This is a genomic window from Marinilactibacillus sp. GCM10026970, from assembly GCF_042660675.1.
In the GTDB taxonomy this organism is placed as follows: Bacteria; Bacillota; Bacilli; order Lactobacillales; family Carnobacteriaceae_A; genus Marinilactibacillus.
Map to the genome: position 1 here is coordinate 57,672 of NZ_JBHSUL010000017.1, position 50,090 is coordinate 107,761.

The window sequence follows — 50,090 nt, forward strand, 5'->3', positions numbered from 1 at the left end:
AGATCTGCCCACGTTGCTGAAAAAGAAACAGGCGCCAATGCTTTAGGAGCACTTTCAAATATCGTGAACCAGATTGCTCAGATCCAACAGTATCAATTGTCTGGTTTGAATCAAAATGTCATCCATATCGGAAAAATGGATGCTGGAGAAGCTATCAATACCGTGGCTAGTAACGGCTACCTTGAAGGGACGATCCGTACGTATAGTCCGGAAGACCTTGAAGTTATCAAAAGTCAATTGAATGCAATTGTTGAAAGCAATGACCAAATCTTTGGCACCACCTCCACTTTATCTATTGCGGAAGGCTATCCTCCTGTAATCAATCCATCTTCTCTTTTAGACTTAGTTGAAAAAAGTGCAGCTTCAGCAGGATTAGCTTTATCACTGAAGGCCAAACCCTATTTATTTGGAGAAGATTTTTCATTTTACTCTACAGTCACACAAACAAATTTTGCCTTTTTAGGGATTAAAAATACAGCCAAAGGTTATACTAGCGGGCTGCATACTTCGACTTTTAATTTTGATGAATCAGTCCTCGTTTATGGGGTTCAGTACTTTCAGGAAATATTAAATCATTTAGGAGAATAACTATGTCAGCGACATTAACGTTCAATCAACAGAGGTTGTTCAAGCAAGCGCGTTCTCTACAAGAGAAACAAAATCTGATCGTAGTTGTAAAGAATAACGCCTATAATTTTGGTATGGAACGCGCTTATAAAGTTTTCTACAAAGCCGGAATCAGAAGTTACGCTACAACTAATCTAGAAGAAGCCGTTTGGCTGAGAAAACAAGATGACCAAATCACCGTTTTACTGCTAGACCCTTCAACTGAATTTGATGTATTGCGCGAACACGATATTAGTCTGACCTTACCGAATGTAGCCTTTTATCATCAGTATAAAGAACACTTAGAAGGTATTAAAATTCACTTGGTATTTAAAAACCTTCTGAACCGATTTGGATTTGATACCGCTGAAGAAATGAAAGCAATCTTTGATGATCAGTTTTTAACGATTACAGGTATTTGGACTCATTTTGCCTTTGCGGATGAACTATCTGACGAACGCTACGAGATTGAAAAAGAAAACTGGTCCAATGTTTTAACGGTCTTAGAACCTTACTTGGATACTTTGACCTTTATTCACGCTCAAAATAGTGCTTCTTATTTGAGAGAGGGTCTTTTTGATCAGCATACACATATTAGAGCTGGCGCTATCGCTTATGGCGCACGCCCCTATTATGATTTACCAGAATCGTTGGCTTCACAAACTATTGAAGTAAGTGCTTCAGTTAAAGAGGTTGTTTTTGTTCCCAAAGGGCAGTCAGCCGGTTATTCAGCGGCTTTTGTTGCTGAAGAAGATACGCTACTAGCTATTTGTGATATTGGATACGGTAACGGTATTTTAAGAACGCGCTCAAAACATGAAGTAATAATCAACCATAAGTCTTTTCCAATAGCCGTTTTAATGATGAGCCATTTGATGGTCAAGGTGGATGCTTCCGTTACAATCGGAAATCGGGTTTATTTATATAACGATGCACTGAAATTAGATGACTTCGCACATAAAGGGGTCGGCGCTTTTTCAGAACAGATGGCTACCTTAAATCATCAAACTTTTAAGATAAACGATATTCCACTCTCAGAATGACAAAGCATTCAAAAGTATTACATTGATTATATTTCACAATCTAAATGGTTTGTGAGGAAAAGAGTATCTAGACAGATTTTATTGATATAAAATCACAAACTTTTTATTAAGGGTATTCTTCAGTTACTTTTTAAGAACAGTCAAAAACCCCAACATTGTGCCTAACCACATCGTTGGGGTTTTTCTATATCCTTTATTTATTGAAATTTAGCGGTTAACTGAGGGACAACTTGTTTTTTACGTGAAACAACGCCTTCTAAGAATAATACATTGTCATTAACTGTTGTCGCTAACGCTTCAGTAACTTCTTGCTCATATGGGCCATAAAGAATTGCGGTCGAATCATTTTCAAGCACATTTGTGATCAGTAATAAGAATACATCATAGTTTTCTGCTTCACTTTGTTTTTTCATTGCTTCAAGTAACGCGTCTTTTCTATCAATGATTTCTTGAACATCTACCACATTTACTTGACCGATTCTGACATTTTTGTCTCCCATCGGGAATGTCTTGGCATCTGCATCTAGTAGTTCCTGTTCAGATTTATCGCTTGTTTTTGTACCGGCTTTTAATAACTCTACGCCATAAATTTCAAGATCCACATCTGCAATGACCGCTAATTCTTTTGCAGCCGTAACATCTTCTTCTGTACAGGTAGGTGATTTAAGCAATAAAGTATCCGAAATGATTGCTGAAAGCATAAGACCCGCAATCTCTTTTGGAATTTCAACATTTTTTTCATTGAACATCTTGAAGATGATTGTATTTGTACACCCCACTGGCTCTGCACGGTAATAAAGAGGGTTCGCTGTTTGGAAGTTAGCGATTCTATGATGATCTACCACAGATAACACTTCAACTTGATCAATATCATCCGCGCTTTGTTGCGCTTCATTATGATCTACTAACATAACTTGTTTCACTTCGTTTGAAACGGTCGTTACCACTTTTGGATGATCAACATTGAAATAATCTAGCGCATAAGACGTTTCGTCCGTAATAGTACCCAGCGCTACAGGTTTAGTATCCAAACCAAGCTGGTTTTGCAAGTAACTGAAGCTGATCGCAGATGTTACAGCGTCTGTATCAGGACTTTTATGTCCAAAAACAAAAATTTCACTCATTTAAAAATCTCCTTTTAAATCATTTATACTTTAAGAATATAGGATTTTTAGTCAAAATTCAATCTTGAAACGTAAAAGAGCAGAACCATTCGAAACATCCTAAGTCATTTAAGAGGATTGTTCGATCCGTTCTACTCTAAAGTAGTTCATTACTTATACTTATGTGTCTGCAATATCCGATTCGCATTGGCGACTCTTTCGGCTGTCGGTGGATCAATATTTTCCAGTTTATAAGGAATACCCAACTCCTTATACTTGTAAACACCAAGTCTGTGATAAGGAAGCACTTCTACCTTTTCTACACTTTCAAGTTTTTCAATAAAAAGATTTAATTGCTCTAAATGCTCATCGTAATCAGAACGTTCTGGAACCAGTACATGTCTGAGCCACATAGGAATGCCTCGTGTGGATAAATACTGGGCCATATTTAAAATACTTTCATTGGAGTGCATCGTATACTTTTTATGAATATCATTATTAATATGCTTTACATCCATCAAGACAAGATCTGTATAGACCATTAATTCTTCGAATCGGCTAAAAAACGGTTCGTCATAAGTGAATGGTTGACCACACGTGTCGAGTGAAACGTGAACGCCTTCTGCTTTAGCTAATTTAAAAAACTCAATTAAAAAATCAATATGCAAAAGTGGTTCCCCACCACTTACTGTGATGCCACCTTCTTCTCCCCAGTATTCTCTATAATCTAAAGCCTTTACCATCATTTCTTCTGCTGTATAAGGTGTACCGCCACCCATATTCCAAGTATCCGGATTATGACAGAACTCACAGCGCATCCGACATCCTTGCATAAAAATAATGAAACGAATACCTGGACCGTCAACGGATCCAAAACTTTCTGTTGAGTGTACGTATCCTACTGCTGATTCTGTCATCATCATTCCTCCATTTACTCTGAATGTCCTTACATCGTTTCGTGGAATGTTCTACTTAAAACATCCAACTGCTGCTCTCTTGTCAATTTCACGAAATTCACTGCATAACCTGAAACTCTTATTGTCAGTTGCGGGTATTCTTCTGGATGCTCCATAGCGTCTTCTAACGTTTTGCGATTTAAAGCATTCACGTTCAAATGGTGTCCGCCTTTTTTAACATACCCATCTAGCATCATAGCCAAATTTTTGCGTTGAGTATCTTCTTCTTTTCCAAGAGCTTTTGGAACGATTGAAAAGGTATTAGAAATTCCATCAAGTGATTCTGAATAAGGAAGTTTAGCCACTGAATTCAAACTCGCTAATGCTCCATTTGAATCTCTACCGTGCAATGGATTAGCGCCTGGAGCAAAAGGAACGCCTTCTCGTCTACCATCCGGTGTGTTACCAGTCTTTTTACCGTATACAACGTTTGAAGTAATCGTCAATATAGAGGTTGTATGTTTGGCATCCCGATAAGTTGGATGCTTTTTGACTTTACTCATAAAGGTTTTCAAAAGATTTATAGCGATTTGATCAACTAGATCGTCATTATTTCCGTATTTTGGATAATCTCCTTCAATTTCATAATCCGTAACTAAACCCTGTTCATCTCTAATCGTTTTAACCTTGGCGTATTTAATGGCAGAAAGAGAGTCTACTGCAACAGAAAAACCAGCGATACCTGTCGCCATTGTTCTTGCTACATCTGTATCATGTAAGGCCATTTCAATCCGCTCGTAGCTGTATTTATCATGCATATAATGGATGATGTTCAACGTATTGATATACATCCCAGCCAACCATTCAAGCATCTCATCATATTTTTCAAGAACGATATCATAGTCCAGTACCTCACTCGTAATCGGCTGATACTTAGGCCCTACTTGAGTCTTTGTTTTTTCGTCCACGCCACCATTAATGGCATAAAGTAATGCTTTAGCGAGGTTCGCTCTAGCTCCAAAGAACTGCATTTGTTTTCCAATTGGCATTGCAGAGACACAGCAGGCAATACCATAATCATCTCCCCACTCTTGGCGCATAATATCATCATTTTCATACTGTACCGCACTACTTTCGATCGAAACTTTTGCACAATATTCTTTGAAAGCATTTGGTAGTCTCGTTGACCATAAGACGGTTAAATTTGGTTCTGGAGCTGGTCCTAAGTTTGTTAAAGTATGCAAGAAGCGGTAGCTGTTTTTGGTGACCATATGGCGACCATCTATTCCTACTCCTCCAATAGACTCGGTTACCCAAGTAGGATCTCCTGAAAATAGTTCGTTGTACTCTGGTGTTCGAGAAAATTTCACTAATCTCAGTTTCATAACAAAGTGATCTACTAGTTCTTGAACTTCTTTTTCGGTCATTAAACCAGCTTTCAAGTCTCTTTCAATATAAATATCCAAGAAAGTTGACGTTCTCCCTAATGACATGGCAGCACCGTTTTGTTCTTTGATTGCTGCTAAATAGCCTAAGTATAGCCATTGGAAAGCTTCTTTTGTGTTTCGAGCAGGTATGGATAAATCAAATCCATAAATATTTCCAAGTTCTTTTAACTCTACTAAGGCTCTAATCTGGTCACTGAGCTCTTCTCGCTGACGAATGACTTTTTCGCTCATCATACCGTTTCCACAATTTAATCGATCATTTTCTTTTTGTCTGATCAAAAAGTCGACGCCATATAAAGCGACACGTCTATAATCTCCAATAATACGTCCTCGACCATATGCATCTGGCAATCCCGTAATGACACCCGTTCTTCTGGCATTCTTAATTTCAGGAGTATAGGCATCAAATACACCTTGATTATGTGTTTTTGTCCAGTTTCTAAAGACATGTGACAGCATTGGATCCACTTCGAATCCATAAGATTCCGCTGCCTGTTCCATCATTCGGATGCCACCAAACGGTTGTAAAGATCGTTTAAAAGGTTTTTCTGTTTGAAATCCAACGATTTGTTCTTTTTCTTTTGCTAAATACCCTGGACCGTGAGAGGTAATGGTTGATACGACCTCAGTGTCCATATCTAACATGCCACCAGCTTCTAGTTCTTGTTTATTTAAATCCATTACTTGAGCCCATAACGCTTTTGTATCTTCAGTAGCGTCTTCTAGAAATGAGTCATCTCCGTCGTAAGGAAGATAGTTCATTTGAATGAACGCTCTAACATCAACAGCTTCTTTCCAACTATTTCCTTTAAAGCCCTTCCAAAATTGATCAAATCCTTTTGATTCTACTTCCTGTTTTTCCATTATATTGACTCCTTTATATTCTATTTTTTCAAGCTCAATATATCACAATTAAATCTTTCTAACAAGTGAATAATTGAACTATTTTTTTATTTTTTCAAATAGGAAATCGAACCAATTCTTTTATTGTGTTTTTATTCACAAAATAGACACAATTTAGTTGACCATTACTGTTATTGATATGCTATAGTCAGTTTGTAAACAAGCTGTACTTTACTAGATCCTGTAAACTTAATTACGTAGAGGAAAGTAAAGCGTTTTTTTTAACGGTTATTGCTCACAATTTCACATAAAATATGGAGGTTTTAATTATGGTTCAATTAGTTTCCGTCAAACAAACAGAAATGCCCACACCTACTGTCGAAAGTACGATTGATGTGTTGGTGGACAATGCTCAACAAGCACTCGTATCTCTATCTCAGCTCGATCAAGAACAGATCAACGAAATTGTTAAACAAATGGCCCTAGCAGGTTTAAACAATCATATGTCTTTGGCTAAAATGGCGATTGAAGAAACTCAACGTGGTGTCTATGAAGATAAGATCATCAAAAATTTATTTGCAACAGAATATGTTTATCATAGCATTAAAAATGATCGGACAATTGGTATTATTGAAGAAAATAAACATGAAGGTACGGTTTCTATTGCAGAACCAATTGGCGTAATTGCAGGAGTAACACCGGTTACCAACCCGACTTCTACTACAATGTTTAAATCACTCATCTCAATCAAAACAGGAAACCCGATTATTTTTGCTTTCCACCCTTCTGCACAACGTTCCAGTGTGGCTGCAGCTAAAACCGTTTATGAAGCTGCCGTAAAAGCTGGTGCTCCTGAGCATTGTATACAATGGGTCAACACACCTTCTGTGGAAGCAACACAGACATTAATGAAACATAATGGCGTCGCAACGATTCTAGCTACAGGTGGTCCTGAAATGGTCAAATCAGCTTACAGTTCAGGAAAACCAGCCTTAGGAGTTGGCGCTGGAAACGTTCCTTGTTATATTGAAAAAACTGCTAATATCAAAAGGTCCGTTAATGATTTGATTCTCTCAAAAACTTTTGATAACGGTATGATTTGTGCTTCAGAACAAGCGGTTATCATCGATAAAGAAATTTATACGGAAGTTAAAACGTTAATGACTGAAAACAATTGCTACTTCTTATCCAATGAAGAAAGACAAACAATTGAAACCTTTATGGTTACAGAAGACGGTGGCTTAAATGCCGTTGTGGTTGGAAGATCTGCTTATGACATAGCTAAACTAGCGGGCGTTTTTGTTCCAGAAGATACGAAAATACTGATTGCCGAACTACAAGGTGTGGGCAAAAAGTATCCATTATCTAGAGAAAAACTTAGTCCTGTTCTTGCAGCATATAAAGTGAATAGTACAGAAGAAGGACTTAAAAAAGCTGAAGAAATGCTGGCATATGGTGGTTTGGGACACTCAGCTGTTCTTCACTCTCTGGATGAAACAGTGATTGAACAGTTTGAAAGAAGAATGAAAGCTGGCCGTCTGATTGTTAATGCTCCTTCTTCTCAAGGGGCGATTGGAGACATCTATAACGCTTACCTTCCCTCACTCACACTGGGTTGTGGTTCTTATGGTGGGAACTCTGTTTCTACAAACGTGGGGATAATGCATTTGATCAATATCAAAAAACGTGCGAATCGAAACAATAATATGCAGTGGTTCAAATTACCACCTAAAATTTACTTTGAAAAAAATTCTGTCCAGTATTTGTCTAAAATGCCAGAGATCAAAAGAGCTTTTATTGTAACAGACCCAATGATGGTTGAACTAGGCTACGTAGATAAAGTTCTTTACAATTTAAGAAAACGTCCTGACTATGTTCACTGCGAAGTGTTTTCTGATGTCGAACCAGATCCATCTAAAGAAACGGTTCTTCGTGGTGCAGAAGCTATGCGCGCATTCCAACCGGATGTCGTCATTGCATTAGGTGGAGGATCACCTATGGACGCTGCTAAAGGCATGTGGCTTTTTTACGAACACCCAGACACTGACTTCAACGGCTTGAAACAAAAATTCCTGGATATTAGGAAACGTGTCTATAAATATCCAAAACTGGGTGGAAAAGCAAAATTTGTTGCGATTCCAACAACTTCTGGTACAGGATCTGAGGTCACTTCTTTCGCAGTCATTACGGACAATGAAAACAATATCAAGTATCCGCTAGCAGATTACGAGCTAACCCCTGATGTGGCAATCATTGACTCACAATTTGTTATGAGTGTTCCAAAAGTCGTAACTGCAGATACTGGAATGGATGTCTTAACGCACGCGATAGAAGCATATGTATCGAATATGGCAAATGATTATACTGATGGGCTTGCAATTAAAGCGATACAACTTGTCTTCGAGTATCTTCCAAGAGCTTACCGTGATGGCAGCGATGAACGAGCTAGGGAAAAAATGCATAACGCTTCTACAATAGCCGGTATGGCTTTTGCTAACGCCTTTTTAGGTATCAATCATAGCTTGGCGCATAAACTAGGTGCACAGTTCCATATTGCACATGGTAGAGCGAATGCTATTCTAATGCCACATGTTATCCGTTATAATGCCAAAAAACCAACAAAGTTTGTTTCATTTCCTAAATATGAACATTTTATTGCTGATAAACGGTATGCAGAAATTGCCAAAGCACTCGGCTTACCCGCTTCTACAACTGAAGAAGGTGTCAATAGTTTAGTCACAGCTATTTATGATTTAGCAAAACAGATGAATATTCCAATGAGTATTAAAGAGAATGGCGTTGAGAAAAAAGCATTTGATCAACTAGTCGATCAGCTAGCAGAACGTGCTTTTGAAGATCAATGTACAACAGCGAACCCGAAACTACCTCTTGTAAAAGAGTTGGCTGAAGTATATAAACAAGCTTATAACGGCAAATAATACGACAAATTAAAAGACGTGCTTATGATTTTTCAATAAGCACGTCTTTTTTAATTGATCATTAAGCTTTCTTTTCTGCTTCATCCGAAGAGGTATCTACCTCAACGATATGATTGAGTTTAAAATCTATCGGAACGCCATCAGAGGTTTCATCTAATAAGAATGAACCATTGTTGTAACGATCGCTCACTTTGTAAGCTTTGGGTGTTAGCTCAAAGGTATTTTGTTTATCTGTAATGATTGTATAAGATTCATTGTTATCGTGAACATCTATCATCAAAGTAACTCGGTGCGGATTTTTCTTCAACTCTTTCAGCACATGCAACCCACGCTTAGCTCTTGAAATTGAATCAAATTCCAGTAAGTTCATTTTCTTGACTGCCCCACGCTGGGTAACCAGTAGTACATTAGATTGTTTTTGGTCACGCTTGAATACAGTACCTGAAACAATGTAATCATCTTCTTTAAGGTCCATTGATTTAACACCGACTGCATTTGCTCCAACAACAGAAACTTCATCTAGACCATACTTCAGCCCAAAGCCAAGATTCGTGACTAGGAAAACGTCTCTTGTATCTTGATCATCGATGTAATAAACCGCCGCTAATCGATCTGTTTCTGATTTCAACTTGATTCCATTTGCTGATCTCGTACGGTACGTTCTTTTCGCTTCATACTCGTTCGCAGTCGTTTGCTTGATATAACCTTCTCGGGTGATGAGAACAAATTTGTGCGCTTCATTAAACTCGCTCATATGGTAAACTGCTAGAACTTTCTCGTCTTGGCTCAATGTAATGGATTGGGAAATATGGTGACCTAAATCTTTCCATCTAACATCCGGAAGTTCATGAACGGGTCGGTTGATGACATTTCCTTTTGTTGTGAATATCAGAATTTGCTGTAGTGTCGTTAATTTTTCAGCGAAGACCGGATAGTCACCTTCTCTCAATCCAATCTCTGAAGGTTCTGAAGCACCATATGATCTTAGACTGGTTCGTTTCAAATATCCTTCTTTAGTTACGGAAACAATCACATCTTCTTCAGCAATTAGAACTTCCGTATCCACATTCAGCTCTTCAATTTTCTCTTCAATAGAAGTCAGACGATCCGAACGATACGTTTTCTGCGTTTCTTTTAATTCTTTTTTCATCACAGTATTTAACTTGGCTTCACTATCAAGAATTTCTCTATACTGCTTGATGCGCTTCTGTAACTCTGCTTCTTCTTTTTGAAGTTGTGTAATATCTGTATTTGTCAGACGATATAACTGCAAGCTCACAATCGCTTCGGCCTGAGCTTCAGTGAATTCAAATTTCTTAATCAGATTGTTTTTTGCATCTGATTTGTTTTGACTGTTTCTGATTTCTCTAATGACGTCATCAAGAATGGAAATAGCTTTAATCAATCCAGCAACGATATGTTCTCTTTTTTGATCTTTACGAAGTAAAAACTGCGTACGTTTCAAAATGACATCGCGCTTATGATCCAAGTAAGCACTCAGGATTTGTTTTAACCCTACTTGTTGAGGTCTTCTTTCATCAATGGCAACCATATTTAAGTTGTAAGAAATTTGAAGATCTGTATTTTTAAATAGGTACGTCAAGATACCTTCTGCATTTGTTTCTTTTTTTAATTCAATAACGATTCTTAAACCGTTACGATCTGACTCATCTCGTACCTCTGCAATCCCTTCGATTTTACGATTGATTCGAATTTCATCCATTTTACGAACCATATTCGCTTTGTTTACTTCGTAAGGAATCTCATTGATCACGATTTGTTGTTTTCCACCGCGAACGGTTTCAATCTCCGTTTTGGATCTAACCACGATTTTGCCTTTACCCGTTTCATATGCTGCTGTCAGGCCAGCAACACCTTGTATGATCCCACCTGTTGGAAAATCAGGACCTTTAATGTATTGCATCAAATCTTGTGTTGATGCTTTAGGTTTACCAATTAAGTGGATGGCTGCATCAATGACTTCCCCTACATTATGCGGAGGAATATCGGTTGCATAACCTGCTGAGATTCCTGTAGCACCATTCACAAGGAGGTTGGGATATTTAGCAGGTAATACAGTCGGTTCGTGTGTTGTATCATCAAAGTTCAGTACGAATTCCACTGTTTCTTTGTCTATATCAGCCAGCAACTCATCCGCAATTTTAGAGAGTCGTGCTTCCGTGTAACGCATAGCTGCTGGTGGATCACCATCCATACTACCGTTATTTCCATGCATTTCTATTAAAGGCTCACGCATTTTCCAGTACTGACTTAGTCTTACCATTGCATCATAAACACTACTGTCTCCGTGAGGGTGATAATTACCAATAACATTCCCGACAGTCTTAGCTGATTTTCTAAAGCCTTTATCTTGAGTATTCCCTTCCGAGAACATCGCGTAAAGAATCCTACGCTGAACGGGCTTTAGTCCATCTCTAATATCTGGGAGTGCACGCTCTTGGATGATATATTTACTATAACGCCCGAAACGGTCGCCCATAACATCTTCTAATGTCAATTCTTGAATTTCTACTCTTTCTTCTGACATTCAGTTCTTCAAACCTTTCTAGCTGTTAAGAGTTCAGTTCATTCTCTTCCAGTATGTTAGTCGATTCCAGAATACTTCCATCTTCTTCCAAAGAAAATTCCACATTCTCTTCAATCCATTTTCTTCTTGGATCTACTTTGTTACCCATCAAGACGGATACGCGACGTTCTGCTTGTGCAAGGTCATCAAGGGTCACTCGAATCAGCGTTCTAGTATCCGGATCCATAGTGGTCTCCCAAAGCTGATCAGCGTTCATCTCACCTAAACCTTTATATCTTTGGATAATATAATTTTTGCCATAATTTTTCAATATAACAGAAAGTTCTTCATCCGTCCAAGCGTAATCTGTTTTCTCATTTTTTCCTTTACCTTGAGACACTTTATATAAAGGGGGTAAGGCCAAGTAAATCTTACCTTGCTCAATCAATGGTTTCATATAACGATAAAAGAAAGTCAAAAGCAAGACTTGGATATGCGCGCCATCCGTATCCGCATCGGTCATAATGATAATCTTATCGTAGTTACAGTCTTTGATATCAAATTCTGGTCCTACGCCTGCTCCGATTGTATAAATCATTGTACTAATTTCTTCATTTTTCAAAATATCTTGCATATTCGCTTTTTCAGTGTTGATAACCTTACCTCTAAGGGGTAAAATCGCCTGGAATTTACGGTCTCTTCCTTGCTTAGCTGAACCACCTGCGGAATCACCCTCTACAAGATACAGTTCATTCTTTTTAGCATTTCGTCCTTGTGCCGGTGTTAACTTACCAGAAAGCAAAGTCTCTCGTTTCTTTTTCTTACCGTTTCTAGACTCTTCTTTGGCTTTTCTAGCAGCTTCACGCGCTTCACGAGCCTTGATGGCTTTTCTGACAATCTGCTGACTCATTTCGCCATTTTCTGAAAGATAGAAATTTAATTGCTCAGAAACGACTGTATCACAAGCAGCTCTCGCTTCTGTTGTTCCTAATTTACTCTTGGTTTGACCTTCAAACTGTAAGATGTTTTCTGGAATTCGAACAGAAATAATGATTGCAATTCCTTCTCTTACATCTGTCCCTTCGAGATTTTTCTCTTTTTCTTTCAAAAGACCTGTTCGACGAGCATATTCGTTGAAAGTCTTTGTAATTGCCGCTTTCGTTCCGATTTCATGCGTTCCACCATCTCTAGTTCGAACATTGTTAACAAAACTTAAGACACTTTCTGAGTATCCGTCATTATATTGGAAGGCACATTCAACTTCAATCTGGTTATTTTCGCCTTCGAAATAAGCAATCGGAGTTAATGTATCTTTTTCTTCATTGATATAATGAACAAATTCTTTGATACCTTCTTCATAATGGAAAGTATCTTCGTGACCATCTCTTTCATCTGTTAAAGTGATTTTTAGCCCTTTTAAAAGAAAAGCAGATTCTCTTAAACGCTCTGATAACAGACTGTAAGAGTAATCAACAGTCGAAAAGATCGCTGTATCTGGTTTGAAATGGATTGTCGTACCATTTTTTCTTTTAGCAACTTTCTCTTGTTTTAGTTTTCCAACAGGTCTTCCGCCCTTTTCAAATTTTTGAGTATACAATGTTCCTTCACGAACGACTTCTACAATCAGCCATTCTGAAAGTGCGTTAACAACAGAAGCACCAACACCATGCAAGCCTCCTGAGGTTTTGTAGCCACCTTCTTGACCGAATTTACCGCCTGCGTGTAGCACGGTAAAGATCACTTGAATCGTTGGTATTCCGGAAGCGTGCATACCAACAGGCATCCCTCTACCGTCGTCTGAGACAGAGATACTGCCGTCTTTGTTGATTTTAACGGATATTTCCGTTCCGAATCCAGCCAGTACCTCATCAACAGAGTTGTCTACAATCTCATAGACAAGATGATGTAACCCTCTTGAATCCGTTGACCCGATATACATACCAGGTCTTTTTCTAACTGCATCTAATCCTTCTAATACTTGGATCGATGCATCATCATATTGTGGTTTTTTAGCCAATTCTAGCCACTCCTTATATTTCTATTCTTCAAATATATTTGAAGAAGCTACTGATCTAGTTTCAAGAAAATAGGAAAATTTCCCATCCTGTTTCAAGCAAGCATATTTATCTTACCATAAAGTCAGCATTTTTGTGAAGAACATATGTGCCGAATAAATCCTTTTTAACTTTAAAAGTGGAGCTTTCTTTCAACTCAGTTTCTAACTTTATATTTTTTTGAGCCAATAATCAATATGCAGATTACGATAAATTTCTTTTTCCTTTATTCTGATACGTGGTATGATAGTTAAAGATATAAATTGGTAAGTTAAGGAGTGAAGACCTTGATAGAAACACTTATGTTTCTCTTGGCATATTTACTAGGATCAATTCCTTCTGGAGTATGGATTGGTAAACTTTTTTTTAAAACAGATATTCGTAAGCATGGAAGCGGAAATACAGGAACTACGAACACATATAGAGTTCTTGGAAAAACCGCCGGTACAATCGTTTTAGTAATGGACATTCTAAAAGGAACTATTGCGGCTCTATTGCCACTATGGCTAGGGAGTAATGTTCACCCTATGGTTGTTGGTCTGTTTGCTATAATTGGGCATGTATTTCCAATCTTTGCTAAATTCAAAGGTGGCAAGGCAGTTGCAACGAGTGCAGGTATTGCACTAGGTGCGCAACCGATTTTCCTCCTTTGCATAGCCGCTATTTGGGGGTCAACTCTCTATGTTTCGAGCATGGTCAGTCTTGCGAGCATCATTGCTGTAATTATTGCCGCAATCGCTTCTCTTTTTCTGGGAGATGCGTTATTCGCTGTGATTGCTTGGATCGCTATGATCATTGTCATCGTTCGACATAGTTCTAATATTGTCCGCATAAAAAATGGTACAGAAAGTAAAGTGCCTTTTGGTCTTAAAAAGAACAAATCATGATAATGATTACTCAAATAGAAAAGAAGCCTTTCCTTATTTTGGAAAAGGCTTCTTTTCTTTAGTTTGAGGGATCTTGATCTGAAAACAAGGTCTTTGAGAAGATAGGATTAAGAACTTTGATATAGGTCCCTTTCATCCCCATAGAGCGCTGTTCTATGACGGAAGCAGATACTAGCTTACGTAGAGCATTAACGACGATAGAACGCGTTACACCGATTTTATCAGCGATTTCTGAGGTTGTCAGGATGGTTTCTTGATTATCTGTGTCGATTTGAGAAAAAACACCTTTAAGTGCTTTGACTTCAGTGACCGATAGAGTGGAGATAGCCAACCTTGCTCCAGAAAGCTGTTTTTCTATTTCTACTTCATTCTTTCCATATTCCAAAGCAATTTCCAAACCAATCATTGAAGCTGCATGTTCAACAAACAATGCATCTACATCGTCAATCTCATCTTGAACCCTACCTACTAGCAAGGTTCCTAGACGATCATCCGATAATATAATTGGAATAACACTCGTCATTGCTTCTGGATAATTGGCTCTTTTTTCAACAGGAAAAATCGTCAAATTATCATCGATTTTCACATTCAACGTGGTTTCCGTAACATTTGATAATCTTTGAATATAATTATAAGGAAACATCTTATTTTCAATCAAGTTTCTAACTCTTTGCGTATTCACACGATGTCTTTCATGATACCCCAGTAAATGACCTTCCGCGTTAACGATATAAATATTTGCATCCAGTATTTTACCCAGGGCGAATGAGATGCTTTTCAATGGAAAGTCTATTTCATTTGAATTATTAGAAAGAATATACTTTGCCCATTCTTTAACATTAGCCTGTTTATTTAATTCTTTTACTTTCTGTAAAAAGGCTTCATTACTCATTTATTCTGATTTCCTTTCAGCAATAGCATCATTCTGGTCTATCATAAAATGTAGCGACTTAAATCTTTATCCTCAACGATATGGCCAATCTTATCATCCACATATTTTTGAGTAATTTTCACTTCGCCCATTTGCATATCAGGAGCTTCAAACAACAATTCTTCTAATAGTCTCTCAAGAATGGTGTGCAATCTTCTAGCTCCAATATTATCCGTTGATTCATTCACTTCATAAGCAATTTCAGCGATTCTTTCGATTGACTCCATCGTAAAGATTACATTAATGTTTTCGGTATCTAATAAAGCCTGGTATTGCTTGATTAAGGCATTATGCGGCTCTGTAAGAATCTTAACGAAATCGTCTTTTGTAAGATCATTTAATTCAACACGAATCGGGAAGCGTCCTTGCAATTCGGGTATAAGATCACTTGGTTTGGAAACGTGGAAAGCGCCTGAGCCAATAAATAGGATATGATCCGTATTAACCGTACCAAATTTTGTTTTCACGCTGGAACCTTCAACAATCGGTAAAATATCTCTTTGGACACCTTCTCTTGAAACTTGTCCACTATTATTTTGACCTTTTGAAGTAATTTTATCGATTTCATCTATAAAGACGATTCCTGCATTTTCCGTTAAGTGAACAGCTTCTGCGTGGATGTCTTCTTGGTTAATCAGCTTGTCAGCTTCTTCTTCAGTAAAAATTTCTACAGCTTCTTTTACGGTTACACTTCTTTTAACTTTTTTGGTTGGTTTTAATTGACCTAATGTATCCGAAAGGTCAATCCCCATTTGTTCAAGAGGGGCACTCATAGGATTAGATGTAGGTTTCTTTTCATCAACTTTGATTTCTACTTCTCTACTATCTAATAGACCTTTTTTGATTTGTCTGGTCAGTTCATCTCGTTTAGTCGAAATTTCAGCTGTTACAGTCTCTGTTTCTTCTGTTTGATCAGCATAAAGCTGGCTTGGATCTACGCCCATGCTTTGAAACATACCTGCCAAAGGATTAGGATCTTGTTTTTTCTTTTCCTGTTTGATTCCTGGTACAAGTGCCTTGGCTACACGGTCAATGGCTTTATTTTCCGCTTTCCCGCGAACATTTCTTCGTTGCTCTTCACGAACAAGTTGTACGGCTGCTTCTGTAAGATCTCTGACCATAGATTCTACATCACGACCAATATACCCAACCTCTGTGAATTTAGTAGCTTCTACTTTGATAAAAGGTGCATTAACAATATCTGCAAGGCGACGGGCAATTTCAGTTTTACCAATACCCGTTGCCCCGATCATCAAAATATTTTTAGGTGTGATCTCTTTTTGCATATCGTCATCCAATTTCAATCTACGACAACGATTACGCAAAGCAACAGCAACAGCTTTTTTAGCTTCTTTTTGTCCAACGATATATTTATCCAGTTTTTCTACAATTTCTCTAGGTTTCAAATCCGTTTTAGAATTCATTAGGGTCTCCTCACAATTTCTCTGAAATAATATTATGGTTTGTAAAGACACAGATATCTGCCGCAACATTCAAACTATTTTCAGCGATTTCCTTAGCCGATAGCTGTCCTCCGTATTGTTTCAAGGCTCTTGCTGCAGACAATGCAAAGTTCCCCCCTGAGCCTATTCCAAGGATACCATCATCTGGTTGGATTACTTCTCCGTTACCAGAAATCAGCAGCATTTCGTCTTTATTCATAACAATCAATAACGCTTCAAGATTTTTCATCATTTTATCTGTACGCCATTCTTGTGCAAGCTCCACTGCAGCGCGCATTAAATGTCCGTTATATTGATTCAAATAGCCTTCGAATTTTTCTTCGAGTGTAAATGCATCAGCTACACTACCAGCAAACCCAACAAGAACTTCTCCGTTATAGATTTTACGAACCTTACGCGCAGTTCCTTTCATAACGACTTGTTCGCCCATTGTGACCTGTCCGTCTCCAGCCATAGCGGATTCTCCGTTGTGCTGTATTGCTAATATCGTTGTTGCATGAAATTCAACCATGATTTTCCTCCATTATAACTTAGAATCATTTTGTTTAAGCTCTAGGATGGTACTTCCGATAGTCCGACTGCAGATGTTCTTTTGTAACATGTGCATAAATTTGAGTAGATGATAAACTTTTATGGCCAAGTAACTCTTGTACGGTCCTCATATCTGCACCATTATCCAAGAGATGAGTGGCAAAAGTGTGTCTCAACATGTGTGGTGAAATATTAGAAGTCAACGTACTCTTTTTAAGAATCTGATTCAGAGTGTACTGTACACCTGCTTGAGTAATCTGATCGCCATGATGATTGATAAACAAGTAGTCATGATCTTTAGCATACTTTGCCATGATGACGTTTCGGGTCACTTCGATGTATTCCTGAAGAGCAATGGACGCGTAATGGCCAAAAGGTACATATCGTTCTTTATTCCCTTTCCCTTTAACTAGCATAACACCCATATCAAAATCCACATCTTCCATTTTCAACCCAGTACACTCGCTAACACGAATACCCGTACCATACAAAACTTCTAGTATCGCAATATTTCGGTAATCCAGAGGTTTCGTTCCTATCGCTGCTTCAAATAACTTTTCCATCTCTTGACTATAGAAAAAGGTGGGTAATCTTAACCCTCTTTTTTTCATATTCAAATAAGAAAAGGGATTATCCGAAGCTAGCTCATTGTTAAGCAAAAATTGATAGAACGCTCTTAAGCTAGATATTTTCCTAGAAATGGATGTTCTGGAATATTCGCGATCATTCAAGTAGCCAAGATATACTCTAGCATCTGGTAATGTAACTGCCAGTAGATCACCATTCCCGCTCTCTTTCAAAAAAGTAGAAAAGGCTTCTATATCTTCGAGATAGGCTTTTTTTGTCAGATCTGAATAGTGACGCTCATGAATCAGATAGTTCATAAACAAAGTAACTAAATTTCGTTCCACTGGACTTACCTCCTACATTCTTCCTCATATAGTTTAACACATTTCTATAAATTTTCGTATAAGAAGAACGGACGCAAAAAGACGCTGAAGGTAGAAAATAAGTCGTGTGCTGAGCCAGCGAATGACTTATTTGTCTACGATCAAAACGTCTAAAATTATTTTTGAATGTCTTCTGCGTATTCACAGTTAGAACATTTAACTTGGCTTTGTTTTTTAGTGACTTTTTCTACTAAGAAATGATCACATTTCGGACAGCTTCTGCCTACCGGTTTATCCCAAGAAGTGAATTCACAGTCTGGATAGCGGTCACAGCCGTAGAAAATTCTGTTTTTCTTAGATTTTCTTTCCACGACTTCCCCTTTTTTACAAAGTGGACAAGTGATTTCAAGTTTCTTGACTATGGGTTTGGTATTACGACAGTCAGGGAAGTTGGAACAAGCATAAAATTTACCGTAGCGTCCAATTTTGATAACCATTGGATGACCACATTTTTCACAGTCAAAGCCAGCTGGTTCATCTTCAATTTCGACTTCTTCGATTTCTTTTTCCGCTTTTTCTACTTCTTCTTTGAATGGTGTATAGAACTGATCAATGATCTCTACCCAATCAATCTTGCCTTCTTCAACGGAATCAAGATCTTGTTCCATTTTAGCCGTGAAGTTTACATTCACGATATTCGGGAAAAACTCTTTGATCATTTCATTCACGATTCCACCTAGTTCAGTGGGTTCAAATCGCTTATTTTTTAGCGCTACATAATATCTGCGCTGAATGGTTTCAAGTGTCGGTGCATAAGTGGACGGACGTCCTACACCATTTTCTTCCAGTGTTTTAATCAATGTTGCTTCACTAAATCTTGCTGGTGGTTGCGTAAAGTGTTGTTCTGGCTCAATTGTATCTAGAGATACTTCATCATTTTCTTCCATTTCTGGTAAAATATTGTCTTTTTCTCTGGAAGAATCTTTATATACAATCTGGTATCCATCAAACTTGATTTTTGATCCGTTCGCTCTGAACATCACACCATTTTGTTCCAAATCAACTCTCATTGTGTCATAAATAGCTGGTTTCATAAGACTTGCAACGTATCTTGACCAAATCAAATTATACAACTTGTACTGATCATTGCTAAGATATTGTTTGATGTCTTGTGGTCGTCTCATTGCACTAGTCGCTCTGATGGCCTCATGTGCATCCTGAGCGCCTTCTTTGTTTTTAACAGCTCGAGCCTTCACTGCTGCATACTCTTCGCCGTAGTCATCGTGAATCAGCTGTGTCGCTTCTGCTTTTGCTGTATCAGATAGACGAGTCGAGTCTGTACGCATATAGGTGATCAAACCAACAGAGCCACCTTTACCTAATGAAATCCCTTCATAGAGCTGTTGTGCAACCATCATCGTTTTACGCGTTCTAAAATTCAGTTTTCCTGCTGCTTCTTGCTGTAGACTACTCGTCGTAAAAGGATTTTGAGGATTTCTTTTACGTTCCTTCTTAGTTACTTTCTTAACGGTCCAAGGTTCCTCTTTGTTAATGCGCTCAAGTACAGTCTGGGTTTCTGATTGATCAGCTAATGCTTTTTTCTTTCCATCTACACCATAAAAGCTTGCTTTAAATTTCTTACGGGACTTGATGAAGTTTCCATCTATTGTCCAATATTCTTCTGGTTTGAATTGCTTGATTTCATCTTCTCGATCACAAATAATCTTAAGTGCTACCGATTGAACACGCCCTGCACTCAATCCACGTTTCACTTTCTTCCATAGAAGAGGACTGATTTGGTACCCTACAATACGATCAAGAACACGTCTAGCTTGCTGGGAATCGATTAGATTTTCGTCTAGATCTCTCGGATTCTTAAGCGCATTTTTGACAGCATCTTTGGTAATTTCATTGAAAACGACTCGATTTTTCTCGTCGTCTCGCAAATCTAATAAATAACTCAAATGCCAGGCAATGGCTTCTCCTTCGCGATCCGGATCGGCTGCGAGAAAAACTTTTTCAGCTTTTTTTGCATATTTTTTTAGATCTTTAATGACCGGGCCTTTGCCTCGTATCGTAATATAGTCCGGTTCATAGTTGTTTTCAAAATCTACACCCATTCTACTTTTAGGCAAATCTCTGATATGGCCTAAACTCGCTACTACTTTATAATTTCTACCAAGATATTTTTCAATTGTCTTTGCTTTAGCTGGTGACTCCACAATGACCAAATATTTATAAGCCAAATGAACGGCCCCTTTCGTTAGCTCTGATTTGTAAGATTTAAACTAGATAATTCACTTAAGAATGGCATGATTTAACCGTTGATATCCGTTAATATTTTGCCTCTAATGCCATATTCTTTTCGTTATGAAAGAATCGTTACTCATCATATGCTATACGAATAGGGTTTGTCAACTTGCAAGATCAAAAAAAGTTAAAGGATTTATCTATCCTTCATGAAAAATAGCCTTTTAAAAGTTCAAATCTTCTATTATATCATTAGCTGATGTTATCAATTTTGCACCTATTTTGATTAGTTCATTTGTACCAGCAGAACGTTCTTCAAAAATCGATCCGGGGACAGCGTAAACGTCTCGATTTTGCTCCAATGCCTGATAAGCAGTAATCAGACTCCCGCTTCTTTTTTTGGCTTCAATGACGACAACCCCCGAACTTATCCCTGAAATAATTCTATTTCTCAGTGGGAAATGATGTTTGAGTGGCCTAGTTCCTAGAGGAAACTCTGACAAAATCAATTGTTCTTTTTCAATCTTTCTCTGCAATCGTTGATTTTCTCTTGGGTAATATCGATCTAACCCCGTCCCAATAACCGCAATTGTTTGGCCACTAGCACGTATACTTGCTTCATGTGCTTTGGTATCGATTCCTCTAGCCAATCCACTTGAAATTGTAATCCCTTGTTTAACTAATTCTGGTACAAGTGTGTCTACACTTTTTTGACCATATACCGTACATTCTCTTGCACCAACAATTCCTACAATATTAGAAGATAACCAATCATAGCTTCCTTTATAAAACAAAACCAGTGGTGGCAAGAAAATTTCTCTTAACATAAATGGATAAGAAGGATCATCAATTGACACGTATGATACATCATAACTACTGAGATATTGAAGTTGTTTATGAACATCAAACTTGGATTTGAATTCAAAAAAAGAAGCCTTCTTTTTTTCAGAAAGCTTCTCGTATTGCCTGAACGTATCTTGAAAAATCGGGTCTTCTGAATAGAGCTCATTTAAAAAACACCATTTTTCTTTAATCGTCCACTTTGTGTAGTGAGCTAATATAAAACAAGTTTCTGAAAGACTTAGATAATCATTCAAGTAGATATACACTCCTTATATAATAGTAGAAACTTACTCAGAAGCTTCTTACTTATATATACTGACTGATAAATTTTAACTTAACGAAACTCCTGTCTTTCTCTAACTGGTGCAAAAGATAATCGGTGAATAGGTGTGATTCCTAGTGAGTCCAATCCTTCTAGATGCTGCTTTGTACCGTAACCAGCATTTTTATCAAATCCGTATCCGGGATATTGCTCATGATAAGCTTCCATCATTTTATCTCTAGTCACTTTTGCCAAAATACTGGCAGCTGCAATCGAAACACTACGCGCATCTCCTTTGATCAGACTTTCTTGAGCTATAGGGATATTCAATTTCATTGCATCAATTAACAAGTAATCAGGTTCAATGGATAAATTAACTACAGCCATCTCCATTGCACGTTTACTTGCTTGATAAATATTCATTTCATCGATTCCTTTAGCATCTATTTGGCCCACGCTATAAGCGATTGCTTTTTCTTTTATTTCAGTAAAAAGTCTTTCTCTAGTAGATAAGGAAAGTTGCTTTGAATCATTCAGTCCGATAATTGGTTTATCTGGGTCTAGAATAACAGCAGCGGCTACAACAGGACCTGCAAGAGGTCCTCTTCCGACTTCGTCAATTCCAGCGATAAAAGAAGCTCCTTGATTTCTAGCCGCTTCTTCAAATTCAGACATTATTTGATAGTCATTTAAAAGCTTTTGCTGGCTTTCCTGATCTTTTTTCCATTTTGTAATAGCATTCTGAACACCTTTACGGTCATCTTTTAAAAGTTCACGGAAAAGAGGATCGTCTTGATCAGTGATTAATGCAAGCTGTTGTTTAACTTCCTTAATTGTCTGCTTCTTCATTTTCATCACTTTCCGTAAATATGTCATCAGGTGTTTCAAGCGTAATTCTACCTAATTTCCCATCTCTTAATTCATATATCAATGCTTGTGCTGTTCGTTCATAGTCTTCTTTGAAGCCTCTTATTCGTGTAATTTCCATTAATAATTCCGGCAATTCCATTTCTTTTTCAAGTTCTTGTTCAAATTTATAACGCGATGATAGAGCTCCTGGGTAATGTTGAACCAAGTAATCCATTCCAAAAAGTGCAATATCGTCAAGGTTCAGTAAGGCATCTTTAATTGCCCCTGTTAAAGCCAATCGTTTGCCAACTTCTTGATCTTCGAATTTAGGCCATAAAATACCTGGAGTATCCAATAATTCAAGCTCTTTACCGTACTTAATCCATTGCTGTGACTTTGTTACTCCTGGTCTGTTACCTGTCTGAGCAATATTTTTACGAGCGAAACGGTTAATCAAAGTGGATTTACCAACATTAGGAATACCAACACATACGGCTCTAATTGCACGTGGTTTTAATCCTTTTTTCTCTCTTTTTTCAAAAAACGACGTCAGAGCTACTTTAGCCAGTTTGATGACTTCTTTCATTCCCTGACCTTCTTTTGCATTGATGGAAATGGCATAAATGCCTTGAGACTCGTAAAATTTGATCCACTCATTCACTTTTCTCATATCAGCTAAATCGCTTTTCATCAATATGGTGATTCTCGGTTTATCTCCAATCATATCTACTAAATCAGGATTTCGACTTGAATAAGGGATTCGAGCATCAACCAGTTCAAATACCACATCTACTAACTTGAGTTTTTCAAGAAATTGTCTTTTAGCTTTGGCCATATGGCCGGGGTACCATTGTATTGTCATTATTTTTCTCCTAACACGTTGTCTATTATCAGTGTATCATGAAATTGCTTATTTCATGAAAAAAAGTTGGTACAGAAGGTCTCCCTTCTTTTACCAACTAGCTTTTTTCTTTAATCGTTTTTATCAATACGGCCAAAATGTTTGAAAGGTAGCAGTCTATGGCTTGTTATACCGGTAACCGAGTCTTCTGGCACAAAACCAAAATATCGACTATCTCTAGAATTTCCACGGTTATCACCCATAACGAAAAATTCATTCTCAGGTACCTTCTGAACACCCTCAAGAGATTCAAGCGAGAACTCATTGATGGTTCCTCCAATAACAGGAGCAGTCAGTTCCTCTAATCCTTCAAGATAAGGTTCTTCAACTTCTTTATTATTCACATAAAGCGTATCATTGCTATATCTTATTTCATCTCCAGGCACACCAATGACTCTTTTAATATATTGTTTTTCAGGTTCGTCTGGTGCTGGAAATACGATAATATCAAAGGGTTTAACTTCCCCAATCTTGCTGAGTAAAAGTTTATCTCCATCTTCAAGCGTCGGCGCCATCGATTCGCCTTCCACGCTAACAAAGGTATAGACATACGTTTGAAAGAGTAGTATCACACCGGTTATAACAGCAATGTACATTAACGTGCTGATGACTTCTTGAAAAAAAGTGCGTTTTTTCTCGGGTTTTTTAGCTTTTTTATCATGCTTACTTTTTCTTGGTTCGTAATTGGTTTCTTCATACTGTTGATCACTCATTAATCAACCTTCTCTCTAACATAATGATATAGGGGTTTTTTCATTTCAAAATTGATTCAATGCCATCCTATTCTTTCGAAGGGATAATAGAGCAGAACAACTTTACCTATAACTGATTCACTGGATATACTACCATAAAAACGACTATCATAACTATAACGACGATTGTCTCCCATTAAAAAATACTCGCCTTCAGGGACTCTCTGATCACTTGTTTGAATACTATCAAAATTTGAAGTCCAAAGTCCGGGCTCTTCGTTGATTTCATCACGGTCAAAGAAAGGTTCTGCTACTACTTGATTGTTCACGTACAATTGATCTTGTTCATAACGTATAGACTCTCCAGGTAGTCCTATAACCCTTTTAACAACCGTTTTATTCATCGGATCTGTAAAAACGACAATATCGAATCGTTCTATTGAAGATACGGTTGACATCACTACTTTATCATTTGAAACAAATGTTGGGTACATGGATATTCCAGTAACATCTGTGGGTATTAAAATATAGAGTCTTAAAAAGGCACCGACTAAAACGAGGCCAAACAAGACTTTCGCGATACGCTTTCGTCTTTTTTTTTTAAGACTTTCTTGCATATGCATCCTCTTTCTGAATAAAGTAATTGAAATGATTGACTAACTTATTATAGCTCATATTTTCCAATTTTATCAAGCCATTTTTAATTGTACAGTCATCAGTTGATTGTAACCCTCGTCTAATTCAGACAAAAAGCGATTTATAAAATCATAAATCGCTTCGAGTCTTTATTCTTCACTTAAGATTTTTACTGCTTCTTCATATTGTGTGTCATTTGATTCGATCAAGGCTCTCAAAGCTTCAACGAGTTTTGTAGCCGTAGATCCTGTAACGACACCATCAACCTCTAATTCATTATCTTCTTGGAAGCTTCTAACAGCGGATTGCGTTTCTTCTGTAAACGTGTCACCAGAGCCTCCCACTGGATACTCAAGTGCTTCAAGAACAGCATTCAAGTTGGCAACTTCTTCAGAACTATCCTCGATTTGATAAGTTTCTTGATTATTCACAATGAGTAAGTTTTGATAGTCAGGCATTGCGACTTCAATGTCAGGAGCAATCCCTTTTTCATGAATCCACTCGCCATTAGCCGTCAGCCATTTACCTGTCGTATATTTCACTTCGCCTTCACCATCAACAATCGGTGCAACATTTTGTATTGTCCCTTTACCAAAAGTAGTTTGTCCAATCAATTGAATGCCTGCAGATTCACTAAGCGCACCAGCTATAATTTCAGACGCACTTGCGCTCCCTTCGTTAATAAGCAGTACCGCCTCGCCTTCAAACTTGTACTCTCCAAGGTTTTCAGAATCTGCAAAGTAGACAAACGGCTCTTCGCCTCTACCTTGAGACTGCATCAACGGCTTGCCGTCTTCAACAAAGATATTGGAAATTTGTAAAGCACTATCTAGTAGGCCACCTGGATTACTGCGAACGTCAAATACGTACTTCTCGGCACCTTGATCTTTAAGCGTTTCAATAGCATGAATAAGCTCTTCATAAGTTGGTCGATTAAAATTCGTAATACGAATATGACCGATTGAAGGAATATTGCTGTCCATCTCATAAACGACCGATTCTACAGGAATTGCATCTCTAGTCAAGGTTACGGTAAACTCTTCACCGCTACGTTGAAGTAAAAGGGTCACTTCAGAGTCTTTAGGTCCTCTAATCAACGCTACTGCATCTGATAAGGATAGTTCTGCTACTGATTCACCGTCTATCTCTACGATCATATCATTGGCTTGCAGTCCTGCTGCTTCTGCTGGTGAGCCAGCTATTGGAGAAACGATTCGAACAAATTCTCCTTCTTTCATAACTTCTGCGCCAATTCCTTCAAATTCACCATCAGTACTTTCTTGTAGAGAAGTTGATTCACTGACATCTAGGTATTCCGTATAAGGATCCCCGATTGAACCAGCCATGCCTTCAAGTGCACCTTCAATCAGTACTTGAGAATCAATTTCCTCGAAGTAATTTTCCATCAGCACTGAATAGAGTTCTTCAACTTGTATCAATTCATCTGATAATTGGTTTTGCGTTTCTGGTTGTGTACTCATCGTGCTTTCTGTCTGCTCATCTGATCCTCTAACGGCCAGACTAGTTCCTGCAATACCTAAGACCAATACTACAACTAACGAAAGGATATAAATCGTTAAACTGACTTTTTTAGGTTGTTTATTTCCTGGATCTTGTTCCATGAACTTCCTCTTTTCTCAACTAATCCCTTACTAGGTTAAGCTTCGTTGGCTTTTAGAGCCGTTTCTAGTGCAATAACCATCATGTCATCAAACGTTCTTTCTCTTTCTTCTGAAGTCGTCTCTTCACCAGTAATTAAATGGTCACTGATCGTTAAAAGAGCCAGTGCTTTTTTGTTGTATTTTGCAGCTAATAGATAAAGACCAGCCGCTTCCATTTCAACAGCAAGTACGCCATAATCTGCTAGTTTCATTTTATCGAGTTCTTGATTATAGAAACGGTCTGCACTCAAGACATTTCCAACTTTGATTTTCATTCCTTTTGCAGTTCCGATGTCATAGGCATCTTTCAACAAACCAAAATCTGCTATTGGAGCAAAGTCCACTTGGTTTTCAAAGGTGTTTCGAACAGCACTTGAATCAGTAGTAGCCGCTTGCGCCAATACCACATCTCTAATTTCTACTTCTTTTTTCATTCCGCCAGCTGAACCTACACGCATCAATGTCTGAACGCCATACTCTTGAATCAATTCTTCTACATAGATCATGATTGAAGGAATACCCATACCAGTACCTTGCACGGAAATTTTCTGTCCTTTATACGTTCCTGTATATCCAAAAGCATTTCTAACCGTATTGTATTGAACAACATCTTCTAGAAAAGTTTCTGCGATATACTTTGCTCTTAAAGGATCCCCTGGTAATAAAACCGTTTCTGCGATATCGCCTTGTTTAGCTTCAATATGTGTACTCATCGTTGCATCTCCCTAATCGTTTAATAGTCGAACCTAATTTGAATTTTTATCAATGTAACGTCCCCAAGCTTCATCAAAAACATCCATACTCGGCAGATAATGTCCATTTAGTTCCAGATAAGCGCTGATTTCATCATAGTCTTCCGATTGCTTTGGAAAGCTACCGTCATTTTCTGCATGATTAGCAAAAAGCGTTACAGCATCTTTCTTTTTAGGATCTCTTTCAGTCATAAGATAATGATAAAACGGTCGAATCATTACTTTGCTCCTTTTGAGTTTGCTGCTTCCCATTCAGCCCGCTCAGCTTTTTCTTGCTTGTACAAACGCGGATTCTTTTTGTAAAACTCTTGATGTTCTTCTTCAGCTTCATAAAAAACACCAGCTTCTTCTATTGTAGTAACAATAGGATCCTGATACTTTCCGCTTTCTTCTAGCTTTTCTTTTGAAGTCTCTGCAATTTCTTTTTGAGTGTCTGAATAGTAATAAATGACTGGTCTATAACTGTCTCCGCGATCCATAAATTGTCCCATTGCGTCAGTTGGATCCGTCTGATCCCAGTATAAAGATACAAGTGACTCATAAGTAACTTTATCAGGATCAAATTCAATTAATACAGCTTCCGTGTGCCCAGTTGTTTGACTTTTCACTTGTTCATAAGTTGGATTTTCAACGTGTCCTCCTGTATAACCTGACAACACAGATACAATACCATCTTGTTCTTCAAATGGTTCTACCATACACCAGAAGCATCCACCTGCAAATAATGCTTTTTCCATCTATCTCAACACCTCTTTTTAATTTTTTCAGTACGATAACTCATCTGAGCTAGTTTATCATCTTATTGCCTCAACTGGCAAATGGATATTCAACCGGATATCATCCTCTTCCAAATTGATTCGGTCAGCAGAGAAACGCGTTCCATTTTCTAACTCAAATTCATTGAGATTAACAATGATGAACTGATTTTCACTGTCGATTACAATCCATTCTGGAAAATCTACCTGTCTTGCTAATTGGGACATAGCGAAGCTGATCGGCAAGTTAAGTGAACCAATATTGATTGAATCCCCTCTTAACTGTAAATTGCCGTTCTCTAAAACATACGGTGTCATATATAAAGAGAATTGTATTGGAAATCCGAAAACCTCGATTTCTCCATTTAACTCAGCGGACTCTTCTAAAGAGAAACTGAAGCCCGCATATTGATCGTCCAGTTCTTTTTCAAGGTACTCATTCGTCAGCCTTGTTACATCAGCCTTCGTTGTACTGATTTCAAAAATCAAATCATCTTCGTTTGTCACAAGTGGTGCTGTATTTTCTTCGCCTACACTCACTGGTTGTAATTGAACAGCTAACCATATAGCAGCACCTATAATTAAACCAATTAAAATCAGAAAGGCCCATTTCCAGACATTGACTGTTTTCTTATTACTTGAATTATCTGACCGTTGTTCCACTATATCGATCTTCCTTTCTTTATCTATCCATACTGAGCAAGGAGTCAGCATTTTCAAGTTCTTTTTCAATTGCTTCTCTTAAGGCTGAAGCCATAACCTTGTATCCACTATCGTTCGGATGAAATAGGTCGTCTTCGAACAAGTATGGATGGTTGTTATCTTGAATGTCTTCTAAAGAATCATCACTATTTGATTCCACTTCTGTTTCGGTAGGCGCATCATTTGGGTTAAATAATGAATCAATTTCTACATATGTTACGTTAGCAGTATTCTCGGCAATCTCGACCGTTCTCTCATTCCATAAATCAAAAACAGCCTGCAATCCTTCAAATTCCGCAAAGTAGTAATGATAAGGATTGTATAGCCCATATATATAAATTGAAGCATCACCATTATATTGATTCAATAGAGAAAAAATACTATTTAGGTTTTCTTCATACTCTTGTATGGTGGTTTCAAAATCTTCAACAGATCCATTTAACCCCACTTGTCTGAAGTTCCTGATTAAATCGTTACCACCAACCGTTATAGCAATAATGTTAGCTTCTTTTAAATCTGCCTGTGCCTCTTCGTTTTCTTCCAGTAAAGTCATTAATTGACTAGAAGTATCTCCTGCGTGACCATAATTTGCTGTTCGAACGTTTTTGACGTTGGGATGTGTTCTTAACATATCTGCAACTAACGGAACGTAGCCACCTCTTTGTGTACTGTCGCCGACACCTTCTGTTAAAGAATCGCCTATAGCAACTAAGTCCAAGGAGACTCTACTCTGTTGCTGCGCTATTTCCTCATTATCAGAACTAGATGAATTGGATTTTGGAACAAGAAAGTCCAAAATCACATAACTTAAAAGTGCAAACAAAACGATACTAATTAAGCTTATTCCTACTTTTTTTAATGTTCTCATAAAAATCCTTTCTAGATTAAGAAATCTCCTACTTTGAGTAATTGAACTAGATAAAAAAAATCTAAATGTCGCTTTCAGTAAGATGAATATGCTATACTGAATTTGTCAAAATGATTGGTTACTATTTGAAAGTACTCAAAAAGTAGTATACCAAATTATCGTATTGACGTACAGAAGCGAAGGTTGTAGAGGAGGTATATTATGCCAGAAAAAACATCAGAAGTAGCTTTTTCTAGAGGCTACTTAATTTGGAATGAGGTACTTAATGCAATTACCCACGGTTTAGGTGTAATATTGAGTATAACCGGGTTGACTTTTCTAGTCAGAAAAGGACTGGAAATGGGCGGTGTAGTTGAAGTTACTTCTTACATTGTTTACGGAACAACACTCATTTTGTTGTACTTGTGTTCAACGTTATACCACAGTTTAACGTTCACGAAAGCTAAACAGTTCTTCCGTGTACTAGATCACTGTAGTATTTTTCTTTTGATAGCAGGTACGTACACTCCATATACACTCATTACAATTTCAGGACGTTTAGGTATTCTGTTAACTGTAATGATCTGGTCTATCGCCTTATTGGGCGTAATTTATAAAACCGTATGGTTCAAAAAATTCCAAGGACTTTCTGTATGGTTGTACATCATTATGGGATGGATTTCCTTATTCTTCTTGAATTATCTATATCAGGGACTTGGGACAACCGGTTTCATCTGGTTAGTAGCGGGAGGATTGTCTTTTACTATAGGCGCGATATTTTATCGAATGAAGTACGTTAAATTCATGCACGTAGTATGGCACTTATTTGTATTAGCAGGTACAGTCTGTATGTTCTTCTCAATTTATCTATACACTTAAAAAGTTTCAGATAAAAATTAAAGACTGACGATTAAAACAATGATGTTTTAATCGTCAGTCTTTTTATTTACGTTAGAATGATTCAGCTTGTTTACGTTCGAAAATCTGGAAAGTATGTGCATGAATATTTTTTTCATCTACACGGCCTTCTATTGTTTCAACTAGATCGAACAAATTATAATCTATTGAAGGCATATAAACATCCCCATCGAACGTTTCATGAATCAAAGTACGGTACAGTTTATCTACATCATCTACAAACAGATTAAAAATATCTGCTCCACCTATAATGTGAAGTGGCTTATCCATCGTTTTAGCCAGCTCAAGTACTTCATCTTTAGTATTAAGAATAATGATATCCTTTTTTTCGAATTCAGCATTTCGAGTTAACACGACATTAATCCGATTCTTTAAAGGTGGGTTCGGAATAGATTCCAAAGTTTTACGACCCATCAAGACGTTTCCTGTTAAAGTAACTTCTTTGAAAAATTTCATATCGTTAGGAAGAGACCATGGAAGTCCACCTTCTTTACCAATAACACCATTTTCATCTTCCGCCCAAACAAACGTTAACATTAAAGCATTCTCCTTATTAGTTGCCTATAACAACATTATTAATTGCTGCAGGCAACTATCTGTTATTCAACTGATTTCGCTAAGAAAACTAATCTCTCAATCTCATTGAATCCAACTTTTTTATAAAAGTACTCTGCATCAATTCCTCGATCTGTGAGGAGTGCAACCTCTTCAATATTTTCTTCCTTCAACAGGTTCATCAAGACTGTCATCAACATTTTACCTATGCCTTTTCCTTGCTTTTCTAGTCCTATAAACATCTCTTGAATAAAGAATTCTTTACCGCTATACCATTGTTTCGTGTTTCCAAGAAGTGCCCCTTGACAGGTTTCGTTTTGAAAGTAACCTACTCCTTTAAATCCAGGAGTATTGAAAATATCCTGTACATAATTAGTAGCTTGTTCAAGTGACCAGTCATCGTTCCATGGAGCTTTGTTGAATACATCCATAAAAAGTAAAGCACATTGAGTTAGATCTTTTTCAGTTAATACTCTATATTCCATTTTCCCACCTCTATTATACTGCTATAGGTGCTTTAATACCTTTATGGGGGTTATAGCCTGTAACGTTAATATCTTCAATATCAAAATCAAAGATACTCGTTTTTTCTGGATTTAATTCTAAAGTAGGAAACGGCATTGGCTCTCTAGACAATTGCTCATTAATCTGATCCATATGGTTTAAGTATAGATGCGCATCTCCAAGTGTATGGACAAAATCTCCTACTTCAAGACCAGTTTCTCTAGCAATTAAGTGTGTTAATAAAGCGTAGCTTGCGATATTAAACGGAACACCTAAGAAAACATCTCCACTTCTTTGGTATAATTGACAACTTAACTTACCATCTTGAACATAAAACTGGAACAACGTATGGCAAGGTGGTAGAGCCATATCTGGAACTTCTTCTGGATTCCATGCAGAAACGATATGCCTTCTTGAATCAGGATTATTTTTAATAGAGTTAATGACGTTTTGAATTTGGTCAATGGTTCCACCAGACGTGGTCGGCCAAGTTCTCCACTGTGCTCCATAAACATTACCAAGTGTCCCGTGCTTTTCAGAAAAAACTTCATCCTCTAATATCTTTTGATTGAAGGCTTCTTTTTCTTCTTGATAGATTTTGTTAAATGCTTCATCTTTTTGGGAGCGCAAGCCAAAATCGGTCATGTCCGGTCCGGTATAATCTTCTGATTGAACGTAACGTTCAAAAGCCCACTCATCCCAAATATGATTGTTGTGTTCAAGAAGGTACTTGATATTCGTATCTCCTTTAAGAAACCACAACAGTTCACTTTTGATCAACTTAAAAAAGACTCTTTTAGTTGTTAACAAAGGGAAGCCTTTTTGCAAATCAAAACGCATCTGGTGTCCAAACACAGATTTTGTACCTGTACCTGTTCGATCACTTCTGATACTTCCTTCATCTAGTATTCTTTGGGCTAGATCCAGATATTCTTGTTCCATATAATTTTCTCCTCTTTAAATAAATTCACTTAAATATTCCCAACGTTCCATTTTAGCTTCCAATTTTTGCTCAAGGTTTTCTTGTCGACGTGTGAGCTCACCTATGACACCGTAGTCGCTACCTGCTTGATTCATCTCTGATTGAATCTCTTCTAGTTCTTCTTCAAGTTTCGCAATTTCATCTTCTATTGTATCCCATTCTTTTTTTTCCATATAAGATAACTTTGTTTTTTCTTTTTTATCAGTAGATTTCTGGACAGGTGGGTTATCTTGATTTTTGATCTTTGTAGAAGCCGTATTCGTTTCTTGATTCTTTTCTTCTAAAAATTCCGTCATTTTACCGTAATACTCGTTGATTAATCCATTACCATTGAATACAAGTAATTTCGTAGCCATCTTATCTAAGAAATAGCGATCATGCGATACGGCTATAACCGCGCCACTAAATGTTTGAATATATTCTTCTAAAACAGTCAGTGTCTGGATATCTAGGTCATTCGTTGGCTCATCCAGTAGTAATACGTTTGGTTGTTGCATCAATAACTTCAACAAATATAGTCGTCTTTTTTCTCCACCTGATAGTCTACCGATCATAGTCCCATGAGTTGAACGATCAAATAAGAATCGTTCCAGTAACTGAGTCACACTTACACTTGTCCCATCTGCCAAACGAACTTCTTCAGCAACTTCTTGTAAATAAGAAATCACTCTTTTGTTTTCGTCCATAGATTCGTTCGTCTGGGTGTAATACGCAATTTTAACTGTTTCTCCTACTTCAATAATTCCACTGTCGAGTGGAATTTGATTGGCAAGGATATTTAAAAACGTTGTTTTCCCTGATCCATTTTCTCCAGTTATCCCGATTCTATCGGTTTGTTGAATCAAAAGATTGAACTCATCCAAAATCACTAGATCATCGCGTTTAAAACTAGCATTTTCAAGCTCAAGGACTTTTTTACCCAATCGGCTACCTGACAAATTCAAATCAAGTGAACCATTAGGATCAGTATTTGAAACCTCTTTTTTTAAATCAGTAAAGCGGTCAATTCTAGCTTGTTGTTTTGTACCACGGGCTTTAACCCCTGCACGCATCCAGGCTAGTTCTTGTTTATAAAGTTGCTTTTGTTTGTGCGCCTTACCAGCTTGAGTTTCTTCTCGCTCGGCTTTTAACCGAACATACTCCTGATAGTTTCCAACATATCTTTCCAATCGACCATGAGTCAACTCAACCATATGATTGACGACATGATCAAGGAAATATCGATCATGCGTTACAAGTAGCAGTGCTCCTTTGTAAGACATTAAGAAATTTTCCAACCATTGGATCATCTCGAAGTCCAAGTGGTTGGTTGGCTCATCCAAGATCAACAAGTCTGGTTCTTGGATCAGTACCTGTGCCAATGCAACTCTTTTTTGTTGACCACCCGATAGTTGACCTACGATTGACTGCATGTCCGTAATACCTAAACGAGTCAAAATAGATTTAGCGCTAGCACTAGCATTCCATGCATCCGCACTATTCATCTTCTGTTCTGCAGAAGCAAAGTGATTTTGTGCGCGTTCATCTGTAGGATCACTCGTCAACTGTTGCAAAGCAGATTCATAGTTTCTAACAGCTGACATAATCGCATTGGTTCCATCGAAAACTGTATTTAAAACTGTTTTCGTTTCATCTAAAGTATTCTTCTGTTTTAGATATCCAATAGTATAGTCATTGGGTTTTGAAATTTCTCCTTTATCTGGAGAAAGTTGTCTTGTAAGAATGTTTAAGAGACTTGTTTTTCCCGTCCCATTTACTCCAATTAAACCAATTCTTTGTCCATCTGTTATTGAAAAATCAATTGAATCGAATAATGTTTTCATTCCATACGAATGAGTCAAATTTTCTATTTTCAATTCTTTCATCTAGACCCACCCCTCTTATTATCGTACTACTATTCTATCATATCATAGGGATCATATAATGAATTAATTTAAGTTCTCTTTAAAACCTAACTTGAATGTTTTGAAACGTTTAGCTCTTGAGTCTGTGATTGCTTATAAGGACAAATTTGTTTATACTGTCTATAAGCGTATTAGGCTTATTGAACCCATTAATTTTCATAGGAGGATTATCATGACTTCAGGTAAAGTAAAATGGTTTAGTAATCAAAAAGGATATGGTTTTATAGAATACAACGATCATGATGATGTATTTGTTCATTTTACTGGGATTGAAAAAGAGGGCTTTAAGACTCTTCAAGAAGGTCAGTTAGTTGAATTTTCAATCGTTGAAGGTAATCGTGGTCCTCAAGCAACACAAGTACGCGAAATTGAAACTTCTTCAGAATCAGTTTAATAAAAAAGGATTAGACAATTGTCTAATCCTTTTTACTATATTCTATCATTTCAGTAGCTATATTTATCTGCTCCTGCTGTGCCCATGAAACTAATTGATCTTGGGCTGCTCTAGGCATATAAACGATATAAGGTTCTTGATTTGCTCTTTTTAGTTTAACAATCGTTTTTGAATCTGTTATAATAATTTGCTCAAGATCTTGAATGGCAATCGTTTCTTTTTTTATCCCCGCAAAATAATAAAAATCTAATGACTCTTCACTAATTTTTAGATAAGTCTCTTTTTTCAAATACATCAAGGCGATTGTAAGTATTGCAAAAACCACTGTTCCCCAGTTCGGTTTAGTAATAGTCGTCGTGATGATGATAGCCAAACAAAAAGATATGAAAATAGCTGAGATATACATGGATTGAAACGCGGGTTCTAAAATGAGATTGAATTTATTGGAAACGTGGGATGTAGTACTATTTTTCTTGATTTTCATAGTCATAAAACTCCTAGTCTTTAATAATTGAAAGGGTGGCACATGTTAAAAGTTTATTCTGACGCTGCGGTCAATGGTAATCCTGGTTCAGCTGGTATCGGCATTGTTATAACTGGAGCAGATATGTATATACAACTTGCTTTACCACTAGAAGGACAATGGGATAACCATACTGCAGAATTTGAAGCTATAAGGTTAGCAATCAATTGGCTCGTAGAAAATGACCAGACTCATTCTATTACCCAATTTTTTACCGACAGTCAGGTCGTCGCTCGCTCTATAGAAAAAAAGTATGTGAAAAGTGAGACTTTCAAGCCCTATTTAAACGAATGTTTGGCCCTACTTGAATCTCTTTCCTATTATGAAATCAATTGGATTCCAGAGAAGCAGAACAAAGGTGCAGATAACCTTGCAAAGCAAGGTCTACAGAAAGCGATTCGTTAGTTGCGTACGTATTTGCTCTTATATCATAACAGGTTTTACTTTAATTTGCTTGAAAATAGTTTAAAATCGAATGATTGACTATTATAAAGTTAAAATAGAACAAGAAGTGATCAGCATATACTGATCACTTCTTGTTCTTTATTTTGAGAGAACGATGATCGCATTTTTTAAATGATCATTTTCCATATGAATATTTTTCATAATAAAACCATATTCTGTAAACAATTGTGTACTTTGCTTTTCAATAAAATCTTTATTTGAAAAATAAAGGTCATTCAAATTCTTAAATTGATCCAACGGAATCTTCAACATGAGCTTTTTGTTCAATTCTTCGATACTCGTATTTCCATTTACAAGCCATGAATGTTGATTAAGCGGTTTGATATTCTGTGATTCATTGGACATTAGGATATCATCACTGAATTCTCCTACAATTTGTTCAAGTAAATCATTCATTGTTATAATCCCACTCGTGCCACCATACTCATCAATCACAACAGCAAAGCGATCTTTCGTCTGCTTCATATTTCTGAAAAGTACGTCTGCTCGAACTGTTTCTAGTACATAGTTCACAGGACGAATCACTTCATTTCTTAGATAACTTAATCTCTTGTCATCCACTCTGAAGTAGTCTTTTGTGTACAAAATCCCCACGATATTATCGGTAGATTCGCTACATACGGGATAAACCGAATGTCTCCCAGCTCTAATCGTACTTTCCCAGTCCTCTTCCGTATCGTCCATCCATAGAAAGACAACAGAAGTTCTGTGTGTCATGATTTCTTCTATTTGAGTATCATCGAACTCAAATATATTTTGAATCATATGTTCTTCATCTGGTTGTATTTGACCTTTTTGAGCACCTATGTCTAGCATCAAACGGATTTCTTCTTCAGTATCTTCACTTTCATCGTCATCTGAACTGATACCAAAAATCCTCAGAATGCCTTTTGTAGAAAGAGAAAAAAGTCGAACAACGGGGGTGAAAATTTTTGAGATAAGGGTTACCAATCCCGAAAGAAACAGTGCTACTTTTTCTGGACTTCTCAAGGCTAACTGTTTGGGAACCAATTCCCCTAATACAACTGTAAAAAAAGTTAATAACAAAGTGATGACAACTAATGATGTAAGATTTAATACAGCAATTGGAATTTCTACTCCAATTTTTGAAAGTAGGTCGACTAATCGACTCGAGAAGTTTTCAGTGGCCACTGCACTACTCAGTAAATTGACTAAGGTAATTCCAATCTGAATGGTTGCTAAAAAGTCTGAAGAATTTTCTGTTAACTTTTTCAGTCTTTTCGCGCGAACGTCTCCACTCTGTGCAAGTCTTTCTAATTTATTATCGTTTATTGTAATGACAGCAATTTCTGCACTAGCAAATATCGCATTTAGAAATATAAAGACAAACTGTAGAACAAAAAGCCATAGCAAAGAAATATCGGACAACTGATTTACCTCCAAGTATATTTGGCTTGATTGAGTTGAGCATCCTTGCACTGGAATTTTCTATAAACGTAAAACACAATAATGAATAGATAAACTTAGCCCCTCATTAGGATACAATTTCACATATACCCTAATAGAAAAATCAGAGGCATTAAGAGTTGATTGCTCCGTTGTCGCGTCATCATCACTACTTTCCATGACTAACCTTCTTATCTACATGAAATTTTATTAACCTTAGTATAACAATGTTTTTCTACTAGTCAACTAAGACTATTATAGACGACTGGACAGGTTGAAATATTAAATTATTCCTAAGCACTTAATTTGAATTGCTAATCAAAGAGGTGTCATTTATGATTGGAATACAATGGAGGTTAGCATAATTGAAAAATGAACTAATACAGTGGATCATTCGTTTTATAAAAGGTATATTTATCGGTTCAGGTGCTATTTTACCTGGTGTCAGTGGCGGCGCCTTAGCTGCAGTTTTTGGAATTTATGAAGAGATTATTCAGTTTATTTCTAATATTAAGAAAGAGTTCAAAAGTAAGTTATTCTTCTTTTTACCTGTCGGACTTGGTGCCCTATTTGGGATCATCGTACTCGCCTATCCAATAGAAGCATTACTGCGAAACCATCCTGTTTTTATTCTTTTATTTTTCATGGGCTGTATCTTTGGTACTGTTCCTTTACTTTATAGAAAGGCGAAACTTCATGGACAGAAAAAATGGCATATCTACCTTACTGTTCTTACGACTATTGTTTCTTTTATTTTATTAATTTCAGCCAACACCTTCTTAGATGTACAAGTAGCTCAGACACCTGTGACGTGGATTATGGTTGGCTTTATTTTCGCTTTGGGTTTTATTGTGCCGGGTCTAAGTCCTTCAAACTTCTTGATTTACATGAATCTCTACGAACCATTAACTCGTGGAATCAGTCGACTGGATTGGATGATATTACTACCGGTTGGTATCGGCGCACTGATATGTATAATTGCTCTTTCCAAGTTAGTTAATCACTTGATGAATTTTTATTATACAACGATTTTTCATTTTATCTTAGGAATCGTAATCGCTTCAACCGTGATTATTTTTCCAAGCCAAAATCAATGGTCTCAACTATCTTTATTGGGTGTCATTTTATCTATTGTATTATTTATAATTGGTCTACTTCTTGGACTATGGATGGGACGACTAGAATTAAAACATAAGCCAGAGGATTAAAAAGAAGCCTGCATCCAATGATGTAGGCTTCTTGATTGTTTAGAATGATTGGTTGAAGTTTTCTCTCAAAAGACCCATGACATAACCGTTCGTATATGCGCCTTTAATAAAATACTGTTGCTTTCTTTCTCCTTCGATTTCGAATCCCACTTTTTTATAGATATGAATGGCTTTTTCGTTATAATCTACGACATCCAGTGAAATCTTGTTTAAGTTCAACTGGTTGAATCCATATTTGACCACTAGTTCCGTAGACCTAGTAGCATATCCTTTTCCATGATGGGAAGGATCTAACATGATCGCAAAAGTCGCACTTCTGTGGCGGGGGTTAATATTAAACAAACTGGTGTAGCCGATTTTTTGGTCTCCATCATAAATAATGAATTGTCTAATTGTGTCACTTTTTTGATTGTCTTCGTACTCTTTGAGCAACCGTTCTTTGGATGTATATGCCTCAGCGCACCAAAATTCCATAATATCTGGATTTTTTCTCATTTGATGCATAAAGTCTACATCTTCTTTTTCTACAGCTTTTAACCTTAATTCTTCACTCATAATAATCCTCCCATGATACGTTTGTTGAAGTAAGTGATTCGAACAGTTTGATTTTTACACTTCAAAAAGTCTTTATCTATTGATTCTATACTACTCAATGCTACTTACTATTCCGTATTACAAGTTTACCTGTCAAAACAAGCAAAGTAAAGAAAGACGCCAATTGTCTTAAACGTCCCTGATCATTGAAAGATCATTTCACTTTTTCTTCTTATAAATATTGAAGAACACTTTTCCAGGCCTTAGAAGTTGGGTTAACAACTCCGAAGTGCTCGATTCCTGAGAGTCTGACTATTTCAATATCCTCTCTCATTGCTTTTGCTTTAGTGTAGTAATTACTAAGTTCAATCGGAACATGTCGATCCTCCGTACCGTGTATTAAAACCTGAGGTGTCCGAAGGGGGAGTAAATTTGCTGGAGAAGCTTTATCGTACCGATTTTGAAACGCTTCTACAGTGCCGCCAATGAAGTCTAAAACTGGACTGGTTAATGGTTTCTGACTATTATGAATAAGTAGCATATGTTCTAGATCAGTTACACCAGCGAGACTAATGACTTTTTCGATAGGTACCATTAGCTCAATAGTTTCATCAGTGAATTTACTATTTGACGATACCCATAATGCTAGATGACCACCAGCTGAATGCCCTATCAAAGTTACACCCTTAGTAAGCTCTATCTCGTATAAACTCTTTAATTGAGTAAGATGGTTAACAGCAGCAATAATGTCCAAAAAAGTCCCCGGCCATCCGCCACCAATTTCTCCTACGCGTCTGTATTCAATATTCCAGACAGCATATCCTCGCTTACTCAAATCCACTGCAAGGTCATTATTTTCATCCAATTGATATTTTGATTTCCAGAAACCGCCATGAATACTTACAATGATTGGCCAAGGTCCTGAAGTTTCAGGTATATGTAATTCGCCAAATTGTGAAACATGTTCGCCATATGTAATTTTAATTTTTCCCATTTTTTTCCTCCTCTAAAATAAATCAGTATTCAAAATTAAACCGATAGTTTTTACATTAATTTATATTTTTATTTTATTATATACCAACTAGTTCAGTTATTCTAACTCCTTAGAAATAGAAATGATTTATTATAGAAGCATAAAAAACCACTTTCTCAAATTTTCATTTAAGAAAGTGGTCTCTGTTTAACGCATAGTTATTTTCTTTTACCCCAGTATTGGAAATAGTCTGTTCTAAGATATCCATTATAGAGTTTTCGCTTCTTAGTCGCTCTTTCTCCGTAATGCGTTTCAAAGTCCAAATCACTTGTAATAATATATTTACTCCAAGTTTTAAGTGGTTTGAACGCTTTACCCATATCGCGGTAAATTTGAGCTGCTTGTTCTGGATCTCCCAAACGTTCACCATAAGGAGGATTGGCTACAATCACACCAAATTCTTTATCCGTTGTAAAATCTGCTACTTGCATTTGTTTGAATCTGACACTATGAGAAAGACCCGCTTCCATAGCATTTTCTTTTGCGATTTCAATCATACTATGATCAATATCTGTACCTAGTATATCTAATTCTGCGTCATAATCAGCTTGATCTTCGGCATCTTGTCTCACTTTTGCCCACATTTCTTCAGGCATCCAGTCCCACTCTTCGCATAAGAACGAACGATTGAATCCAGGAGCGATATTGTGACCAATCAATGCTGCTTCAATGGCAATCGTACCCGATCCACATACTGGATCTACAAATGGACGATCTTTTCTCCATGTTGTGAGCATAACTAGAGCTGCCGCCATATTTTCTTTAAGCGGTGCGCCACCTTTATCAGAACGATAGCCACGTTTGAAAAGACTTGGACCTGTCGTATCGATCGTCAATAATACTTTATCTTTCAGAATCGATACTTCGATTGGAACTTTCGCGCCACTTTCTGGAAGCATTCCACTTCTGTGATAAACATCTTTTATCTTATCTGCAATAGCTTTGTTTACGATTCTCTGTACATCAGGCACACTATAAAGCGTTGATTTATGAGACTTTCCAGAAACCGGGAAAGCTGAATCAATTGATAAAAAATCATCCCAAGGCAATGCTTTTGTTTGCTCAAACAAGTCATCGAATGTAGTAGCCTCGAACTCTCCAACAATAATTTTAACACGGTCAGCAGTTCTTAACCACAAATTTGTTTTCGCAATGTCTTCTTTTTCACCTTCGAAACGTGCACGACCGTTTTCTACTTCAACCTTGTATCCCATGTCTTTTAATTCTTTGCCAACCAGCGCTTCAATCCCGCTAGCTGCTGTTGCTAAAAGTTTATACGTCAAGTTTATCCCTACTTTCATTTTTTGTTTTAAAGCATTGTTCCAATACTGACTGCGATTACCACTAGATATATGTAAGGCGCAATGTCAGAAATCTTTTTCCGTTCAACTAATTCTTTTGAACTGCTCGCTTTTAGTAACGTGATTATTCGAGTAATCAACTCCACTACTAATACAAGCAGCATTACAAGTATAAAATATCTCGCTATTGGTACGGCGAAATTCAACCATAAACTAATCAAAGTATAACCGAATAAGAGGATAAATTGAAATAATACTATTCTAATAACGACTTCTTTTTTCTTAGATAATTCGTTCCCAAACATGGTAGCCATCAAGTTTTCGGTCGCAACCGTTTGACTCAATTTCTCAGACTTTGACTTAGCTCTGTTCATACAGATCATAATTCCCATAAGTACACCATACAGTACCATTGGGATAACAAAAAGTTCTTTCATACCTCGATCCCTTCATACATAAAAAATGCAAAAAATAAATCCTCCCTATTCGGGGAGGATAGCTCCTGAATCAATATGATGGTTGTTTATCTAGCAGCTTCTCAAAAAGAAAAGCTGCTACACATCATAAACAAATGTGCAAATCACTATAAGCCATGTTCTGTCTAGAGAAAATGATCAGGCCATTTTCTCAGAGATAATCATCTGTCTGCAATTTAAAAATTGCCTCTTCCCTCTGTTCATTTCCAGGAGAAAAGTGCCCCTACCATAAGTTTGGGTTGCTCACTCGAGGGGTTTACCGCGTTCCACCAGTAGCGTTTCCCCTACTGCTTCGTCACTGTGGCACTTTCAAGAATACTCAAGCATAGCGTAAGCCTTAGCTCTTTTTTCTGCCGTCATCTACTCATAAGAATAGAGCCGTAGCTTATTTTTTCGCTACGCACGAACACTACAAACATCTCAGTTTGTGTGAGCATGGACTTTCCTCACATTGTTTGAAACAACGTGCGATTATCCATGATTTGCACATTTAGTTAACTTTCTACTCGTCGTCCAGTTTAGAACCGAATACGTGTCTTTCAAGATTAGATAGTCTTTTAAGAATATCAAAATTTGTAACAGATGAACCATTTGAATTTTGACCTTGTGGTTTAGCTGCGACTTGTTTAGAAAATTCGTCTAACTTATCCATTAAGCGATCATTTTCTGATTTCAACTGACTGATTTCGCTTTGGAAAGACTCATAATCACGAATCACGACATCTAAAAATTCATCTACTTCAGTCTGGTTATATCCGCGCATAGTTGTTTTAAAGTCTTTTTCAACAATCTCTTTTTGAGTTAATTCTCTATTCATCATTTTTTGCACCCCTAGTTCCTCGGTTACTTGTAACCTATTTAAGGTAAATCTTGTATAAAAAAGTGAAATCTGTCACTTTGTAATCTAATTGTACCAAATTATCAGAATAAATAAAAGCTAGCTTTCAAAATGATTTTCTTCATATTCTGTAACAAAAGACTGAAGTTCATCAAATTCAATAAAATCAATTTCATATGACTGTGTTTCTTTGTACCTATTTATCATGTCCAGTAAGAACTTTGGCTTACCTTCCTTCTCTGAATCATAAAAAAGCAAACAACCTTCCGTATGATCAATAAGAAATTGCTGATTTCCTTTTAATTGTGAAGGATTCTGGTAAGGTTGGCTAGAAGTGAAGTTGCTGTAATCTGCTTTAGCGATAACTTGGTCAAAAACAGCTCTATTGCCTTCTTTCCAATTTTCAGCATATCCTGCATGTGGCAATAAGACACCCAATTTAATATCATAAGTTTCTCTTAATTCGATAACAATTTCGCCAACCCATAATTCTGTTCCCATTTGCGCGCTAATCAGGACCCATTCTATTCCAGTATCAATATATTCAAGTAGACGAGATTTCAAGTATGCCTTTATATAGAATAGCTTAGGATCTTTATCATTGAATATACCAAGTTCATAAGATCTGTAGCCACTCACGTATAAATTTTTGATAAAATTTCACACCTTTCTTCCCAAACCGTTCATTTGTTTGGTATTATACTAGTTGATCACTCTTAAAGGAGCGTGAGCATAATGAATATTAAGTATCCTAACGGTCAGTCTTATCAGGTTAATGTTGACAAAGTACAAGCAAAAAAGCAAGCGAAAACAAAAAAAACGACTTATAGTAACCGTGGTATGACATTGGAAAACGATCTAAATGTGACCAATGAACAATACTTAGCTCAAGGTTTGGCTGTTATTCATAAAAAGCCTATTCCGATCCAAGTCGTTAATGTAAATTATCCTAAAAGAAGTGCTGCTAAAATTACGGAAGCATATTACCAGAAAGCCTCGACAACCGATTATAACGGTGTTTATAAAGGCTTTTATTTAGATTTTGAAGCTAAAGAAACAAAAAACAAAACGAGTTTTCCATTAAAGAACTTCCATGAACACCAGATTCTTCATATGAAAGCCTGCTGTGACCAAAAAGCGATTTGTTTTATTCTTTTGAGATTTAGTTCATTGAATCGTGTGTTTGTCCTACCGTTCGATAAGCTGAACTGGTGGTGGAATCAGCAATCTGAAGAAAAAGGAAAAAAATCGATTCCTTTAAAAGAAATTGAATTAGAAGGCATTGAAATAAATTATGGATTTTCACCACGTCTCCCTTATCTCGACGCGGTTGATCAAATGATTCAATCAAACTTTTCTTAATAATTTTTCTGTATAGTGAAACGAAAGCATTATATATTTTGCAGAACCCAACTAGCATCAAGATAAATGATAGCCTTTATCCTGGATGCTTCAATGAACATTTCGAACAGTAAAGGAGAAACTTATGTCTGAACAAAACATGTCTCGTACTCAAAACAAGCAGAAAAAGAAACAAACTAAAAAACAGAATAAAAAACAGCCAAAGAAAACAGAAAAAAAGAAATCTTGGTTTAAGAGGATTTTTCTTTCTTTAGTCTTACTATTTCTTTTAGCCATTGTTGCCGGTGGTGGACTTTTCGCTTATTACGCGTCCAGTGCTCCAGAAATCACTAATGAAAACTTAAACGGTGACTTTTCAACCGATCTTCTAGCTACTAACGGCGAAGTCTTTTATACGCTAGGTGCAGAAAATCGTGATTATGCTTCTGCAGAAGATTATCCAGCAGTCATGAAAGAAGCCATGACTGCGATCGAAGATCAAAACTTTTATAATCACTTCGGGATCGACCCAGTTGGTATCGCTCGAGCAGCTGTGGGCTTCGTAACCAACAAAGGACGTATTTCCGGTGGTGGTAGTACTTTGACTCAGCAATTGGTCAAGCTTTCTGTGTTTTCAACTGCTAGAGAAGATCAAACGTTGAGAAGAAAAGCTCAAGAAGCGTGGCTAGCCATTCAACTCGAACGTGAACTATCAAAAGAACAAATCCTTACACTCTATATGAACAAAATTAATTTAGGGGGTAATGTTTATGGGATCTCTACTGCTGCTGAAGAATACTATGACAAGCCAGTCTCTGAACTAGAAGTTCAAGAAGCAGCGCTTTTTGCTGGGATGGCTCAAGCTCCCAACCGTTATAATCCTTATGTAGATCCTGAGGCAGCTGAAAATCGTCGTAACGTTGTACTGAATGTTATGCGGGATGAAGGCCATATCACTGCTCAAGAAGCAGAAACAGCTAAAGCGATACCTGTTACTGAAGGGCTGAAAGACCGTACGGAAGAGGAACAAAACAATCAAGTATTTGATAGTTATCTAGTTGAAGTATTAGATGAAACTAGAAGAAAAACTGGTTTAGATCCACAAACTGCTGGATTAACGATTCAAACAAATATTGATATGGACGCACAACAAGCTGCCTTTGATGTAGCGAACACGAATGATTATGTTGTTTTCCCAGACGAGGAACTGCAAACAGCGATATCTTTAATTGACGTTAATACTGGCCAGGTTAAAGCACTTGTCGGAGGTCGTTTACAAGAAGGACAGTTACTGACAAACAGAACGACTCAGACTGATCGTCAAACTGGGTCAACCATTAAACCTTTAACGACTTACGGTCCTGCAATTGAATCTAAACAATTTTCGACTTATCACCAGTTAGTGGATGAAGAATGGAATTACCCTGATGGCTCACCACTGAGAAACTATGATGGTCGCTATAAAGGACAAATCAGTATGCGTGAGGCTTTGGTCGATTCACGAAATATCCCAACCGCTCGATTGTTCACTGAAGAGTTGGAAATGTCGGATATCAAACAGTTTTTAACAAGCGTGGGCATAGATCCTGCGGAGATTTCTGATTCTTCTGAACCTGTTCCTTCAAATGCTATTAGTGGAAAAGTTTCTGGGTTGCAATTAGCGGCTTCATACTCGGCCTTTGCAAATGGTGGTAACTATACAGAGCCGTACACAGTTTCTAAAGTGACCACCCAAGATGGTCAAGAAATTGATTTAACACCAGAAACCAATAAAGCGATGTCTGATTATACGGCTTATATGGTAACAGATATGCTGAAAGATGTCGCTGAAAATTACAATAGTACAGTCGGCATTTCTGGTGTTCCCCAAGCTGGTAAGACTGGAACGACTAACTATACAACCAAAGAAATAGAAGAAAATAACATTCCTTCAGATGCCGTTCCAGATTCATGGTATGTTGGCTATACTTCCAACTACTCATTATCTGTCTGGACTGGTTATGACAAGCGATTAAAACAAGGCAACTGGTTGAGTAACAATGATGGTACAAGACAATTGCCAAGAGACATCTATCAAGCTCTGATGAGCCAAGTTTCTCAAGGTCTAGATAATAGGGACTGGACTAAACCCTCTTCTGTCTCTGAAGTTAGAGTGGAAAAAGGTTCAAACCCAGCTAAATTACCTGGACCAAATACACCAATGAGTTCAATCGTAACGGAATTATTTGTAGCAGGTACTGAACCTTCTGCCGTTTCAACTTCATTTGGTGAGGAATTATCTGCTCCAAGTGGACTAAGCGCAAGCTACAATGAAGAAGCAAATGAAGTCACTATTAATTGGAACGAATACCAGTTAACAAATGAAGAAGAAACACTTGCTTACTTTCTGACTGTAAATGGTCAAGAGATCACTACGGGTGAAACTTCTTACACTGTTTCTGATCCGGATCCTGGAACGATGCAAATCAGTCTTTCTGTTCAGGCATACGGGAAAACCGGACCTGCTGCTACAACGACTCTTACGATTTCAGAAGTTGAGGAAGAAGAGCCTGAGGAAGAAGAAGAACCTGAAGAGCCCGAGGAAGACACGGAAGAACCTGTTGAAAATGAAGAGGATACTGAAGAAGACACCGAAGATGTTCCTGATCCTCAAGATGATGATGCAGAACCAGAAGAACCCGCTAATAACGGTGGGAATAATAACCCGAACAACGGCAATAACGGTAACAATGGAAACAATAACTCAGGGAATAACGGGAATAATAATGGTGATTCTGATGATGAAGATACCACTACCCCACCCGAAGAAGATTCAGAAAATGAGTAAACAAAAAGGTAGCCCTCGGGCTACCTTTTTTCGTCTTCCTCTTCAGTTGAATTCTTAAATAATGGTTTTCCACATAGTGCTTTTATTGCTAAAAACATTGTCCAGATACCACATAAAAAACCGACTCCACCTATAATAGGATCAAGGAAAAATGCATATCCGCCAAGGAGAACTAAAAGAATTCCAATGCCTAACATCACTTTACTTTTATTTTTGCTCATCTTTATCTTTCTTTCTTTAAATTACTATATTTTCATTTCGAATAATTCAATACTAAACGATTTAGAAGCAGATTTCAACAGACTCATTCATTAGCAACCCTTAAGCATTGACTTTAACCGAACGTTTGTTTATAATTTTAATATAAACAAACGTTCGGTTAATATTTAATTTTGGAGGGTTACACATGAATGTTATCATGACTGAAGGATACGTTATTTCAGAAGAAATCAAAGTTCTTAAAACAACTGATGCTATCCCCTTATGCAGATTCACTTTTTCTACACCTACACACAAACTTAACTGCCTGATTACAGGTAAACAAGCCTATGCTTTTCTTTACGAAGTTGAAAAAGGTACACGTCTTTCACTGACTGGAAGAATTAATAATAGAAACCAGTTCGTTGTATTAAATTATAACGTACTAGCAAAGCCTTCTTATTTTGGACAGATTTTCAATTACAAAGGTCACCGTCTCCCATTCGCAAAAAGTAGACAATAAAAAAACGATATCTCAAATTGAGATATCGTTTTTTTCGTTACTGGGCTACCAGGATTCGAACCTGGGGAATGACGGGATCAAAACCCGCTGCCTTACCGCTTGGCTATAGCCCAAAAATCAAAGGGCGACTGATGGGGATCGAACCCACGAATGCCGAGACCACAACCCGGTGCGTTAACCACTTCGCCACAATCGCCATAATATTTAATTGAACCACAGGGGTAGTAGGAATCGAACCCACATCGATGGTTTTGGAGACCATTGTTCTACCGTTAAACTATACCCCTATCCTCTTGCTAAATCAAGAACTCTTCTGCGCTTCATGGCGCAGGACAGAGTCGAACTGCCGACACACGGAGCTTCAATCCGTTGCTCTACCAACTGAGCTACTGCGCCTGAAAAATGGATGACCCCTACGGGATTCGAACCCGTGTTACCGCCGTGAAAGGGCGGTGTCTTAACCGCTTGACCAAGGGGCCTTGACTTTTGTAACAGCAATAATAAAATTGCATCAACAAGAGATATATTACAGGAGTTTTTTCCCTTTGTCAATACGGTTCCATTATTATTTTAAAAATAGCTTGTTGAAAATCACAGTAAGAATTATGTATGAGCCCAAAGCAATAAGAATTCCCAAAAAAATGAACAGAAAGACATTCACTTCCTGCTTTTGTATCCTTTCTACAATTGGAATCAATGTCAGGGTGATAAGTATAGTCTTTACTGTTTCAAGTATTCTTTCTTTGGTCGCCCGCTTCATTTTTTTAAAACCTTCCCTCTTTTGAGATAAACAAGCATAACCTTTATATGAATAATGATATCAAAATGAGTCATCTTGAACAACTTTATATAGTTTAATCTCAACTTTAAGTAAACACACCTAATCACATATAGGAAAAAAATAGACCCTACACTTTTGTATGATCAAACATGAGAATGAATAGTCGATAAAATAAAACTTGATTACTACTAAGCACCACTCGGACAATGAACTTTAGTATGCAACTCTTTCAAAGTTAGTTTTTTTAAACTCTGGTTATATAGCTGCAGCTCATATGGCGAAGGAGCCTTATCTGCCTCTAAAAAATAATTGCTATAATATCCCTCTTCGTTAATAAGTGCAAAGATAGTTTGATTTCCACAAATGTTTTCTATATCGTAATTCAACTTTTTCATGACCCAATCATAAGTTAATACCATGTTAATTCACCTCTGTCATTTGTTAAGACAGATTATACTATATTTATTAATATTTTTTTATAAATATTGTGACGAAAATCCAAAAAAATACAAATAAAACTGATTTAACAGCATTTTTGAGAATTTACCATTTTAATATTTTTGACATTTATTAATAACTCCCTTTGTAAAAAAGGAGATTTCTAGCGATTGATTTTTGTACATTTAAGAATAGCAATTGTATTTTTTGAAGATAGATTGTTTTAATATAATACTCAATAAAAAACCTTATAAATCGTTTTAGAAGTTAAAGTATAATCCAATTATTAAACGAGTCATAAAAGTTAAGGAATTGAATATCTGCATACTGTAGTTCTAAAAAATGATTTTCCCATTTTGAATTTTTTTAGCAAAAAAGAATAGCCTAACTATACTGCCCTTAAAATCAATATGAGCATCTCCTTTGACATCTTTTGGTATATTCCCTTTATAAGCTTATAAGGAGGTGAGCGATCATGTTCCTATCAAGTTTCAACTATGATGCACTGGATGCTACAATAGTTAATATCGAATCCAGAGTCGACTCAAGTGTTAAAACCATTGAAAGAGTAAAACTAGACAATGGTGTATTATTTGTTTATACCTTAACAGATAACGGTCATGAACATTTAGAAACTAATTACGCACTTGAAAAATAGTCAAACGGCTACTATAAGTCTCTGTTGAATTAGCCTAAAAGTGATTTTCATGATTACTATTATGCAATGACTTTCTTGTCTCTGAATCAGTAAATTCTGAAACACCAATAGTTTATTTGAACTCTATTTTTTGAATATAGTATAATCTTATAGAACTTTTCAAGCTATACAAAAAACTGTCTGTTAATGTTTAGAATCAAACGTTAACAGACAGTTTTTAATAGTATAAGTTATTCTTTTTTTATCTGAAAGGAGAATAAGGGATTCGAACTGACTTAAGCTTATCCTTATGTGATAGGCTTTTTTGCTATTTAAAAATTGCTAGTGCATGAAAAATTCATGAATTTAATTATTTTTAAAATAAAACAATTATCCCTATCAAGACCTCATTGTAAATATACAATAAACTTTAGTTATTTTTAACAATTCAGTACTGAGTTCTTTTGTAATTTTATGTACTACTCTTTAACTAATAGTCTTCCTTTCCAAAATATAAGTTTCCACTTTGATTTTGTAGTCCCCCCTAATTCATAAGCGGTCATTTTATGTGCTTTTCCGTCTACTAGATTATCTTCAGCAAATTGAAAGTCATAATATATAATTTTATTATCAACAATCTTTTAATACCTTATAATTTCTAAGTTACCTTTTTCATCAATAATATCGGCTAGTTCTACTTCTATTTCTTCGTAATCTACGGATCCTATTTCATATCTTTGTTTAGACATCGAGTTCTCCTTTCAAGTAAATAGTTACACTTATTATACTATCATTCTATTCAGATTGTGTTTGTAAATACTGAATTAAAGAATTAAGATTGATCAGATACGTAACGTGGAATTATTTCATATACTGAAGTGGAATAATAAGAGGCTGGGACAAAAGTCCCAGTTAAATAATAAGATCCACCGGGAAATCTACTTGAGATTTTCCAGTGGATCTTATTTGTTTATGTAAGCAAAAGGAGCATG

47 protein-coding genes, 5 tRNA genes and 1 other RNA gene (1 of these 53 only partly in view) are annotated in these 50,090 nt (G+C 36.9%); 12 read left to right on the forward strand and 41 right to left on the reverse strand.

The window, feature by feature from the left end:
• Window positions 1-588, forward strand: the 3' portion of a protein-coding gene (locus tag ACFP65_RS05840) for a M20 metallopeptidase family protein (protein ID WP_379916796.1). 558 nt of this gene lie to the left of the window's left edge; 588 of the gene's 1,146 nt are visible here — the last part of the coding sequence; its start codon lies beyond the left edge, outside the window; it ends in the stop codon at window positions 586-588.
• A 2-nt stretch (window positions 589-590) separates the two neighbouring features.
• Window positions 591-1,649, forward strand: a complete 1,059-nt coding sequence (locus ACFP65_RS05845) for an alanine racemase (protein WP_379916798.1) — start codon at window positions 591-593, stop codon at window positions 1,647-1,649.
• A 197-nt stretch (window positions 1,650-1,846) separates the two neighbouring features.
• Here ACFP65_RS05845 and ACFP65_RS05850 read toward each other — a convergent pair whose 3' ends face one another.
• The 3 genes from ACFP65_RS05850 to pflB form a co-directional block, all read right to left on the reverse strand.
• Window positions 1,847-2,773: a manganese-dependent inorganic pyrophosphatase gene (locus ACFP65_RS05850; protein WP_379916800.1), complete on the reverse strand. Its 927-nt coding sequence runs from the start codon at window positions 2,771-2,773 to the stop codon at window positions 1,847-1,849.
• A 149-nt stretch (window positions 2,774-2,922) separates the two neighbouring features.
• Entirely contained in the window at window positions 2,923-3,669 is a 747-nt protein-coding gene (gene pflA / locus ACFP65_RS05855; RefSeq protein ID WP_379916802.1) for a pyruvate formate-lyase-activating protein, read from the reverse strand.
• A gap of 29 nt (window positions 3,670-3,698) precedes the next feature.
• Window positions 3,699-5,960 (reverse strand): formate C-acetyltransferase, encoded by a 2,262-nt coding sequence (pflB, locus tag ACFP65_RS05860; protein ID WP_379916804.1) that lies wholly within the window; start codon window positions 5,958-5,960, stop codon window positions 3,699-3,701.
• A 308-nt stretch (window positions 5,961-6,268) separates the two neighbouring features.
• Here pflB and adhE point away from each other — a divergent pair, with 308 nt between their 5' ends.
• Window positions 6,269-8,878 carry a bifunctional acetaldehyde-CoA/alcohol dehydrogenase gene (adhE, locus tag ACFP65_RS05865; protein ID WP_379916806.1) on the forward strand — a complete coding sequence of 870 codons (2,610 nt, stop codon included), beginning with the start codon at window positions 6,269-6,271 and terminating at the stop codon, window positions 8,876-8,878.
• Between the two features lie 61 nt (window positions 8,879-8,939).
• On the opposite strand, the gene parC is transcribed toward adhE, so the two are convergent.
• Together parC and parE are read right to left on the reverse strand one after the other, a co-directional pair.
• On the reverse strand, window positions 8,940-11,426 hold the full coding sequence (parC, locus tag ACFP65_RS05870; protein ID WP_379916808.1) for a DNA topoisomerase IV subunit A: 2,487 nt from the start codon (window positions 11,424-11,426) through the stop codon (window positions 8,940-8,942).
• A gap of 25 nt (window positions 11,427-11,451) precedes the next feature.
• Window positions 11,452-13,422: a DNA topoisomerase IV subunit B gene (gene parE, locus ACFP65_RS05875; RefSeq protein ID WP_379916810.1), complete on the reverse strand. Its 1,971-nt coding sequence runs from the start codon at window positions 13,420-13,422 to the stop codon at window positions 11,452-11,454.
• Window positions 13,423-13,746: 324 nt separating this feature from the next.
• On the opposite strand from parE, the gene plsY reads away from it, so the two are divergent.
• Window positions 13,747-14,346 carry a glycerol-3-phosphate 1-O-acyltransferase PlsY gene (gene plsY, locus ACFP65_RS05880; protein WP_379916812.1) on the forward strand — a complete coding sequence of 200 codons (600 nt, stop codon included), beginning with the start codon at window positions 13,747-13,749 and terminating at the stop codon, window positions 14,344-14,346.
• Between the two features lie 58 nt (window positions 14,347-14,404).
• Here the strand turns inward: plsY and ACFP65_RS05885 are convergent, their stop codons facing one another.
• From ACFP65_RS05885 to ACFP65_RS05960, 16 genes are all read right to left on the reverse strand, one after another.
• Complete coding sequence (locus ACFP65_RS05885) at window positions 14,405-15,238, reverse strand: GTP-sensing pleiotropic transcriptional regulator CodY (protein WP_379916814.1); 834 nt, start codon at window positions 15,236-15,238, stop codon at window positions 14,405-14,407.
• A gap of 41 nt (window positions 15,239-15,279) precedes the next feature.
• A complete protein-coding gene (hslU, locus tag ACFP65_RS05890; RefSeq protein WP_379916816.1) occupies window positions 15,280-16,701 on the reverse strand; it encodes an ATP-dependent protease ATPase subunit HslU in 1,422 nt (473 codons plus the stop codon).
• 10 nt (window positions 16,702-16,711) lie between these two features.
• On the reverse strand, window positions 16,712-17,251 hold the full coding sequence (hslV, locus tag ACFP65_RS05895) for an ATP-dependent protease subunit HslV (protein WP_379916818.1): 540 nt from the start codon (window positions 17,249-17,251) through the stop codon (window positions 16,712-16,714).
• A 34-nt stretch (window positions 17,252-17,285) separates the two neighbouring features.
• Window positions 17,286-18,182, reverse strand: coding sequence for a tyrosine recombinase XerC (xerC, locus tag ACFP65_RS05900; protein ID WP_379916820.1), 897 nt, complete (start codon window positions 18,180-18,182; stop codon window positions 17,286-17,288).
• 155 nt (window positions 18,183-18,337) lie between these two features.
• Complete coding sequence (gene topA, locus ACFP65_RS05905; RefSeq protein WP_379916822.1) at window positions 18,338-20,407, reverse strand: type I DNA topoisomerase; 2,070 nt, start codon at window positions 20,405-20,407, stop codon at window positions 18,338-18,340.
• Window positions 20,408-20,635: 228 nt separating this feature from the next.
• Complete coding sequence (gene dprA, locus ACFP65_RS05910) at window positions 20,636-21,508, reverse strand: DNA-processing protein DprA (protein ID WP_379916824.1); 873 nt, start codon at window positions 21,506-21,508, stop codon at window positions 20,636-20,638.
• Between the two features lie 80 nt (window positions 21,509-21,588).
• Entirely contained in the window at window positions 21,589-22,365 is a 777-nt protein-coding gene (locus ACFP65_RS05915; protein WP_379916826.1) for a ribonuclease HII, read from the reverse strand.
• Window positions 22,346-23,227: a ribosome biogenesis GTPase YlqF gene (ylqF, locus tag ACFP65_RS05920; RefSeq protein ID WP_379916828.1), complete on the reverse strand. Its 882-nt coding sequence runs from the start codon at window positions 23,225-23,227 to the stop codon at window positions 22,346-22,348. Before ylqF ends, ACFP65_RS05915 begins: the two co-directional genes overlap by 20 nt.
• A gap of 110 nt (window positions 23,228-23,337) precedes the next feature.
• Entirely contained in the window at window positions 23,338-23,979 is a 642-nt protein-coding gene (lepB, locus tag ACFP65_RS05925; RefSeq protein WP_379916830.1) for a signal peptidase I, read from the reverse strand.
• Between the two features lie 56 nt (window positions 23,980-24,035).
• Complete coding sequence (lepB, locus tag ACFP65_RS05930; RefSeq protein WP_379916832.1) at window positions 24,036-24,575, reverse strand: signal peptidase I; 540 nt, start codon at window positions 24,573-24,575, stop codon at window positions 24,036-24,038.
• A gap of 168 nt (window positions 24,576-24,743) precedes the next feature.
• Window positions 24,744-26,216, reverse strand: a complete 1,473-nt coding sequence (locus ACFP65_RS05935; RefSeq protein ID WP_379916834.1) for a S41 family peptidase — start codon at window positions 26,214-26,216, stop codon at window positions 24,744-24,746.
• Between the two features lie 35 nt (window positions 26,217-26,251).
• Complete coding sequence (gene deoD, locus ACFP65_RS05940; RefSeq protein ID WP_379916836.1) at window positions 26,252-26,968, reverse strand: purine-nucleoside phosphorylase; 717 nt, start codon at window positions 26,966-26,968, stop codon at window positions 26,252-26,254.
• A 33-nt stretch (window positions 26,969-27,001) separates the two neighbouring features.
• Window positions 27,002-27,226 (reverse strand): YozE family protein, encoded by a 225-nt coding sequence (locus ACFP65_RS05945; RefSeq protein ID WP_327756285.1) that lies wholly within the window; start codon window positions 27,224-27,226, stop codon window positions 27,002-27,004.
• Complete coding sequence (gene msrA, locus ACFP65_RS05950) at window positions 27,226-27,744, reverse strand: peptide-methionine (S)-S-oxide reductase MsrA (RefSeq protein ID WP_379916838.1); 519 nt, start codon at window positions 27,742-27,744, stop codon at window positions 27,226-27,228. Before msrA ends, ACFP65_RS05945 begins: the two co-directional genes overlap by 1 nt.
• 57 nt (window positions 27,745-27,801) lie before the next feature.
• Complete coding sequence (locus ACFP65_RS05955) at window positions 27,802-28,425, reverse strand: YpmS family protein (protein ID WP_379916840.1); 624 nt, start codon at window positions 28,423-28,425, stop codon at window positions 27,802-27,804.
• Between the two features lie 19 nt (window positions 28,426-28,444).
• Window positions 28,445-29,332, reverse strand: a complete 888-nt coding sequence (locus ACFP65_RS05960) for an SGNH/GDSL hydrolase family protein (protein ID WP_379916842.1) — start codon at window positions 29,330-29,332, stop codon at window positions 28,445-28,447.
• Between the two features lie 201 nt (window positions 29,333-29,533).
• Here ACFP65_RS05960 and trhA point away from each other — a divergent pair, with 201 nt between their 5' ends.
• Window positions 29,534-30,190: a PAQR family membrane homeostasis protein TrhA gene (gene trhA / locus ACFP65_RS05965; RefSeq protein WP_379916844.1), complete on the forward strand. Its 657-nt coding sequence runs from the start codon at window positions 29,534-29,536 to the stop codon at window positions 30,188-30,190.
• 72 nt (window positions 30,191-30,262) lie between these two features.
• Here trhA and ACFP65_RS05970 read toward each other — a convergent pair whose 3' ends face one another.
• The 4 genes from ACFP65_RS05970 to ACFP65_RS05985 all read right to left on the reverse strand — a co-directional run bounded on the left by ACFP65_RS05970 (window position 30,263) and on the right by ACFP65_RS05985 (window position 34,135).
• A complete protein-coding gene (locus tag ACFP65_RS05970) occupies window positions 30,263-30,766 on the reverse strand; it encodes a dihydrofolate reductase (protein WP_379916846.1) in 504 nt (167 codons plus the stop codon).
• 62 nt (window positions 30,767-30,828) lie between these two features.
• Window positions 30,829-31,269, reverse strand: coding sequence for a GNAT family N-acetyltransferase (locus tag ACFP65_RS05975; RefSeq protein WP_379916848.1), 441 nt, complete (start codon window positions 31,267-31,269; stop codon window positions 30,829-30,831).
• A gap of 13 nt (window positions 31,270-31,282) precedes the next feature.
• A complete protein-coding gene (locus ACFP65_RS05980) occupies window positions 31,283-32,230 on the reverse strand; it encodes a thymidylate synthase (RefSeq protein ID WP_379916850.1) in 948 nt (315 codons plus the stop codon).
• Between the two features lie 15 nt (window positions 32,231-32,245).
• Window positions 32,246-34,135, reverse strand: a complete 1,890-nt coding sequence (locus tag ACFP65_RS05985; RefSeq protein ID WP_379916852.1) for an ABC-F family ATP-binding cassette domain-containing protein — start codon at window positions 34,133-34,135, stop codon at window positions 32,246-32,248.
• 211 nt (window positions 34,136-34,346) lie between these two features.
• Here ACFP65_RS05985 and ACFP65_RS05990 point away from each other — a divergent pair, with 211 nt between their 5' ends.
• Window positions 34,347-34,568 carry a cold-shock protein gene (locus ACFP65_RS05990; RefSeq protein WP_379916854.1) on the forward strand — a complete coding sequence of 74 codons (222 nt, stop codon included), beginning with the start codon at window positions 34,347-34,349 and terminating at the stop codon, window positions 34,566-34,568.
• 22 nt (window positions 34,569-34,590) lie between these two features.
• On the opposite strand, the gene ACFP65_RS05995 is transcribed toward ACFP65_RS05990, so the two are convergent.
• Entirely contained in the window at window positions 34,591-35,052 is a 462-nt protein-coding gene (locus ACFP65_RS05995) for an EbsA family protein (protein ID WP_379916856.1), read from the reverse strand.
• 42 nt (window positions 35,053-35,094) lie between these two features.
• Between ACFP65_RS05995 and ACFP65_RS06000 the strand changes: the two genes are divergently transcribed.
• Window positions 35,095-35,496 carry a ribonuclease HI family protein gene (locus ACFP65_RS06000; protein WP_379916858.1) on the forward strand — a complete coding sequence of 134 codons (402 nt, stop codon included), beginning with the start codon at window positions 35,095-35,097 and terminating at the stop codon, window positions 35,494-35,496.
• 138 nt (window positions 35,497-35,634) lie between these two features.
• On the opposite strand, the gene ACFP65_RS06005 is transcribed toward ACFP65_RS06000, so the two are convergent.
• Window positions 35,635-36,945 (reverse strand): hemolysin family protein, encoded by a 1,311-nt coding sequence (locus ACFP65_RS06005; RefSeq protein WP_379916860.1) that lies wholly within the window; start codon window positions 36,943-36,945, stop codon window positions 35,635-35,637.
• 383 nt (window positions 36,946-37,328) lie between these two features.
• On the opposite strand from ACFP65_RS06005, the gene ACFP65_RS06010 reads away from it, so the two are divergent.
• Window positions 37,329-38,171 (forward strand): DUF368 domain-containing protein, encoded by an 843-nt coding sequence (locus ACFP65_RS06010; protein ID WP_379916861.1) that lies wholly within the window; start codon window positions 37,329-37,331, stop codon window positions 38,169-38,171.
• A gap of 39 nt (window positions 38,172-38,210) precedes the next feature.
• Here ACFP65_RS06010 and ACFP65_RS06015 read toward each other — a convergent pair whose 3' ends face one another.
• From ACFP65_RS06015 to ACFP65_RS06045, 7 genes are all read right to left on the reverse strand, one after another.
• The gene (locus ACFP65_RS06015; protein ID WP_379916863.1) at window positions 38,211-38,726 is read right to left on the reverse strand and encodes a GNAT family N-acetyltransferase; all 516 of its coding nucleotides are present in this window, start codon (window positions 38,724-38,726) and stop codon (window positions 38,211-38,213) included.
• A 211-nt stretch (window positions 38,727-38,937) separates the two neighbouring features.
• Window positions 38,938-39,699, reverse strand: coding sequence for an alpha/beta hydrolase family protein (locus tag ACFP65_RS06020; RefSeq protein WP_379916865.1), 762 nt, complete (start codon window positions 39,697-39,699; stop codon window positions 38,938-38,940).
• 197 nt (window positions 39,700-39,896) lie between these two features.
• On the reverse strand, window positions 39,897-41,039 hold the full coding sequence (locus ACFP65_RS06025; protein ID WP_379916867.1) for a THUMP domain-containing class I SAM-dependent RNA methyltransferase: 1,143 nt from the start codon (window positions 41,037-41,039) through the stop codon (window positions 39,897-39,899).
• 8 nt (window positions 41,040-41,047) lie between these two features.
• Window positions 41,048-41,476 carry a hypothetical protein gene (locus ACFP65_RS06030; RefSeq protein ID WP_379916869.1) on the reverse strand — a complete coding sequence of 143 codons (429 nt, stop codon included), beginning with the start codon at window positions 41,474-41,476 and terminating at the stop codon, window positions 41,048-41,050.
• 144 nt (window positions 41,477-41,620) lie between these two features.
• Window positions 41,621-41,998, reverse strand: an RNA gene (rnpB, locus tag ACFP65_RS06035) — RNase P RNA component class B.
• A gap of 19 nt (window positions 41,999-42,017) precedes the next feature.
• A complete protein-coding gene (gene gpsB / locus ACFP65_RS06040; RefSeq protein WP_379916871.1) occupies window positions 42,018-42,335 on the reverse strand; it encodes a cell division regulator GpsB in 318 nt (105 codons plus the stop codon).
• A 117-nt stretch (window positions 42,336-42,452) separates the two neighbouring features.
• Window positions 42,453-42,992, reverse strand: a complete 540-nt coding sequence (locus ACFP65_RS06045) for a DUF1273 domain-containing protein (protein WP_379916873.1) — start codon at window positions 42,990-42,992, stop codon at window positions 42,453-42,455.
• A 96-nt stretch (window positions 42,993-43,088) separates the two neighbouring features.
• Here ACFP65_RS06045 and recU point away from each other — a divergent pair, with 96 nt between their 5' ends.
• Both recU and ACFP65_RS06055 read left to right on the forward strand, forming a co-directional pair.
• Complete coding sequence (gene recU / locus ACFP65_RS06050) at window positions 43,089-43,715, forward strand: Holliday junction resolvase RecU (RefSeq protein WP_379916875.1); 627 nt, start codon at window positions 43,089-43,091, stop codon at window positions 43,713-43,715.
• Between the two features lie 124 nt (window positions 43,716-43,839).
• Window positions 43,840-46,521 carry a transglycosylase domain-containing protein gene (locus tag ACFP65_RS06055; RefSeq protein WP_379916877.1) on the forward strand — a complete coding sequence of 894 codons (2,682 nt, stop codon included), beginning with the start codon at window positions 43,840-43,842 and terminating at the stop codon, window positions 46,519-46,521.
• A gap of 20 nt (window positions 46,522-46,541) precedes the next feature.
• Here ACFP65_RS06055 and ACFP65_RS06060 read toward each other — a convergent pair whose 3' ends face one another.
• Window positions 46,542-46,742, reverse strand: a complete 201-nt coding sequence (locus ACFP65_RS06060; protein WP_379916879.1) for a hypothetical protein — start codon at window positions 46,740-46,742, stop codon at window positions 46,542-46,544.
• A gap of 185 nt (window positions 46,743-46,927) precedes the next feature.
• Between ACFP65_RS06060 and ACFP65_RS06065 the strand changes: the two genes are divergently transcribed.
• Window positions 46,928-47,242 carry an ssDNA-binding protein gene (locus ACFP65_RS06065; RefSeq protein ID WP_379916881.1) on the forward strand — a complete coding sequence of 105 codons (315 nt, stop codon included), beginning with the start codon at window positions 46,928-46,930 and terminating at the stop codon, window positions 47,240-47,242.
• A gap of 40 nt (window positions 47,243-47,282) precedes the next feature.
• On the opposite strand, the gene ACFP65_RS06070 is transcribed toward ACFP65_RS06065, so the two are convergent.
• From ACFP65_RS06070 to ACFP65_RS06095, 6 genes are all read right to left on the reverse strand, one after another.
• A tRNA-Gln gene (locus ACFP65_RS06070) sits at window positions 47,283-47,355 on the reverse strand.
• Between the two features lie 10 nt (window positions 47,356-47,365).
• A tRNA-His gene (locus ACFP65_RS06075) sits at window positions 47,366-47,438 on the reverse strand.
• Between the two features lie 20 nt (window positions 47,439-47,458).
• Window positions 47,459-47,529 (reverse strand) — tRNA-Trp (locus ACFP65_RS06080).
• 36 nt (window positions 47,530-47,565) lie between these two features.
• Window positions 47,566-47,638: transfer RNA gene (locus ACFP65_RS06085), tRNA-Phe, on the reverse strand.
• An 11-nt stretch (window positions 47,639-47,649) separates the two neighbouring features.
• Window positions 47,650-47,721 (reverse strand) — tRNA-Glu (locus ACFP65_RS06090).
• A gap of 490 nt (window positions 47,722-48,211) precedes the next feature.
• Entirely contained in the window at window positions 48,212-48,442 is a 231-nt protein-coding gene (locus tag ACFP65_RS06095; protein WP_379916883.1) for a hypothetical protein, read from the reverse strand.
• A gap of 494 nt (window positions 48,443-48,936) precedes the next feature.
• On the opposite strand from ACFP65_RS06095, the gene ACFP65_RS06100 reads away from it, so the two are divergent.
• The gene (locus tag ACFP65_RS06100; RefSeq protein WP_379916885.1) at window positions 48,937-49,119 is read left to right on the forward strand and encodes a hypothetical protein; all 183 of its coding nucleotides are present in this window, start codon (window positions 48,937-48,939) and stop codon (window positions 49,117-49,119) included.
• Window positions 49,120-50,090: the final 971 nt, after the last annotated feature.

Coding starts and splice junctions, on each gene's coding strand:
- ACFP65_RS05850 (WP_379916800.1), bottom strand. CDS start 2,773: ATGAGTGAAATTTTTGTTTTTGGACATAAAAGTCCTGATACAGACGCT.
- ACFP65_RS05995 (WP_379916856.1), bottom strand. CDS start 35,052: ATGAAAATCAAGAAAAATAGTACTACATCCCACGTTTCCAATAAATTC.
- ylqF (WP_379916828.1), bottom strand. CDS start 23,227: ATGACAATACAATGGTACCCCGGCCATATGGCCAAAGCTAAAAGACAA.
- ACFP65_RS06095 (WP_379916883.1), bottom strand. CDS start 48,442: ATGGTATTAACTTATGATTGGGTCATGAAAAAGTTGAATTACGATATA.
- ACFP65_RS06020 (WP_379916865.1), bottom strand. CDS start 39,699: ATGGGAAAAATTAAAATTACATATGGCGAACATGTTTCACAATTTGGC.
- parC (WP_379916808.1), bottom strand. CDS start 11,426: ATGTCAGAAGAAAGAGTAGAAATTCAAGAATTGACATTAGAAGATGTT.
- lepB (WP_379916830.1), bottom strand. CDS start 23,979: ATGAGTGATCAACAGTATGAAGAAACCAATTACGAACCAAGAAAAAGT.
- ACFP65_RS05945 (WP_327756285.1), bottom strand. CDS start 27,226: ATGATTCGACCGTTTTATCATTATCTTATGACTGAAAGAGATCCTAAA.
- ACFP65_RS05985 (WP_379916852.1), bottom strand. CDS start 34,135: ATGAAAGAATTGAAAATAGAAAATTTGACTCATTCGTATGGAATGAAA.
- ACFP65_RS05845 (WP_379916798.1), top strand. CDS start 591: ATGTCAGCGACATTAACGTTCAATCAACAGAGGTTGTTCAAGCAAGCG.
- ACFP65_RS05980 (WP_379916850.1), bottom strand. CDS start 32,230: ATGGAACAAGAATATCTGGATCTAGCCCAAAGAATACTAGATGAAGGA.
- ACFP65_RS06100 (WP_379916885.1), top strand. CDS start 48,937: ATGTTCCTATCAAGTTTCAACTATGATGCACTGGATGCTACAATAGTT.
- ACFP65_RS05915 (WP_379916826.1), bottom strand. CDS start 22,365: ATGAAGAAGCAGACAATTAAGGAAGTTAAACAACAGCTTGCATTAATC.
- lepB (WP_379916832.1), bottom strand. CDS start 24,575: ATGCAAGAAAGTCTTAAAAAAAAAAGACGAAAGCGTATCGCGAAAGTC.
- pflA (WP_379916802.1), bottom strand. CDS start 3,669: ATGACAGAATCAGCAGTAGGATACGTACACTCAACAGAAAGTTTTGGA.
- ACFP65_RS06000 (WP_379916858.1), top strand. CDS start 35,095: ATGTTAAAAGTTTATTCTGACGCTGCGGTCAATGGTAATCCTGGTTCA.
- pflB (WP_379916804.1), bottom strand. CDS start 5,960: ATGGAAAAACAGGAAGTAGAATCAAAAGGATTTGATCAATTTTGGAAG.
- ACFP65_RS05990 (WP_379916854.1), top strand. CDS start 34,347: ATGACTTCAGGTAAAGTAAAATGGTTTAGTAATCAAAAAGGATATGGT.
- hslU (WP_379916816.1), bottom strand. CDS start 16,701: ATGAATTCTAAAACGGATTTGAAACCTAGAGAAATTGTAGAAAAACTG.
- adhE (WP_379916806.1), top strand. CDS start 6,269: ATGGTTCAATTAGTTTCCGTCAAACAAACAGAAATGCCCACACCTACT.
- ACFP65_RS06055 (WP_379916877.1), top strand. CDS start 43,840: ATGTCTGAACAAAACATGTCTCGTACTCAAAACAAGCAGAAAAAGAAA.
- deoD (WP_379916836.1), bottom strand. CDS start 26,968: ATGAGTACACATATTGAAGCTAAACAAGGCGATATCGCAGAAACGGTT.
- trhA (WP_379916844.1), top strand. CDS start 29,534: ATGCCAGAAAAAACATCAGAAGTAGCTTTTTCTAGAGGCTACTTAATT.
- gpsB (WP_379916871.1), bottom strand. CDS start 42,335: ATGATGAATAGAGAATTAACTCAAAAAGAGATTGTTGAAAAAGACTTT.
- ACFP65_RS06065 (WP_379916881.1), top strand. CDS start 46,928: ATGAATGTTATCATGACTGAAGGATACGTTATTTCAGAAGAAATCAAA.
- ACFP65_RS05935 (WP_379916834.1), bottom strand. CDS start 26,216: ATGGAACAAGATCCAGGAAATAAACAACCTAAAAAAGTCAGTTTAACG.
- ACFP65_RS06030 (WP_379916869.1), bottom strand. CDS start 41,476: ATGAAAGAACTTTTTGTTATCCCAATGGTACTGTATGGTGTACTTATG.
- ACFP65_RS06025 (WP_379916867.1), bottom strand. CDS start 41,039: ATGAAAGTAGGGATAAACTTGACGTATAAACTTTTAGCAACAGCAGCT.
- ACFP65_RS05885 (WP_379916814.1), bottom strand. CDS start 15,238: ATGAGTAATGAAGCCTTTTTACAGAAAGTAAAAGAATTAAATAAACAG.
- ACFP65_RS06015 (WP_379916863.1), bottom strand. CDS start 38,726: ATGAGTGAAGAATTAAGGTTAAAAGCTGTAGAAAAAGAAGATGTAGAC.
- msrA (WP_379916838.1), bottom strand. CDS start 27,744: ATGGAAAAAGCATTATTTGCAGGTGGATGCTTCTGGTGTATGGTAGAA.
- recU (WP_379916875.1), top strand. CDS start 43,089: ATGAATATTAAGTATCCTAACGGTCAGTCTTATCAGGTTAATGTTGAC.
- ACFP65_RS05960 (WP_379916842.1), bottom strand. CDS start 29,332: ATGAGAACATTAAAAAAAGTAGGAATAAGCTTAATTAGTATCGTTTTG.
- ACFP65_RS06060 (WP_379916879.1), bottom strand. CDS start 46,742: ATGAGCAAAAATAAAAGTAAAGTGATGTTAGGCATTGGAATTCTTTTA.
- hslV (WP_379916818.1), bottom strand. CDS start 17,251: ATGGTTGAATTTCATGCAACAACGATATTAGCAATACAGCACAACGGA.
- ACFP65_RS05975 (WP_379916848.1), bottom strand. CDS start 31,269: ATGGAATATAGAGTATTAACTGAAAAAGATCTAACTCAATGTGCTTTA.
- ACFP65_RS05970 (WP_379916846.1), bottom strand. CDS start 30,766: ATGTTAACGTTTGTTTGGGCGGAAGATGAAAATGGTGTTATTGGTAAA.